Below are 57,671 nucleotides of genomic sequence, written 5' to 3'. Positions count from 1 at the left end.
CGCGGTATGAGAGTTCGTTTTCGGGTTGAGTCGACAGAATCTCAAGCCATCGTCGCTATGGCACGGGTTCATTCTATATCGGGCGAGGATTTCGATCATTTAATCGATCAGGCCGATCCTTCCAATATTCTCACATCCATTATCACCTGGCATAAATTTACGGAATGGTTAACCGGAAAAACTATTCCTTTGAAGTCTATTCAGCTGACATACGATAAACATAAAAGCTTCGCTCCGCTGGCCTTTGTGGAAGACCAGAATATAGAGTACAACAGCGATCGCAATGGTTTTACATTTGCGCTTGAATGTTTGGATTATCCCGTAGTTCAAGATAACGATTCTTTGTCCTTGTTCCTTAGGACGGCTCCCTATCATATCGTGACGCAAGACCCGTTAAAGCTTAGTTTTGGTGAAAAGGTAAGGAATGTTCTTAAGCGCGATGTAAGCGGAGCCATGCCGTCCGCAGAGCAGTTGGCAAGCCAGCTAAACATGTCGGTAACAACCCTCCGGCGCCAGTTGAGCAAAGACAACGTGTCCTATCAAAAACTGAAGGACGATTGTAGAATGGAGGCCGCTATCTACTACTTGTCGTGCTTGGAACTGTCTAACTCCGACATTGCTGAAAAGCTTGGTTTTGATGAGCCCAGCGCATTTTTTCGGTCGTTTAAAAAATGGACTGGGCAAACACCCGGCGAGTACCGCTCGCGATTACGAGAAGATCCTTCTCATGAATTCCCAAAATGAGGTTTGTATGAAAATAATGAGAATTAGTATGGTATTGCTGGCTTTGCCGGTGCTACTTTTGGCCTGTTCAACAAAGCCTTCGATTGATTACAGCACAACTTTTGACTTTTCGAGCTTGCGTTCGTTTAGCATTTTACCCGTTGACCCGGCCGTTTTCGCCAACCCCAAGGTGTCCGAACTGGAGGTTGGTCGTATTTTGAATATCACTTCCAGCGAGCTGCGCAAAGCCTATTTAGAGGTGGCGCAGGAAAACGCTGATTTTCTTGTGCGGCACCAAGTGGTGGTAGAGAACCGAGTGAGAACCAGTCAGCCGACCAGTTCTGTTGGCATGTACAGAGGTGGCTATGGCTATGGCTACAGCGTTGGTATGAGTTCCTCTAGCGGTCAGACCACCTATTATCAACAAGGGACCGTTATCATCGATGTTATCGATGCTGCTACCAAAGAGGTTGTCTGGCGCGGCACTATCGATGGCCGTATAAGAGAGACACTTTCACCAGAAGAGCGGGAAGTTAATGCGGAACAATACATAGCGAGACTGTTTGAAGAGTTTCCACCTCAGTAAAGAATTGCCACTGATTTCGCACCAATCGGTAATTGTTTGAAAACTTGAAGCAGGAGAATCTATAGCCCGGCTCCTCAACCTATACTGAGAGGAGCGCTATAGAGAGAGGATTTCTGATGTCGGATTACAAGGCACCGCTGCGAGATATAGAGTTTGCCCTATACGAATTGCTAGGCTACGAGAAACACTTGGGTACATTACCCTGTGCAGAGGATGCTACCCGAGAGCTAGTGGACGCAATACTGGAGGAGGGTGCTAAGTTCTGTGAAAAAGTCATCTCCCCCTTAAACCGTGTGGGAGATGAGCAGGGTTGTACGCTGGTTGATGGCGTGGTTACAACCCCAGATGGCTTCAAAGAGGCCTATCAGCAGTTTGTAGACGGTGGTTGGCCATCTATGTGTCATGCACTGGAGCACGGTGGTCAGGGGCTCCCAGAGTCATTAGGTACGGTACTGAACGAGCTCACAGGCTCTGCTAACTGGTCATGGTCTATGTATCCTGGCCTTGCCCACGGGGCAATGAAAACCCTTGAATTACACGGCACAGACGAGCAAAAGCAGCAATACCTCACCAAGTTAGTAGAGGGCGCCTGGACGGGTACCATGTGTTTAACCGAGGCGCATTGTGGTACTGACTTGGGTATGCTCAAAACCAAAGCCGAGCCCAATGAAGACGGTAGCTACAGCATTACCGGTTCAAAAATGTTTATTTCCGCAGGCGAACACGACCTTGCTGAAAACATTGTGCATATCGTGTTGGCCCGCCTGCCTGATGCACCCGAGGGTACAAAGGGCATCTCTTTGTTTGTTGTGCCGAAATTTCTGGCCAATGATCACGGTGGTGTCGGTGAACGAAACCAGGTGGTCTGTGGTTCCCTTGAGCACAAAATGGGCATTCACGGTAACGCCACTTGCGTTATGAATTTCGATGGTGCCAAGGGTTTTCTAATCGGCCCGCCGAACCGTGGCTTAAACTGTATGTTCACTTTTATGAACACTGCACGCCTCGGTACTGCAATCCAGGGCTTGGCTCATGCTGAGTTAGGCTATCAAAAGTCGCTAGCGTACGCTCGAGACCGCTTGCAAATGCGCGCACTATCGGGCGCCAAGAATCCCAGCGGGCCAGCCGACCCCATAATTGTCCACCCTGATGTAAGGCGCATGTTACTCACGCAGAAAGCCTTCGCTGAGGGTGCGCGTATGCTTATCTATTACGCCGCGCAGCTGATCGATACCGAACAGTTTTCGCAGGGTGAAGAGCAGCTTGCTGCAGGTGAATTGTTGGCCTTGTTAACACCTATTGCCAAAGCTTTTGTGACCGAAACCGGCTTTGAATCGGCTAACTTAGCCATACAATGCTTTGGTGGGCACGGGTATATTCGCGAGTGGGGAGTAGAGCAAAATGTCCGTGACGCGCGTATATCCATGCTCTACGAGGGCACAACGGGTATTCAGGCGCTCGACCTACTCGGTCGTAAAGTGCTTTCCAGTCAGGGTGAGCTGCTGAAGCGTTTCACTAAAATAATTCACAAGTACTGCCAGGCTCACGCACAAACTGAAGAAATGCAAGAGTTTGTCGAGCCATTGGCAACCCTGAACAAGGAGTGGGGTGAGTTAACGTTACACGTTGGCATGGCTGCGTTGAATGACCCGGAAGAAGTGGGTGCGGCGGCGGTAGATTATTTGATGTACTCTGGTTATGTAACCCTTGCTTACTTTTGGGCGAGAGCGGCGGAAGTGGCGTTGACAGCAAATACTAAAGATGACCAAGATTTCTATACAGGTAAGCTGAAAACTGCACAGTTCTATTACGCTCGTATTCTGCCTAGAACAAGAACCCTGAAGGAAACTATCAAGTCCGGGGCAAAAAATCTTCTCTCTATGGAAGAATGCCAATTCTGACAGGTTTATTGTTAAAGGTAATAAACCACTGACTGCAGCCGCAGCATCAAGGTGCAACGGTTACAGTGTTAGGTTTTGTTGCCTTCGGCGCTATGTTTGCCGGAGACAAACGACAGTGAGCCGCTTCGATTCGCTCTAGGTGGCTAGCGTCATACTCATTTTAATTCCGGCTTGGCATTCGGAGAAAAACGGGTTTTTTTTTACGGGTTCCCTTGGATCTAACTCAGGGTTGAAGAGAAAACATGCTGGCTTTGGCAGCCATGCAATTCGCTGAAATTGAATTTTAGGAGGCCGCCATTGGTAACCCGTTATAAAAACGCGCTGGAACTTTTGGAGCATTCGTTTAAATCCTATGCGGATAAAACGGCATACACGTGTCTCGATTACTCGCTGACCTACAAACAAATTGATCAGTTATCTGAGCGATTTGCACGTTATTTGCGTAACGATTTAGGTTTGGTTCCCGGTGATCGAATAGCTATTCAATTACCTAATCTACTGCAATTTCCCGTTGCCCTTTACGGAGCAGTCCGTGCAGGCTTAATAGTTGTAAACACCAACCCTCTGTATACGCCGCGTGAAATTCGCTATCAACTCCGTGACTGTGGAGCTAAAGCGTTGGTTGTGTTGTCGAATATTGCACATAATGCGGCCAGCATTATTGAGCAGACCGATGTCGAAACCGTTATTGTAACGAACATTGCCGACCTGCACCCGTTCCCGAAGCGCCAGCTAATTAACTCGGTGGTCAAGTACGTTAAGAGAATGGTGCCAGCATACAAATTTGATCACGCGGTTTCGTTTCGCTCGACCATTTCCAAAAAGGGTAAGCCTTTTGAGCGGCCAGTGCTCAATCCAGATTCTGTAATGACGTTACAGTACACGGGTGGCACTACAGGCGTATCAAAAGGTGCAATGCTTAGTCATAAAAATATGGCTGATAATGTATGGCAAATGGTAGAGCACATACCCTCAGCGTTTGATGAAGGTGCTGAAACGTTTGTGGCATGTCTACCGCTGTATCATATTTATGCGTTAAACCTGCACGCACTTGCGGCTTTCTCTTTGGGCGAACATAACCTCTTAATTCCAAACCCGCGAGATTTGGCGGGTATGGTCAAAACTTTGAGTAAACACCAAATTACAGTGTTTGTTGGTATTAATACATTGTTTACTGCGCTGTGCCGTTTCGAACCGTTTAAAGCCCTGGATTTTTCCAAATTGAAAGTGACCTCCGCAGGAGGGATGGCCCTTACCGAGGATGCCGCAAAAGCCTGGGAAAGCATTACCGGTTGCGAAGTGTGTGAAGGCTATGGGTTAACCGAAACTTCGCCGGTTGTCTGTGGAAACCTTATCGGTGGTATTGTTCGCGGTTCCGTGGGCTTGCCCTTGCAGGAAACCGAGTTAAAGTTGATTGATGACGAGGGCAATACGGTTACCGGTGAGGCTGGAGAATTATGTGTACGCGGCCCTCAGGTCATGCTTGGTTATTGGGAGAATGAAGACGAGACACGAACGGTGTTCACCGAAGACGGTTGGCTACGCACCGGCGATGTGGCAGAAATTGATGATAAGGGTTATGTAAGGATTGTTGACCGAAAGAAAGACATGATACTCGTCTCTGGGTTTAACGTATTCCCCAATGAGGTTGAAGATACCATTTGTCAGATGCCACAAATTATTGAGGCCGCTGCCATTGGTGTGGCCGATGAAAAGTGTGGTGAAGTGGTTAAATTGTTTGTGGTTGCAGCCGACGAGAAGGTAACGGAAGAAGCGGTGTACAATTATTGCCGAAAAAATCTTACGCCCTACAAAGTACCGAAGGTTATTGTGTTTAGGGACGATTTGCCGAAGTCTAATGTGGGAAAGATTTTACGGAAAGAACTGCGAGAATAAACTACGAGAATAAAAAGTGGTAATTTTTGGGTATTCCTGAACCGTTTTAATGGCGTTTTTTAATGGCGTTTTTTAATGGCGTTTTTTAATGGTGTATTTTAGAGAGTATGCGGGTCGCCAAATCAAACTGCAGAGTTGATTGCCCTATAATAAATTGAACCTTAGGCTCCCCTCTAAAACGTTGTATCGTTGAAGGCGCTAATGCTGGAGTGCAAAACTCTTTTTTCAAAATGGCCTGCAGAACCATAATAGATTTGCTTGGTTAACATACAAAGAACAGTTCCCCTTAAAGCAGAGGCAGCTGGGATTTGGCGTTAAAGGAAAACGGTATAAACCAAGCCTGTGCGTAAGCTCAAAGCTTTTTTCCTGATAAATCGATATAGTTGGCCATGGGTAGCCGTCGATAGACTGGCCTATAGGTTGTTACTATGGGCGCTGAAATCCCGACTAAACATATTCGACGCTTTACAGAAAAGTCACCTCTATTCGTATGAAAGCCCTTCTTTTTAATATTCACGATGTAACCTTATTGCTAACTATTGGTGTATGTGGGTTACTTGGCGCTGTTTATTTAATTGTTAGAAGTCGGTCGTATCACGCGCGTTTATTTTTAGCACTTTTTTTCTTTGCCAACGTTCTCGCTGTTTTTTATACGCTTATATATTGGGCAGAACCCATTCGTCACCAGGTGTTTGGGGTTTTCCCCTATACGTATCTTATACTAAGCGCTGTCAGCTTTATGCTAGGGCCGCTTTTGTACTGGTACACGTGTTTTTGCCTGCATGATCAATTCCGCTTGAGGCCTGTACAATGCCTTCATTTTTTACCCGTAGGTCTTGCTCCACTCTATTTTTATATTGTTTGCTTTCGTTTTGATCTTGCTACCCAGCGAGATTTATTTCTCAATTTGGGGATTTATGGGCAAGCTAATGCGTTTTACTACGAGTATATTTCTATTGAAAAAATATTCCCCGTTGTATATGGGGTGATATGCCTGCTGTTGTTAGTACGCCATTTTAATGCCGAAGCTAAACGTAGTACTGTTGGCGCGTATAACAATCTTGGTTTAATAATACTTATATCGGGGTTTTCGGTATTTTGGGGCTGGGCAGCGCTGACGCATTTCCTTGCTCAGTATTTGTCGAGCGAAATTACAGATTTTATGGGTATTGCGGGAAACTACTTTAAGCTTTTTCTGGTACTTTATCTTGCTTACATTCAGTTGCTTCACTTGGCAATACTGCGTGCTCCAGAAAAAGTGAAAGAAGAAAGCTTTAAACTGAATCAAGCCCATGTAGACAATATTCTGTCGGCAATGGCACCGGATGGTGCCTTCCTAAACCCTCAGTTAACATTGGAGCGGTTTGCCGATATCGTAGGGCTCGCCCCGCGAGAAGTGTCGACTGTTATAAATCGTAAATTTCGGCAAAATTTCCATGAATTCATTAATGGTTACCGGTTGAATCATGCGAAACAATTACTGCGGAATTCCGAACAATTCGGTTTGAGTATTCAGGATATTGCCCATGCGTCGGGCTTTAACAGTAAAGCTACATTCAATCGGTTTTTTAAGAGGTTTGTATTAATCACACCAAGCGACTACCGTCGAAAGCACCAAGCCTAATAGTATCCCCTAGGTTCTTCCTCTACGCCGTAATACCTCTGTTTGCAATAAAAAAGTAAAGTGGTGCGGCACCTAAACGCCTTTTGAGAACGGCTTGACACCTTATTCCACAGGTCGACGCTTAAGGCGGGTTTTTGGGGTATCAATATGTGATAAGTATAAATTGCAACTTTACGCAGCCTTTCTCCCTGCTCCACACTGTGTTTTTCTAATAAGAGCGAATGCAATAATTTGCCGTTTCTCCCTTGCTGCGCATTCATGTTGTCACTCAATGGAGGCCAGCTCTAAATCCGTATAAGAATAAACTCTAAGGAGCTCAAAGTGAGTAGATTTAAACGACTGATGAAATACACCATGCCCTGCGTAGGCGTTCTAATGGGGCTTTCAGTGTTTGCCAATTCGAAGCCATACAAGAGTGCTGAAATATTCACGTTGGATTCCGAGTTGTATGGGAAATATGTGATACGTATGCAGGCTGCCAAAGGTAGCGGGGTTATTTCGAACTTCTTCCTGTGGAAAGAGGGCTCAGAGCTGACCGACGTTTTTTGGGAAGAGGTTGATATTGAAATTTTTGGTAAAGACGATGGCTACGCTTGGCAGAGCAATATTATCACCGGGCTCGGTAACAGAATTACATCTGAACAGGAGCATACTTCCGATTATTCTTTCGGCGAGGGCTATCACACTTTCACCCTCGAATGGATTCCCGGACAAGTTAGGTGGTTAGTCGATGGCCAATTGGTGCGCGAAGTAAATGGTGGACAAGCCAATGACCTGACGAGCCTAGCGCAAGCTCGCTTTAACTTTTGGCCTCCCAATATTGAAGGCTGGGTTGGTCCTTTCAACGATACCATGCTGCCGTTGAGCATGTATGTAAATTGGATGGAATACCATCAATGGAACGGCCAAAACTTTGAGCTTTCATGGCGTGATGACTTCGATACCCTGAACGCAAGTCGCTGGGGTAAAGCCGATTGGACGTTCAATGAAAATCGGGCAGACTTCTCACCCGAAAATGCACTAACCCGTAATGGTTATTTAATATTAACCATGACCCATGAGGGCCAAGAAGGTTATTCCGGTACACCTCCTGAGGATACTGGCGATGGTCCCACACCCACACCCACACCCACACCCACACCCACACCCACACCCACACCCACACCCACACCCACACCCACACCCACACCCACACCCACACCCACACCCACACCCACACCCACACCCACACCCACATCTACACCTACAGCCACACCTACCTCCATTCCTACGCAGGCGCCTGGCGGGGAAGACTGTAATTGGTACGGTACGGTTTATCCGCTTTGCATAAATACCACAAGCGGATGGGGATGGGAGAATAGCCAAAGTTGCATTGGTTACGGTACCTGCAGCGCGCAACCTGCTCCGTTTGGCGTAGTTGGTAGCAGCACACCAACACCAACACCAACACCAACGCCAACGCCAACACCAACGCCAACGCCAACGCCAACGCCAACGCCAACGCCAACACCAACACCAGGCGGGAATGTAACCTGTGAAGTGAGCCAACTAAATCAATGGGGTTCTGGTTACCAAATGGATGTGAAGATTATCAACAGCAGTACGCAGTCTGTTAATGGTTGGCAGCTCACTCTCAACTTCAGTGGAGCACCCCGCGTTACGAATAGTTGGAATGCCACTGTTAACGAAACAGCAACACAAGTTGTGGCCAGTAACCTTAGTTGGAACGCTAACTTAGGTTCTGGGCAGTCGGCTTCGTTTGGTTTTCAAGGGAATTTAAGCGACTACTTGGATACACCAAGCTGTATTGTAAAGCGTAATTAGTTTATATCTTGACGCCAGAGGGGTGATGTATTCGCCCTTTATGGTGCCATTTCTCCACGCAGCCCTAATGATTTACCCTTCGCGCAGACTCTTTAAAGGTTTCGTGGGATTTTGGGTTTTTTCTCGATAAATCGGGTGATCGGAGTGAAGGCCGGTAGGGAGTGCGTGGATTGTTTGATAATGGGCGAAAGTATGTCGTTTTATAATCCTAAGGTTTTACGGCGAGCGGCGTTTCCCTGATATTCAAACACTTCACCTAGCCTTTAAATCAGATAGTTAAATTAAGCCATCTGTCCTTGGCGACGTTGAGAGTCTTAGGAGTATAAGGCAAGTTATTGTTGATAAGGTCACAATGGGTTATTCATGAATAATACCGCGGGTAATATTGACGAATATGATTACTGTAACCCGCTACGAAGGGGCTACACTAAGATATAAGCCATTGTAATTATGAGCAGAGAATGTCCACCAATGCCCTTATATTATCCGGGGGCGGAGCCCGAGCCTCATACCAGGTAGGTGTTTTAACGGCCCTCGCCGAGATATTGCCAAATTTACACAATCCATTTCCCATCATTTGTGGTACATCGGCGGGTGCGATTAATGCCGCCGCGCTGGCTGCTCACCCGGGCGAATTCAGTCAATCAGTAGGCGATTTAGCTAAAACCTGGCGGAGCCTGGAAATTGATAACGTGTTCAAGACTGGTTGGTGGCCATTAATCTCTGGTTTGACCAAAATTGGGGGTTCTTTTTTTCACGGTGGATTTAGCCGAACACAGCCATTGGCACTATTAGACAATTCGCCGTTACGCGAATTTCTGTCTTCAATTATTCCTTTTGATAACCTTGATGTAAAAATTAAAAATGGTGATCTCGAAGCGCTGTGCATAACCGCTATGGGCTATACCACGGGAGAATCTGTTAGCTTCTTTCAAGGTAATCCGGCTCTACGTGGTTGGCGACGTTATCGGCGTGTGGGCACGCCGAGTGAAATTTCGGTAGAGCATTTAATGGCATCGTCGGCCATTCCTACTGTGTTTCCTACTGTTCACCTCAGTCGCGAGTATTTTGGTGATGGAGCCATGCGTCAAATGGCCCCGATTAGTCCCGCGCTACACTTAGGCGCGGACAGAGTTTTTATTATTGGCGTAAGCGGAAACCGAAACCCGGCACATTGGGGTTCCACGCCCACCAAAAGAGTGCGGGCTAAACATTCTCCGTCAATGGCTCAGATCGTTGGTCATATGTTTAACAGTACCTTTATCGATGCTCTTGAGGGCGATATTGAACAGCTTCAACGGGTGAATCACTTATTGCATTTGTTGGACGAGAAAGGTTGTGGCGATAGCCAGCAGCTGAGGCCTGTTGATACGCTAATTATTGAACCTTCCAAAGAACTGGACAAAATTGCTGGGCGTAAGGTACGTAATATGCCTTCCAGTCTTCGTTTTTTTCTGCGTTCTACTGGCGCTACTGCGCGTGGCGGCGGGTCTGCCGCAGCAAGTTACCTGCTATTTAGTCATGAGTATTGCAATGAGCTAATGGATCTAGGGTATCAAGATGCGATGTGGGAAAAAGAATCAATAGAAGAATTTTTCGCAAAGGGTGAATAAATAATTCATTTCGGTTCATAATTAGCGATCGATAAAAATTACCGGAATTTATCTTAAGCCTGTGTCTAAAAATTTACCTGTGTATGTGCTTATTGGGGCTTCCTTGTTATGGGGGTTATCTTGGTTGCCGTTAAGATATTTGAATCAGCTCGGCTTTGAAGGGATATCACTATTATTGGTTTCTCAGGGAATACTTGCGCTGCTTTTCTCTCCTTTTGGCTTTCGCTTTAAGCTCATTAAAGACAACCTGAAGCCGCTGTTAGTGATCGCCTTAACGGGTGGGAGCGCAATTCTTTGTTTTACCTATGCACTGATATACGGTGATGTTATACGGGTAATGGTGCTCTTTTATTTGCTACCCGTATGGGGGGTATTGGGCGGTAAATTTTTTCTGGGAGAGCATCCTGATTGGATTCGTTGGCTGGGTGTGGTGCTAGCGCTTGGTGGTGCATTCCTCATATTGGGTGGCGTGTCTATTTTTAACTCGCCGCCTTCATGGATTGATTTAATGGCGTTGGCTTCGGGCTTATGTTTCGCTGCAAACAACTTAGTATTTCGGGGCGTGCAGAGGTTGCCCTTGTCGACGAAATTGGTCTTTATGTTCTACGGGTGCGCAAGTATTTCAGCCGTGCTGCTGTTTTTAGGTGTGGAGGCATTGCCTGTTTCCGTAGCGCCTGTGCACTGGGCTCTGTTGGTGGTATATACGCTCAGCTGGTTGCTATGCGCCAATATTGGGTCGCAGTGGGCGGTAACGCGGATGGAGGCGGGCAAGTCGAGCATTATTATTATTGTCGAGCTTGTTGCTGCGGTCATCTCTGCCATGCTTATTGCCGGGGAGCGGCTAACGCTGATCGAGTGGTTTGGTTGTATTCTGGTTGTGTTGGCGGCTTTCCTTGAAGCTCGGAGACAGGAGCCTGAGTCTGGGCCTAAGCCGGGTGCGCTTGATGCGACGAGTGCCGGTGGTTAGTGCTATCTATGGCTTACTGTTTTAATAGTCGATTTCCTACAGGGTACGAGTGAGTTTTCTCGCATACGCAACGAGGCTAGAGGTCTATAATCGCTCTCAATTTGGTGACGACACTAAATTCGTTACGGAAAACACTGGGGCTATACTATGATCGAAGGACGCGTGCTGTTTGTTAATACTAGTTGTCAGCTGGCTGCTGCGGATATTGGTGGCGGTAGGGCGCTGGTGTTTGAGCTTCCTGCGGACGCCCAAATTGATATAGGCGACAGGCTCGAAAGGTTGGTTAGCCGCTACCAAAAAGTAAAGACCAACTGCCTAAATGCTACCAAGCATAACGAAATACACATACAGGTGTTGGCCAGCCCAATGCCGGTTCGTGTTGCCAGGTTTGTGGTTGAGCCGGGGTGTTTGGAAGGCAGTCTTTCAAAGGTGGCCTGAATGTAGGGCCAGCCCCTTTATAGCCTAATCTATTGGTGACTGTTCTTGGCTTCGTTCTCTGCGGCTCGGGTAATAATGTGCGTGTACAGATTGATCAATTTAATCAAAATGGGTTGGTAGTCTGGATGACGGTCATAAATGGGCTTTACACGGCGCACATCTCGCAGCACTTCCAGTAAAAACTCTATATCAAAGTCATTCAGAACCTCTCCCTTATCGACTTTTGTTTCCAGTGCTAGCGCGTGGGGTAAGCGTTGCTTGTTCAGCCGTTGCATCAAAACCTCAAGCACGCCGTTATCGTCCTGGGGGATCATATTCATAACTAACTACCTCGTTTTAAGCTGCTGGCTTTGTACCTTAAATTCTATGCAAAGGTATTGATTGTGGTCACTGAATAAGAAACCTTCTTATAAGTCTAGGGTGTGATTGGTTTGACGCTTACGCTGTATACAAAAAAGCCCCGATGAATCGGGGCTTATAGTGTGTGGGTTTGAGGTTAAAACCTACACTTTAACTTCTTCAACCTGAATGGCGGCAATGCGCTTGCCGTCTTCGGCGCCTTTCGCAAATTCAGCCACTTGGTCGAAACTCATGTAGCGGTAGATATCCGCAGACATAGTATCGAGCTTACTGGCGTATTCGAGGTATTCAGCGGGCGTTGGAAGCTTACCAAGAATACCTCCCACGGCGGCCAGTTCTGCGGATGTTAGGTAAACATTCGCACCAGCACCAAGGCGGTTGGGGAAATTTCGGGTCGAAGTTGAAAGTACCGTAGCGTTGTCCGCCACGCGTGCTTGGTTACCCATACACAGTGAGCAGCCGGGCATTTCCATACGTACGCCCTTGGCGCCAAAGATGTTGTAGTAGCCTTCCTCCATGAGCACATGCTGGTCCATTTTGGTCGGTGGCGACATCCAAAAGCGGGCGTTTAGGGTGCCGGAGGTTTGTTCGAATAGCTTACCCGCTGCGCGAAAGTGGCCAATGTTGGTCATACATGAACCGATAAACACTTCGTCAACGTTGTCACCGGCAACCGTTGACAACAAACGGGCGTCGTCTGGGTCGTTGGGGCAACAAACGATAGGTTCATTGATGTCGTTCAGGTCAATCTCGATTACGGCGGTGTATTCAGCGTCTGCATCAGCTTCTAGAAGGCTTGGGTTTTGCAACCACTCTTCCATCTTTTGGGCACGACGCTCTAGGGTACGCTTGTCGCCATAACCTTCGCTGACCATCCAGCGCAGCAGAGTGACGTTTGAGCGCAAGTATTCACTGATATCGGCGACATCCTGCTTGATGGTACAACCGGCAGCAGAGCGCTCGGCTGATGCATCTGACAGCTCAAAAGCCTGCTCAACAGTCAGGTCCTTAAGCCCTTCAATTTCGAGGATTCGGCCAGAGAAAATATTCTTTTTGCCTTTCTTGTCAACGGTGAGTAAGCCCTGTTGAATAGCGTAGTACGGAATAGCGTGTACAAGATCGCGCAAGGTAATCCCAGGTTGCATCTCGCCTTTAAAACGCACCAGTACAGATTCGGGCATATCCAGCGGCATTACGCCGGTGGCAGCAGCAAAGGCTACTAAGCCAGAACCTGCGGGGAAGGAAATACCCATAGGGAAGCGTGTGTGGGAGTCGCCACCGGTGCCTACGGTGTCTGGCAGTAGCATGCGGTTTAGCCAACTGTGAATGATGCCATCGCCGGGGCGTAGGGAAACACCACCACGGTTCATGATGAAGTCGGGCAGGGTGTGCTGGGTGTCGATGTCCACAGGTTTGGGGTAGGCGGCGGTGTGACAAAAAGACTGCATGGTCAGGTCGGCAGAGAAGCCAAGGCAAGCCAAGTCTTTGAGTTCGTCACGGGTCATTGGGCCCGTAGTGTCCTGAGATCCAACCGTCGTCATGCGTGGTTCGCAATAAGTGCCGGGGCGTATGCCTTCCCCTTCAGCTAATCCGCAGGCTCGACCAACCATCTTTTGGGCCAGAGTGTAGCCTTTACCGCTGTCTGCAGGTGCTGTTGGCGTGCGAAACTGGTCTGAAGTTGGCAAACCCAGTGCTTCACGCGCTCGGGCGGTGAGGCCACGACCAATAATCAGGTTAATACGACCACCGGCTTGTACTTCGTCAAGTAAAACGTCGGATTTTAAACCGAACTCGGAGATAGTTTCACCGGCTTCGTTGAGGATCTTTCCATCATAAGGGCGGATTTCGATGATATCGCCCATATTGAGATTATCGACGGGCGCTTCGAAAACCAATGCGCCGGCATCTTCCATGGTGTTATAGAAAATGGGGGCCACTTTATCGCCAATACAAATACCGCCACCACGCTTATTCGGTACACCAGAAATGTTGTCACCGAAGTACCACAACACGGAGTTGGTTGCAGATTTGCGAGAGGAGCCGGTACCTACAACATCGCCAACAAAGGCAACCTGTACGCCCTTTGCTTTAACGGCTTCAATTTGAGCCATCGGGCCTTTTGTGCCGGGTTCTGCAGGTTCAATTCCGTCACGGGCCATTTTGTACATAGCCAAGGCGTGCAGGGGAATGTCGGGGCGAGACCAAGCGTCCTGAGCAGGCGATAAATCGTCGGTATTGGTTTCGCCGGTAACTTTAAACACGGCGACTTTAATCGATTCGGCTACCGCATCTCGCCGAGTGAACCATTCAGCGTCAGCCCAGCTTTGCAGTACAGCTTGGGCATTGGTGTTACCAGCTTTGGCTTTTTCGTCTACATCGTGAAAAGCGTCGAACATAAGTAAGGTATGTTTGAGTTCTTCGGCAGCAATAGCCGCAAGCGCGGGGTCGTCGAGTAGAGACACCAGTGTTTCGATGTTGTAGCCGCCGTGCATGTTGCCCAGCAATTTTACCGCTGCGGCTGAGTCGATAAGGCTGCAGCTGTCGTCGCCTTTGGCGATAGCGGACAGAAAACCCGCTTTTACATACGCCGCTTCGTCAACACCGGGTGGCACGCGGTTGCTCAGTAAGTCGAGCAAAAAGTCTTCCTCACCTGTAGGAGCGGTTTTCAGCAGTTCAACTAACTGAGATACCTGTTCTACAGAAAGGGGTTTGGGGGGAATTCCAAGGGCTTCACGTTCAGCAACGTGTTCACGGTAGGCTTCAAGCACAATCAATGTCCTCTATATTTGTGGGTTACTCAGTACAACAGGATCTCTGCGCACGAGGCTATCGATAGCCGTTATCGATGATGTGATTACAGGGTAGCCGCTACAGCTGGTTATCAGTCTTTCAGTGTAGCTACTGGTTTATACGAGGTTTTGAATACGGGTCAGAGGTAACGACAAAAAGACGTACATACTGGTTGAAAGGTGATCAAAATCTCTGCTCAATGTAACCGGGGTGAGAATTCTACCCTAAAAAGCGCAAAATTCGGTAGTTTCAAATTTTATCGGCGCTATAACGAGATATTTTATATAGTGCATCCGCTGGAATTTGGCCGGTTAAGTGTCTATATTGCCGCGCAAATGTACGCTGCACCTAGGTTAGTAGGTTGTAATAGCAAGCAACCGTTCAGGAGTCATAATAATGAATAAAAGCATGGTCCAACTGATTACCTCAGTACTTCTACTTGCAACGGTGTTGGTTACAGGTGTTGAGGTTTATGCACAGAGTATCGTCGAAAACAAAAGCCTCTATAAAGCCCCGTTTGCTACTCATTCACCGAATGTAGACGGTGTTGCGGATGATCCCGTATGGGCGAAAGCAGAATGGAAGCCAATAGAAAACGTTTTGATTGGCGACAATCTTACCCCTGAGGACTTTAGTGGGCGCATGAAGGTCGTTTGGGATAGTAGCGCGCTCTACTTACTGGTTGAAATCGTTGATGACGTATTGTCTGATGTTTACGCCGACCCTCTTGTTCACTATTGGGACGATGAGGCATTAGAGATCTTTATTGATGAAGATGCGTCCGGAGGTGATCACCAATACAATCATAGTGCCTTTGCCTACCACGTTGCGCTGGATAACCAGGTAGTAGATTCCGGGCCGGACAAACAAGCCCACTTGTATAATCATCACCTGACAAGTGCCTGGCGGCGAAATAAAACCTCCACCGTGTGGGAGGTGAAACTTAAGGTTTATGCTGATGGCTATGTTGACGGCGACAAAAAGATTAAGCCTGTAAAACTTGTCAAAGGGAAAAGGCTCGGTTTTATGCTCGCGTATTGTGATAACGACGGTGGTGAGTCTCGGGAGCATTTTATTGCTTCAGAGGATATCGTAGCGGTAAACGGCGACCGAAACCGAGGCTGGATAACCGCCGATGTTTTTGGTGTACTGGAACTGGTTAAGTAATAAAGCCATGAACGAAAAACACAAACGCGTAAAAACACCCTGTATTGGTGTGTGCTCTACGGGCATTGGCGATAGCGTTTGTCGAGGTTGCAAGCGCTTTAATCATGAGGTCATTCATTGGAACAGCTATACCGACGGCGAAAAAAAAGCCGTTTTAAATAGACTGCAGTTACTATTAGCGCAAGTTGTTAGTGACAAAATTCAAGTGTACGACGTCGATAAACTCACCGATGAGATTAAACGCCAGCAAGTCCGTGTAAATGATCACTCAGATCCGCACTGCTGGGTGTTCGACTTACTGAAAGCAGGCGCGACCCAAATCAGTGATTTGAATACTTTTGGATGTAGGTTAAGGCCCGCGTGGCAAAATAGTTCTTTAATCGATATTCGAAATTTAATAGACGCTCATTTTTTTGAGCTTTCCTCTGCACATTACCAACGATATTTTTTTACGCCGCTATGATGCAAGCTATACATAACTTCCTGCTCTGTCCCACACCTGATAATTGGGTTCATTCCGCGCTCTTGCACCCTGACATGTTATTACTCGATCATGCCAATTGCGAAAAAAAAGCAGCGAGTACGGCACTGAATTTAATGTATCGTTATGTAGATGATTTTGAGTTGTTACATAAAATGTCGAGGTTGGCACGTGAAGAGCTTCGCCATTTCGAGCAGGTCATCACCATTATGGAGCAGCGTGGCATCCCCTATACTCAAGCAACCGCGAGCCGTTACGCTGCTGATTTACGCAAGCCCGTCAGAACATTCGAACCCGCTAAACTAATTGACACTCTAATAGTAGGGGCCATTATTGAAGCGCGTTCCTGCGAGCGTTTTGAAAAATTGGCACCTTTTCTCGACGAGGAGCTACAAAAGTTTTACCTCTCTTTGCTTAAGTCAGAATCCCGGCATTTTAAAGATTATTTGTCGCTCGCAAAAAAGGCCGCCGGTGGAGACGATATTTCAGATAGAGTGTCGGTTTTTCTTGAGCGAGATAGGGAGCTGGTGCTTTCTGCGGATACGGAGTTTCGTTTCCACAGCGGCCCACCCAGCGATGGAATACCGAATTGAGTGCGGCCAAACACTAAGCGTAATCGTTCGTATTTGCGCTGACGGGCTTTAGTCGAGTTATAGTTAATTAACACGACAATTTTTAACTTAAATTCCGCCATGCATACAATACTTACATAATTTATGGTTATACTCAGGCCAAGCATTAAAGGTTCCTTCAATAAAAAACCAGCTTGGCGGAAATAATAATCATGGTGTCAAAAGCTAAACTGCTCAAGGCCGTTGTATTCGCTGGAATAATTGGCATTTTTGTCACCATTAGCTGGGCGGTAGTCGATACGGGTATTCACGCTACCGGCGACTATGAGTTTTGCACCGGTTGCCACTCCCACATACCTATCGGCACCTCCTTTCGGGAAGACATTCACGGCGGTAACAACAGTGCTGGTTGGCGAGCTACCTGCAGTCAGTGCCATATACCTCACGATAATGCTTTGCATTACCTTTGGGTGAAAGGGGTTCATGGGGTTGTTGATCCAACAATGGAATTATTAAAAGACCCCTACGATATTGATTGGCATGGCAATCGTGAGAGACGAGAGCACTATGTTTACGATTCCGGGTGTCTCGAGTGCCATAAATTTCTGCAAGAAACCTCTGAAGCAAATCGAAAATCGTTTCGCCCGCATCGCAAGTACTTCAATAAAGAGGAAGAGGGCTTAAGTTGTGTGGGCTGTCACAAGCATGTTGGACATGCAAATCTAGGTATTCACTTAAAAGAGCAGGGCTGGGAGAAAAAAGATGAATAGAGTCATGCAGTATGCTTGTCTGTGCGTCTTGTTTTGCCTTTCCGTAGGAAGTTATGCGGCGGCAGGCAGTGTGGCACAGGTTAAAACGCTTAAAATGGAGCGTGATATTTCAAAAATAGGGCAAGAATGTATCAGCTGTCACCAGGTAGAAAGCCCTGGGCAGGTTGCAGACTGGAAAATGAGCCGGCACGCCCATGCGGGTGTTTCCTGTATCGATTGCCATAATGTCGAAAAAGAATCCCCCATGGCGACCCAGCACGAATCATTGGTGGGCACCGATGTTTATGTCACGGCGCTGGTTTCGCCCGCGGTGTGCGGTCGCTGCCACGTAGATGCAAAAAAACAATTTGATAGCAGTGGTCACTTCCGTGCCTATCACCAGATCATTCCAAAAGATAATCTACATGCACTCACCAACATACACGAAGGTCGTAGTCATCCCGAATTGCAGGGTGCGCCCAGCGAAACAGGCTGTATGCAGTGCCACGGCACCAAAATTGAGCTGGATGAAAAAGGTAAGCCCACCGTAGAAACTTGGCCTAATAACGGTATGGGTAATATTTACCCCGACGGATCAACCGGAAATTGCACCGCTTGCCACAGTCGCCATAAATTCGACATAGCTGAGGCGCGCAAGCCTAACGCCTGTGCTTCATGTCACCTCGGGCCTGATCACCCCAATATTGAAATATTCAATAATTCCAAGCACGGCCATATTTATAACACGGATTCAGATGATTGGCGTTGGGATACGGCACCAGATGCCTGGGAGCCTGGAGATTATCGCGCGCCAACCTGTGCAACCTGTCATATGAGCGGTATTGGCGAATTAAGCGTGACCCATAACGTCAGCGAGCGTTTGTATTGGAACCTTTGGGCAAAAGAGTCCAAGGTGCGCGGATCTACAGACGTACTCAGTCCTCTACTCGGTGACGGGCCTGCTGGTCGTGAAAAAATGAAGTCGGTGTGTAAGAACTGTCACAGCCCAACACACACGAAAGGCTTCTTCGCTCAGGGTGACAAGGCCGTTAGGTTGTATAACGAGGCTTATTACAAGCCCGCAACTGAAATGCTCAACGCACTGAAAGCGAAGAAGTTATTGAAGGATAACCCTTGGACCGATGAATTCCAGAAGACCTACTACTACTTGTGGCATCACGAGGGTCGTCGCGCTCGTCAGGGAGCCATGATGGGAGCGGCGGACTACGCTCACTGGCATGGATTCTTCGAGCTCCAGCAAGATCTATATGAGCTGGAGATGATTTACGAGAAGCGTATGAAAACTGGAAAGATAGAAGACTAATACCTGTTCCCGCCCACAAAAAAGGCTGTATTCCTATTCAGGAATACAGCCTTTTCATTTTCAGCCTAAGCTACTCGGCTATTTAGGCCGTATGCTAAGCCTCGATGGGAAAAGAGTGGAGTGATAATCCTTGCTCGTTGGCACAGATATACCAGCCGTGGCTATCCCAGTCGCCAAGAACGTAGCGCTTAGCCTCGGTACCTTCAACCGCTAAGTCATGCACTTTAGGGCGGTGAGTGTGACCGTGAATTAAACAGGTTACGCCGTGCTTGGCCATAACCGCATTTACCGCATCAGCGTTAACATCCATAATATCTTCAGCTTTAGTGGCATTCATAGACTGGCTTTGCTGGCGTAGTTGCTGTGCCATTACTCGCCTTTGGGCAAGTGGCACCTGAAGTACTGTTTGCTGCCATGTCACATTACGTACCTGTGCTCGAAAGCCCATGTACTCAGTGTCATCAGTGCAAAGGCTATCGCCGTGCATGAGCAGAACTGGCTGGCGATTTAGCGCTATGAGGTGTTCCTCAGCAAGAAGCGTAACCCCGGTTTTTGCGGCGAAAGCTTCGCCTACCAGAAAGTCTCGATTGCCACTCATAAAGTAAATAGTTAGGCCGCTATCTGTCCAGTTGCGTAACGTCTCCAAAATACCCAAATAAAAGGGTTCGTCTTCATCGTCGCCAATCCAGGCATCAAAAAAGTCCCCAAGAATATAGAGTGTATTACCCCGTGAGGCAGGAAGAAGGTGTTGTTCAACAAAACGGCTGAAAGCCTCGGCGAGATCTTCTCGCGAGGCTTTCAAATGAAGGTCTGAGATAAAAAAGTCGGCCATGGCAGCGATTAAACTACAGTGGCTGATTCGATTACAACAGAATCGACCGGTACATCTTGATGGCCGTGCGCACTGCCGGTTTTAACCGCTTTAATCTTTTCGATTACGTCCATACCTGAAGCCACTTTGCCAAATACGCAGTAACCCCAGCCCTGCATATCTTTGCTCTTGTGGTTAAGAAAGTCGTTATCTTTAACGTTGACGAAGAACTGTGCGCTGGCGCTGTGGGGGTCTCCGGTGCGTGCCATGGCAATGCTACCGTTCACATTAGAAAGCCCGTTATCGGCTTCGTTTTCGATATTGGCGCGGGTTTCTTTTTGGCTCATATCGGCTGCAAAACCACCGCCCTGGATCATGAATCCGTCAATTACACGATGAAAGATAGTACCGTTGTAAAAGCCTTCTTCTACGTATTGTTTGAAGTTTGCCGCTGTTTTGGGTGCTTTTTCGAAATCTAGCTCGAGTTCGATGTCGCCAAAATTTGTTTGTAATTTGATCATTTCACGTTCCTGTTCGGTTACTGTTTCGTTAATTCCAGAAGGCTGGGGTGTTCGAGGCTTTGAAGTTGGGTAGCTGCACACCCAAATGGGTCTGCACGTTTCGCAAGCGCTTAGCGACAATAAATAAATGCTTACCCAAGGTGGAATGAATTTAATGTCGTCAGGCCCTAGAAGGCGGCTATAATACGCGCTTTTATCGGGCTTGAGAAACCGGGTCGAAGCTGATTCGGTAGCCATCTTTAGTTTAGTAGCAACCAAGTGAGTCTACATGAGTGCCGACGACAAACCTCTGAACTTCCTCGAACAAATTATCAAGAAAGATTTGGAAGCAGGGGTACACCCAAAAGTAATTACCCGTTTTCCTCCAGAACCTAATGGTTACCTCCATATCGGGCACGCCAAATCTATTTGTTTAAATTTTGGCCTAGCCGAGACCTTTGGTGGCGAATGCAACCTGCGTTTCGATGACACAAACCCTGAGAAAGAGGAAATGGAGTACGTTGAGGCGATTAAGGAAGATGTGCGTTGGCTAGGCTTTCAGTGGGCTGGCGATGTACGTTATGCCTCCAGCTACTTCGACACGCTCTACCAGTGGGCCCAACATCTGGTGCGTGAGGGCAAAGCCTATGTGTGTGACCTAACCCCTGAGCAGGCTCGAACCTACCGGGGAACACTTACTGAGCCGGGCAAAAATTCGCCCTACCGCGAGCGTAGTGTTGAAGAAAGCCTCGACCTGTTGGATCGTATGCGGGTTGGCGAGTTTGATGAGGGCACCAAGGCACTGCGGGCAAAAATAGATATGGCCCACGGCAACATGAACATGCGTGACCCTATTTTGTATCGTATACGTAAGCAAGAGCATCACCAAACGGGTAATAAATGGTCGATTTACCCCATGTACGATTTTGCTCATGGTCAGGAAGATGCAATAGAAAATATTACCCACTCCATTTGTACGCTTGAATTTTCTGACCATCGGGCCTTGTATGAATGGTTTATAGAAAACCTGCCGGTACCGTCGAAGCCGAGGCAATATGAATTTGGCCGCTTAAACTTAAGCTACACGGTTATGTCAAAGCGCATACTCAAGCGGCTGGTTGATGAAAAACATGTGGACGGTTGGGATGACCCGCGCATGCCTACCATTGCGGGGTACCGTCGTCGTGGTTATAGCGCTGCGTCCATCCGTAAGTTTTGTAACATGATTGGCGTTACCAAATCCGATGGGGTAGTAGACGTCGCCATGTTGGAGCATGCGATACGCGACGATTTAGACAAAAACGCACCGCGTGCAATGTGTGTACTGAACCCATTAAAAGTCGTGCTCACCAACTACGATGAAAACAAAACTGAAGTTGTGGCTGCACCGGGGCATCCTAATCGCGAAGATCTACCGGCACGAGAATTACCCTTCGGTCGGGAAGTTTTTATTGATGCCGATGATTTTCGAGAAGAAGCCAATAAAAAATATAAACGATTAGTTCTAGGCAAGCGCGTTCGTCTGCGCAATGCTTATGTTATCGAGGCCGATGAGGCTATCAAAGATGACGCCGGTAATATTATTGAAGTGCGAGCGCGGGTAATTGAAGGCACCATCGGCAATAACCCTGAAGATGGTGTAAAGCCGAAAGGGGTTATTCAGTGGGTGGCCGTTCACGACCACGCCGAGTTTTCGGTTCGCTTATATGACAGATTATTCACCGTTCCGGCACCAACCGGGGGTGGTAAAGACATAGCCGAAAGCCTTAACCCCGAGAGCCTAACGCTATTGAAAAACTGTAAAGGTGAAAAGGGTTTACTGCATGCAGAGCAAGGGCAGGGGTTTCAGTTTGAGCGCGAGGGTTATTTTTGCCGCGACGCCAAATTAGATGATCTTGTTTTTAACCGCACAATAGGCCTGCGTGATAGCTGGGCAAAATTAGACAATTAATTAATAAAGAATTAGCAATGACACTTACGGTATACAACACAGCAACTCGAAAAAAAGAACCTTTTCAGCCGATAAAGGCAGACCATGTAAAAATGTACGTGTGTGGGCCTACGGTTTACAACCTAGTTCATATTGGCAACGCCCGCCCGGTTGTGGTTTTTGATACGCTTTTTCGGGTGTTGCGCTATTTGTATGGCAACGTTACCTATGCGCGAAATATTACCGACATAGACGATAAGATCATGAAAGCCGCCGCCGAAAATGGAGAGCCAATTAATGTTTTGGCTGCACGTTATGCGGCCGATTACGAAAAAGACATGGCCCAGCTGAATGCACTGCCGCCTACAATCGTGCCTTATGCAACCGAGCATTTGGACGAAATGATTACCATGACGCAAGCACTCATCGATAAAGGTCACGCCTATACCGCTGAAGGTCATGTATTGTTCGACGTTAAATCAATGGCGGATTACGGCAAACTGTCGAACCGTTCGTTAGACGATATGCTTGATGGCGCGCGAGTAGAAGTAGCGTCTTATAAAAAATACGCTGGCGATTTTGTTTTATGGAAACCCAGTAGTGAGTCTGAGCCTGGCTGGGATAGCCCATGGGGTAGGGGGCGGCCAGGGTGGCACCTTGAATGTTCAGCCATGATCGAAAAGCACCTGGGTAATACTATTGATATTCACGGTGGTGGCCGCGACCTTATTTTTCCTCACCATGAAAATGAGCTGGCGCAAAGCCAGTGTGCGCACAACGGTGAACAGTATGTAAAATACTGGATGCACAACGGTTATCTCAATATCGACGGCGAAAAAATGTCCAAGTCACTTGGTAATTTTCGCACAGTGCGAGAGCTGCTTGCGTTATACAGCGGTGAAGTCATTCGTTTTGCACTGCTTTCTGCACAGTATCGATCGGAGTTAGATTTTTCTGCTGAGTTACTGGAGCAATCGAAATCCAGTCTGGATTCGCTCTACGGCGCATTATCCAAAATAGAAGACGACATTGCGCCTTCTAGCGAAGCACTTGAGAAAAATCCTGGTTTTAAAGCGTTGATGGACGATATGAATACGCCTCAAGCGATTAGTGAATTACATCAGCTGGCCAAGTTAATCAACAAAGCCGACGCCGGTAGTGAGCAGGCGCAGATGGCCAAGGGCATGATGCTGTCACTGTCGAATCTTATGGGCTTGCTTCAGGAAGACGCTGAAGCTTGGTTTAAGGGCGATGCTAACGATGATGCCGGTTGGATAGATGCCGCGATCGAGGAGCGCAAGCAGGCAAAGTTGGACAAACAGTATGCAAGAGCCGATGAGATACGTGCAGAATTAAGTGCTAAAGGCATTTTGCTAGAAGATTCACCGGCAGGTACAACTTGGCGTAAGGCATAATAAGTATGAATGTATTGCGGCTATTAGGCGGTATTTGGGTGGTTATGGCTTTGGCTTTTGTTTTCGGTTGCAGTGAAAAGACAATGCCAGAGGAGTGGTGCGAACAAATGATGGAAAAGCCGAATAAAGAATGGCAAGAAGAAGAGTTTAAGTTGTTTGCCAAAAGCTGTATTCCAGAAGATGAGTCCTGATACTTAATATGTCTGCCGTTTCCCTTAATGCCCGATTCCTACGCATAAAGTCGAATAGAATTTTCGAAACCTTTATTATCGCAATTATTATTTTTTCGGCACTAATTGTGGGTGCAAAAACCTATGATATATCGCCTTCCATCGCTAAAGCCGTGGCTATACTGGATTGGCTGGTAACGGTTATTTTTATAGTCGAAATTATCATACGTTTTCTTGCGGAGGAGAATAAGAAGCGTTTTTTTCACAGCGCGTGGAATATATTTGATACGGTCATTGTGTTGGTTTCGGTAATACCTATTGATAATTCCGATATGGCGCTTATCGGGCGACTTATTCGGATATTCCGTGTATTACGTATGATATCGATAATTCCTGAATTAAGGATGTTGATTACCAGCTTAATAAAGGCGCTGCCTCAACTGGGCTATGTGATGCTGCTGATGTTCATCATCTACTATATATACGCAGCTGTTGGTGCTACTTTTTTTGGTGAAATCAACCCTACGTTATGGGGTGATGTTTCTATTAGTATGCTTACGCTGTTTCGGGTTATGACGTTTGAAGATTGGACTGACGTTATGTACGAAACGATGGATGTGTATACCCTCAGTTGGACCTATTTTCTATCGTTTATATTCTTTACGGCATTTGCTTTTTTAAACATGGTTATTGGTATTGTGGTGAATGTTATGGAAAAGGAGCACCAAACACTGGTGGAGGAAGGTTTAAGTAAAGAAAGTGAAGAGCTAGCGGCCATTCGTATTGAGCTAGCGGAAATCAAATCGTTGCTCCAAAAAAATTAAGCCGTACGCACTTGGATATTACGCCGCATATACTCGATAAAGCTATTCAGCTTGTTGAGGCGCAAGTCGCTAATCGTCTGGCCAATAATTTTACTGTTTCAATTACCCCTGAAATACTACTTTCTGAATTCGACGCCATTAGGTTGCTAGACCCTTTAGAGTTGGTTTGGGCTAAGCCGCCTATGCTTGCGATCTTTCAGAAGCACTTCCTTGTTCGCAATTGCTTCTATAGGTTTTGTGCGAAAAGCGGCAAGCATGCCACGTTAGACTTTAGTATTTCGGCGCTTGGGCTTGAAGTGCGGCAATTGCAGGCCGAGGCACCTGCAGCGCAGTACGTGGGTCATACCTCTGGGTTTTTGGCTCTGGAGGCCTTTTATTTGGAGTTGGATAACTTCCATAAGGCAACAGAAGATACCGTTGCCGAATTGCTTTCAAGTTTTTGGACTAAATATCACGCCTTAGATGAATGTGAAGCGTCTTTACAGGTACTTAATTTGGAATCAGATGTTAGCTGGGAAGATATCAGCAAGCGCTATAGAGTATTAGCACAGCAACATCACCCCGACAGAGGCGGGGACTCTGAGCAATTCATTAAGATTAAAAAGGCGTATACGATGCTTAAGCAGGTTTACAAGCCATAATGCTTTCCATGCACTCCATGGTGGAAGTCAAATAGCCTTCACCAAACAAATTTACGTGATTCAGTAAATGGTACAGGTTGTAAATGTTTTTACGATTGACGTAGCCTTTATCCAGTGCCCATATACGGCTATAGGCGGAGTAAAAATCGGCGTTAAAACCGCCGAATAACTCAGTCATGGCAATATCGGCTTCTCGGTCACCGATGTAGCAAGCAGGGTCGAATATAACGGGTTCGCCGTTCTGGTCGAACGCTTTGTTGCCGCTCCAGAGGTCGCCGTGTAATAGACAGGGTGCTGGTTGGTGGTCGCTAAGGGCTGTTTTAATGGCGTTGATCGTGGGCGTTTTGAGCGTTAAAAGGGCTTTGTAGCCTTTGTTTATCGCCCTGTGAAGCTGTGGCTGGATTCTTCGCTCTATCCAAAAGTCGCCCCAGCGCGGTAGGCATTCATTTTGCTGTACGGTGCCACCAATATAGTTGTCTTTATCAAATCCATAGGGTTTAAGTGAATGGGTGCTTTTTTGATGAAAAAACGCTAGCTTTTGCCCCAACTTTCCGTGCAAACCGTGTTCTTTGAGCGGAATGTATTCCATGACTAGGCAGTGCCAATTTTCAATTTGAGTACAGAGTAATGGCGAGGGGCAACGAACGGCCTGTAGTTGCTGAATGGCTTTAAGGCCGTCATGTTCAGCGGCAAAAAAATCCGAGGGTTTGTTTCTGTTCAGTTTAATAAAAAGAGGCGTATTGGATGTGTGTGCAATAAACGATAAATTAATGTCGCCGCCATACACCGGTTCCAGCTCAAGTTTTGGTTCCGGAATACTACCTTGCTGGCAAAGCCGTTTTCCCAGTGCTAGTACGATACTATTCGGAATACGCATAAGAGTGGCCCCGTATTTAGACCATTAGAGTGTGTTTACTTGGCTAAAGGCTTTCGTAGGTAGCTAAAGGCTATTCATAATAGTCGCCTTACTCGAATCCTATCCTTACTCGAATCCTATCCTTACTCGAATCCTATCCTTACTCGAATCCTATCCTTACTCGAATCCTATCCTTACTGAAAAACCGTTATAATTGGCTTTCTTTTTAATATGTCTAGGTTATCACATGTTCGGAAAAGTCATTGCCGGCCTTATTGGGTTCGTTACTTTGGGGCCTCTGGGCCTATTGATTGGTGTATTTGTTGGCCACTTGTTCGACAAAGGTCGCCAGGGCCTTCGCGGACAGTTCGATCCTCAGCGGCGAGCCGAAATTGAAAATGCTTTTTTCTCGGCTGTGTTTCCTTTGTTGGGTTACATTGCCAAGGCTGATGGCCGTGTAAGCCAAGATGAAATCAGCGGTACCGAGCAGTTGATGGTGAAGATGAACCTGTCTGTGGAGTCTCGACAGCGCGCAATTCAATTGTTTAAACAGGGTACCGAAGCTGGGTTTTCGCTTGATGCAACGGTTGAAGAGTTCGTAACACATTGTGGTCGCTATAACGATTTAAAGCAGATTCTGTTGGTTTACCTTATATCTTTGGCGTTTGCCGATGGCCATTTGCACGAGGAAGAAGAGCGCATTCTCGCGCAAATTGCTAGCGATTTAGGCTATTCACGTTATGCCTTTAATCATCTAATTGGCATGGTTAAAGCGCAGAGCTTCTTCCACCGTAGTCGGCAGTCTGGTGGGGGGCAGCAATCTTGGGGTGGGCAGCAGGGGCCATCGGCCAACGAGCTTGAGCTGGCCTATGAAGCGCTTGGGGTAAAAGCCTCGGCCACGGATGCCGAACTGAAGCGGGCTTACCGTAAGCTGATGAGTGAATTTCATCCAGACAAGCTAGCTGGCCGGGGTGTCCCAGAAAACATGGTTAAGGTGGCCACAGAGCGTACTCAGGAAATTCAAACCGCCTATGACCTTATTAAAAAATACCGTAAGGCATAACTGAATGGGCCACACCCTATATAGACTGCTCCATAAATGCGGCCAGTTAAAATGCAGCTAGTGAGAAAGCGTTCAGAGAAATTTCTGTTGTGGCTTTTTCTTTTGTTTGGTATGGGGGCCGCCAATGCCTGGTCTCCGCAGGGGCACGGTGTTATTGCGTTAGCCGCGGTCTCTGATTTAAGTCTTGAGCATCGCACGGTTCTCCACGAGCAAGCGCGCATACTCTGGCAACACAGGGCAAATAAAAAAAGTCAGCGTTATGCAGGCCGAAGCTGCAATGTTGCCGACAATACCACCGCTGCAATCGCGGGTATTACAGGCGCCGATAGCGCAAAAATTATTTGTTTTCTCGCATACTGGCCCGACACGGTACGCAAGCATTCCCTTGAAAAACTTTTTCGTTCAGTTGGCGGTTCCGTGCCGGCAACCCTGGCTCCCTTTGCATCAGAAACAACAGCCAATTGGCATTATTACAATAGTGTATACGATCGGCGCCATGATAAATTTCTGCCTGAATGTGAGCGCCTGAACAGGGGGAAGCTTGCAGATGTTTTACCGCTGCTGACAAAAGCCTACACAGAGGCTGAAGCCAGCGAAACCAAAGCCGTATTGCTCAGCTTCATTGTTCATTTGGTAGCGGATGCGCATCAACCGCTGCACGCCTTTGCTGCGAGCATTAAACACTGTGAACACGACCTCGGTGGCAATCGTGTTTGCTTGAAATCCAGCCAAAAAAAGCGTGGCAAATGCAGTGTGTCTTTACATAAGTACTGGGATGCCGGCGGAGAGCTGTTTTCAGCGAAATCGGGTTATGTGGTGGGCTTGCGCCCCGAAATGCTAAACGTAGGTTTTAACGTAGCTGGTTGGCTGCAAGAGTCAAAAAGTCTTGCGCCTCAGGTCTATAGCTACAACCCAGAGTCGCCGCTTTCGAATGCCTATCGAAATACGGTGACAGCAATATCCGATACTCGTGTCACCTGGGCGCAACACCGGCTCACCGTATTACTTGAGGAGTTATTGTCGAAATGACAGGCAAATTTGTTGTGGTAACGGGTTGTTCTACGGGTATAGGTTTATGTGCCGCAACAATGCTTACCGAGCGTGGCTATCGGGTGATTGCCACCGTCAGGGATTCGCATTCGTCTGCGGCTTTAAAAGCGGCGGGTATCCATACGGTTCTTCCGTTGGAGTTGGCTGATTCGGCGTCTGTTTCAGAGTGCGTGCAAAAGATTTTAGAGATTACCAACGAGCAGGTTTTTGCAGTCTTCAATAACGCTGCATACGGGCAACCAGGTGCCGTAGAAGATTTGTCGCGAGAGACTTTACGAAAACAATTCGAAACCAATTTATTTGGCACGCACCAGTTCACCATGGGCTTGTTACCCTCAATGCTAAAAATGGATGATGCGCGGATTATTCAAAACAGCTCTGTTCTGGGGTTTGTCGCGATGCCCATGCGAGGCGCCTACAATGCGAGTAAATTTGCACTCGAAGGGTTGTCTGACACATTACGTTTAGAGCTAAAGGATAGCGCTGTAAAAGTTGTCTTAATTGAACCGGGCCCTATTACATCGGCGTTTCGTAAAAATGCATTGGTGGCGCTGGAGCGCGAGATTAATTTTAATAGTAGTAGGCACAGAAGCCGTTATGAAACGGCAATAGCAAGGTTACAGAAAGCCGGCCCTACAGTGCCGTTTACCTTGCCTCCGCAAGCGGTTGTAAAAAGCTTATTGCATGCGCTTGAATCTACTCGGCCAAAGTATCGTTACAGAGTTACTTTCCCCACGCATCTGATGGCAGTATTGAAAGTTTTGCTGCCGAATTGGTTGATGGACAAAGTGTTGGGGCGCTTCTAATGCATAGCGCTATTTCTTAGAGCAATTTCCTAGCGCTATGCAGGGTCTCCGTATGCATTGAATGCGCGCAATAAAGACTTAAATCTAGATTATGCCTGCGGATGCGGGTATCTCATTTTAACCTACGCCAAAGCCTCAAAAATACTAGCCTCCCGCTTTCGCGAGATTGGCTATGGCGGTGTGGCCGGGCCTATGCATTTCCGTGGAGCTGCGCGCAGCGCTATGGCGCTATTGTGTACGGGGTTTTGGGTAAAAAGGGTTTTACGCTATCCACAGCCTTTGAGTAAACGCGGTTAACATCGGGTTTTAAGCCAACCTCCATACGTCTAGAGAGCATGGTAATAGGGAAAAGGCAGTTGACTGAATCTTTTATGCAGACCGCCTGGGTAGAGCCAAGGTCGTCTTCGTATACCACCCATTCTAGGTCAGCGGTTTCGTGTACAAGGATGTCGCCTAGTGCGACACCCAGTGCCTGAAGCTGCGCGGTGTCATCTTTTGGAATAACGTCCTCGGTCACAAGTCTTTGCAATACGGGGATATCTAATATATTACCGCGTAGGCGCTTGCCGTAGTGGGTGGCAATAAGGGTGTTCACGGTTTTACGCTGGCTGTCCATAAAATTTTGGTTGAGCCAATTCAGCTCGCGTACGCTGGGGCCATCGTCGTATTTTGCCAGTACCTTGCTCGCCACATCAGCATCGTTAGCGGATGCATGTAGAGACAGGAGCGCGAGTATAGGGAGTAAAACGTATTTCATTGGGTCAACCTAAGTAATGTGCGTAAACTAATCTACCGCGGATTATATTATGAGAATGTGGGTCATTGTCGATAGGTTAGCATCGCTTGGGTCAAATTCTTGTACGTTTTATTGCTAAAATAGCGTTTCCCCCTAGTCGGTTACGGTTGGCTTTATGCAAAAAGTACTCATCATTATTACGCTAATATCCGTTACTGCTGCGGGTTACAGTTATATGAATGGCCATAGGCAATCACGTGTACACCAAGAGCAGGTGGCAAGTTTAAGCGCGCAGCTTCAGCGAATGGAGGAGCATGCCCTTGTACTTGAGCAGCGTGTTCTAGAGCTCGAGGGTATAAATGCTCAGCTTCAGCAAGGTTCGGTGGATACCATTATAGATAAACCCAATCAAAATCTGGCTGAAAAATGGTCTGATATGGTTGAGCACTTTGCTAATGAAATGGACAAGCTGGGCACAATACTCGAGCGTGAGCTGGGTAGCGAAGAGAAGAAGGACAATAAAAACAACGATGACGATGACCTATCCATATAAGGCCGAAGCTTCCTAATGATCACAGATAAACCTTTAAAGATACTTGGCGAGACTGAAAAGTTCGTTGTAATAGACAAACCTATTAACCTTGAAGTCCATGCTTCAGGCAGTACCGAAAATACTCACAATACGGTGCAGGCAAGAATAAGACACCAGTTGAATGACGATGCTCTTCATCTGTGTCACCGCCTTGATCGTGTGACTTCGGGCCTATTGTTGATGGCAAAAGGGGCCGCGGCGAATTCTGAGATTTCTCAACTTTTCCAAGATCGCTTGGTTAGTAAGTTTTACATTGCTGTATCGGACCAAAAGCCGAAGAAAAAACAAGGCTCCATAAAGGGCGATATGCAGAAGGCGCGCAATGGTAGCTGGAAGCTCGCGCGTTCGCATTCGAACCCCGCCGTAACCCGGTTTTTTAGTTTCGGCCTGGGAACCGGTAAGCGCTTGTTCGTGTTAAAACCTGAAACCGGCAAGACCCATCAACTACGGGTGGCGATGAAGTCTCTTGGTGCACCGATACTGGGAGACACCCGTTACGGCGGAACCGAGAGTGACCGCTGCTATTTACATGCGTATTCACTCGGCTTTAACCTTGATGGGGTCGCATATTATTATCAATCGCTACCGCAAGAGGGCGATGCTTTCCAAGCAGAATCGCTCGTAAAATGTATCGCCGGTATTGGTGATTTCAGCGAATTGTCTTGGCCGCATAAGTGACACCCATCCGTGTTTGCTTGCGGTGGATGTGGCGGCTGATTTCAGGTTTATTTATGTCGGGCTTTATGCTCGGCTGTGATAAACCTGAGGCGCCAGTACAAAAGCCCGAGAGCGCCTTGTCAGACCGCGTGTGTGATATGAAGCTGCCAGAGGCTACGGGGGTGCAAGTAAAGTGTTTGTGGTATCAAACCAATGTGACCGCAGGCTTTAGCCTTCCCGCCGTGCTTTTTTCTAAAACGCTCTATTTGGCCGACCGTTTACTGGTGTATATTCCGGGAGGGCCGGGCTCCGGAGGGCAGGCCAGTGCGAGTCAAATGCAATATTGGTTTGATTGGTATACCGAAACCTCAATTAATGCCGATCTACTTATTTACTCACCAAGAGGCACGGCGGGTAGCCATCCCCATTGGGTTTGCCCGGAGTACGAAAACCTGTCGCTCACGGTTGTAGCGCAGAATACTAGCCTTGAACAAGAATCGATAGTTACTCGCCCAGTTTTGGACGAGTGTTTGGCACGCTATGATCGTCGCTTAAAAAGTGCGGGTAATAGTCTCGGGCTTGGCGTGTTCTCCTCCCGCGAGCAGGCGCGCGATATCTTAGGCATGATTGAACAGCTGGGCTATCGGGAATCACACCTCTGGGGTGTTTCCTATGGTAGTCGCGTTGCGCTTGTAGCGGCGGGTCTGGCTAAAAAAATACCGCTACCGAGAGCCCTACCCAAGACTAGGCTCGCGAGTAAGCCCAATGCAGCGATCACCTCGTTAATTCTAGATTCTCCGTACCCGCCAGGGAGGGGAGGTTTGTCTAATTGGTCTGCGCTGCGGGAAAATGCGCTGGCATTGCATGCCAGTCAATACCAAAAGCTACACAACGTAGATACACAGGCTTTTTATACCCTGTGGGAAAACGCAATTGAAAAGGCCGTAAGCCAAAATGAACCGAATTATTCGACGCTAGGTGCCGGTTGGGTGTTTAACGTGAGTAACTGGTACAACAGCGAAATTCCACCCTCGGGTATGGAGCGCTTAGCAATTTATACGCATGAAAATATCGGCTTCGCTTTGAACGACCACAGGTTAATAGCTTTAATGTTCTTTTCACTGTACGACACGGCGATGTCTCACGTTTTTTACGAAGCATTAGCCGAAATGTCGGATGCGCCCTTGTTGAATGAAAATAAATCAGCTTTTGCATCAACTCAATTCCTACTCGATACATTTGTTAACAGCGCGTTTGAACCGAATTTTAATTCACTGGTATTCTATTCGGCGGAGTGCGCTGACAATCAACAAGATACAGAGGCCGACTATAATCAGGCCTATGTTAATTATCCCGGCTGGGCGGCGTATTTGAAAACGCTTAAAAAAAACGATATTTGTTCGGGCGATTATTTTAATAACCTACCGAATTTAAAGGCTGACATTAATGTTTCTAACCCTACAATGGTAATTGCGGGCACTCAAGATCATGTAACCCCTATGGGCTGGGCCCAAGCTTTAGTCGCAGGGCCAAGCGCTGCCAATCGGTTTTTAGTTGCGGTAGAGTCGCCGCACAGCGTACTGGGCGCTGGTGCCTGTTCTTCACAGTTGCTGGGGTTTTGGCTTGAAGCCGCCGAAAATCGAACCTCTGCTGCAAAAGTGCAGGCGGCCGCAGCGCAATATTGTAACAATGCAGAACAATTGAAATGAGCGTTATTTGGCAGAAGGAAGTTGGCGGTACTTTGTATGAGGTGCGCACGGCAGGCAGCAGTGTGCGGCTTTACACAGGAGGTATATTCCACAGTCAGTGGAACCCAAAATACCCATTGTGTGGCAGCCTATGGGATTTGCTGGTTTTGCCAGCGCTAACGTTCTATGTGCACATAACAGCGGCTGAAAATCTTCGCTGTGCGGTGCTGGGTGTTGGTGGCGGTGCGGTATTAAATCAATTGCGTCATTTCTTTCCGGGTATACAGGTGACGGGCGTCGATTTGGATAGAACGCATTTGTCCGTTGCGCGCAATCATTTTCGCTTAAACCGAAAAAACATATTGTTGGAGCATAGTTGCGCCATTGCTTGGGTCGAGAAAGCCGAATCCGTAGCCCGCCAGTACGATCTGATCGTTGAGGACTTATTCGTGGGGCAAGCGCTTAACAATGGTAAAGTTGAGCCCGCGCGCGCATTGGCGGTGGATGAAGCCTGGCTGAGCAGCCTGTCGGCATTGTTAAACGACCAGGGTACCCTGGTCATTAATTTTGAATCTCTCAGTCAGTTTAAAAAAGCCTGTAAGCTATCAGTGTTGAAGAGCCTCGGGTTCGAGAGTATTCTTGCCTTTACTAAACCTCAGTACCATAATGCCATAGGCGTTTTTTCGCGGGTGAAGCAGGTTTCAAACCCGAGGAAACATTTGATGCAAAACCTGGAGGATTTGGGGGCACTGTCTTCCCCTATCCGGAAAAGGGTTGTCGATTTTAAAATTCATCGCGTGAGGTAGGCAAACAATATGATGTGGCTACGCAACGTTCTACTTATAGTTTTAGTTTTGTTGGCAAATACGGCTTATTCGGCCGAGAAAAAGGGTGAAAAAATGAATAATGTAATCTGGATAGATGTGCGTACAGCGGAGGAGTATGCGGGTGGCCACTATAAAGACGCTATGCTTATTCCCTACGATATTATTCAGAATAAAATCGCCGCAGTGGTGGATGATAAAAACGCGGATATCCGGGTTTATTGTCGTACAGGTCGTCGCTCGGGTGTCGCAAAAGATGTGTTAACTCAAATGGGGTACACCCAAGTCACCAATGAAGGTGGTTACGAAGATATACTCAAGCGCAGTCCATAATAACGCAGGCATACTGAGGCGCACTAAGTACTCTTTAGTTCAATGACCTTGAATTTTCTATTGTTGGTGAGAGTGGTTTGATGTTTGAAAATGTCGGCCGCTATTTTCTCGAGGGGAATAAAGGCATTCACCACAAATAGGGCGCGCCCCTTGGGTTTTAATCGGTTTTTGGCTGCACGAACAAACTTTTCTGTTAACTGAGCGTCAACTGCAAAACCTTGGTGAAAAGGGGGGTTGCACAGAATCCAGTCAAATTTTTCCTTCACACCCTCACCACAATCGGCGGCAATAACTTCATAGCTTTCAACGCCTGTAGTTCTTAGGTTTTCTTCCGTTGCGGCAAGCGCTGCGGCATTATTGTCTGTGGCGACAATGTGTTTAATTCCCGCATTCGCTGCCGCAAGAGAGAGGTAACCGTAGCCGCAGCCTAAATCCAGTGCTGTTACATTTTCTTTCGCTTTCCCTTGAGCGCGGTAGAGCTTGTTGAATTCTTCGGCCAATAGAGTGCTTCCTTCGTCTACCTTGTTCCAACCGTATACACCCGGTTTACTGAGCATATCTTGCTCGGCGAATTGGCCAATACTGCGTAATAGCGGGTAGTTTTTGTGGTTGAGCAATCTATTTACACTGTTCTCTGGCGTGCTTGTTTTGTTTAAATCAGCAATGTAATAGGGGCCATATTTTTTGCCCTTACCCGAAAAGGGAAGAAGTTTGTTGGTTTTGTCGATGTAAGTTTTAATGCCTTCTTCCTTGGCGCCAGCGAGGAAAAGGGTGCCGCCCTCTTTTAATAGGGTTGCACAATTTGAGAGTACCCAATGGGTAACGGCGCGCTCTTTCGAAACACGGTAGATAATCTGATCAAATTGGCCGTCAGAGAATAAAGAAAAATCAAAATCCGAGAATTGTAGGTCTGTTTCTGTCGGTGTATGGGTTTGTTGGCCGTCACAATAAATATCAAATCGATTAGTGATAACCACGCATTGTTGGCATTGCGCCGCCAGCGCCAGCATGTCTTTGGATACATTTTCATCGACCACCCAAAGCGTAGAATGGTTTTCATGTGATGCTAGTTGGAACAGTTGAGAATAAATATCGTTTATAAGCTTGGACACAATGTACCTTAGGGTGAAACCTGTGTGATGGGTAAGGATATTTCAGCTTGGGTAAGGTGCCGGTATTCTCCGGCCTGTAGGGAAGTATCCAAACATATGTTACCTACTGCGGCTCGGTGTAGTTTAACAACCTTGTTGCCTGTGGCGGCAAACATACGCTTTACCTGGTGGTATTTGCCCTCTGTAATCTCGAGAGTGGCTTGGTGTGGGCCGTGTATTTTCAGGTGTGCCGGTTTGGTTGTTTTTGTCTCGTTTTTTAACAATATGCCTTGCGTGAATAAATCGACTAATGACGCTTCTAGTGGGTTTGCAGTTTCAACATGGTAGGTTTTTGTGCAAATACTTGATGGTGCCGTAATGCGGTGATTCCAATCACCGTTGGTGGTGAGTAAAACCAACCCAGTAGTATCTTTATCCAAGCGCCCAACCACCTGTAACGTGTTCAGGGGGAGTTCTTCCTGTTGCAGTTGAGCTTGCTGTGCCAGCAGATCTATTACGGTAGGGTTTTCAGCATCCTTATTGGCGCAAATATAGCCTTCGGGCTTGTTGAGCATAAGGTACACCTCACCCAGTGCTGTAATCACACGGCCATCAACCGTAAGGGTATCGATGGCCGGGTTAATGTGAATGGAAGCCTTGTTCACAGTTACCGTGTTTACAGCAATACGCTTGGCTTTTACCAATTGCGCAATGGCGCTTCGGCTATAGGCGCTGTGCGTTGCGATAAATTTGTCTAGGCGCATTACTTCTTTGGGCAAAGTGAAGTGCCTTAAACTATGGATTTTTCGCCCGAGTCTACCGTTTGGTATATCAGCGTGTTGATGGTCATAGGCCCAACACCGCCGGGAACGGGCGTTACGGCGCTTGCACGGTCTGCCAGAGGGCCTAACTCAACGTCACCGATACCGCCTGGGTGGTAACCGGCGTCTACTACTACAGCGCCATCTTTAATCCACTCGGCCTTAATAAATTCGGGTTTTCCAACGGCACCAACAACAATATCGGCACTGCGAATATGCGTTTCCAAATGTTGAGTGCGTGAGTGGCAAATGGTCACAGTGGCGTTGGCGTTCAGCAGCATTAGCGCCATAGGCTTGCCGAGGATAGGGCTGCGACCCACAACCACCGCATGTTTTCCTTCTAGCTGGATCTCATAGGCTTCGAGCAAGCGCATAATCCCCTTGGGCGTTGCACAACCATAGGCTTCCTCACCCATGGCCATACGACCGAAGCCCAGGCAGGTTACGCCATCGACATCTTTACTAAGCTGGATAGCGTCGAAGCATGCGCGCTCATCTATTTGAGCGGGCACTGGGTGCTGCAGCAGAATGCCATGCACACCGGGGTTGGCATTCAGTTCGTCTATTTTGGCTAACAGCTGATCTGTAGTGGTGGAAGCCGGCATTTCTACCTTTAAAGACTCCATGCCTATTCGGGTGCAGGCATTGCCTTTCATACGCACGTAGGTCGCCGAGGCCGGGTCATCACCCACTAAAATGGTGGCGAGGATGGGCGTAATACCGGTTTTGTCTTTGAGGGCGGTAACGCGCTCTGTGAGTTCGGCTTCTGTTTTTTGTGCCAGGGCTTTGCCATCGAGTACCAGTGCGGGCATGGGGAAGAGTCCTTGGAGTAATTGAGTGTGTAATATAACAGTCGGGGGAACCCCGAGCGACGCGGCATTTTCCCACAGCTAGCGGTAGTGACCAAGTACCGGTAAATTATTTTATATTTCAACACCTTGAGCGTTGACGGAGAAGAAGGGCATAGGTATTATGCACGCCTCTCGAAACATGGCCTTATGTTATGGCCTTGTCGTCGTCGGAGTGTAGCGCAGCCTGGTAGCGCGTCTGCTTTGGGAGCAGAATGTCGGGGGTTCGAATCCCTCCACTCCGACCATTTTCGAGCCTGCAATAGGCAAGCACCGTAACCTTCGCGGTTAGTATTTCTAAGCAAAGCTGGAAATGGTTCACCAAGTCATTTCCCTTTTTAGATAAGTGAAGGATTGATTGCGGAAGCAGGGCTCCAGTGTCGTAGGCGCCCGTAGCTCAGCTGGATAGAGCATCCGCCTTCTAAGCGGACGGTCGCAGGTTCGAATCCTGCCGGGCGCGCCAGTTTCGAAAACACAGTGGTGATTGTAGCTCAGTTGGTAGAGCCCTGGATTGTGATTCCAGTCGTCGGGGGTTCAAGTCCCCTCAGTCACCCCATTTCTCCCCTTTAAAATCAACACGTTACACTGATGCTTTTAAAGCGTGCTGTGTATTTTTACAGTCGTTCCTGGCGCATTCCTAATCTAAATTGTTAATATTTCTACTCGTTTTTAGCGGGCGATTCCTTGCATGTCTGGCGTTCTATTGTGCACCGCTTGCATCTGCTTGTCGCGGTGGCCGCCAAGTTTTTTTTGGCGTGATCGCTCACTCCCTTGGCTTTCAGATGGTGAAAAGTGAAGCGTTCTTTTAGATCGCTTTCCGGTTTTAGGGCTTCAGTCATGAGTCGCTTTCAAGCTGTTTTGTAGGCTCGTTCGGCTACAGGGGCACCGCTTTTCCCGTATACAAAGGGTTGGCTAATCATTCGCGGGGCTTCAGGGTGCAGCGCTTTAGCTTCATCGATTGGAGTACGGGGTTTAGGTGACCATGCGGTTATTTCGTTTTCTGACCCTTTGCGGCGGCTGCACATAATGCCTTCTGGTAAAAGATCGGTTTTTACTAAGCTTCTCATCTCTATGGTACGTAAGCGGCTTGAACAAGATCCCCCTTAATTAAAAACCTTCCAACTAATTTAATTTTTTCCTAAGATGGCTGTCTCATTTACAGCTAGTCTCATTTACAACTACAGGGGTTGGGTGTAATTATGACGGACTCTCTTCCCAATATCTTCACTTTAATTTGGTTAATGAATAGTTAAAACTTAAGCGCAGCGGACGCATGTAGTTGTCGGAGTTGCTTTCTTGGGTATGGTAGCTAGCATAATCTATCGGGACTGGTAGTCCACATAAAGCCTCTAAGGTGCTGTGCTTATATCGTGAATAATGCGCTCGTTTATTTGTGCTTTCTCTATAGGTTCCGAAAAATACTTTTTAAAAAGTTTATCAAAAGAGTCGTCTTCGATAGCGTTGGTTAAGCCCTTTTCGACAATAGCCAAAAGTTCCTTTTGGTCGTTGTTAACATAGAAGTAAAAGTCACGATCGTAACGAATCAAATGGTGCTGTTCCACTATGAAATTGAGTTCTGGGAACATGTCTAGATCGCGCCAAATTTCTAGTATTGACCTAGGGAAATAGTCAATACGCTTTTTATGTAACATCTGAAAAAGCCCTTCCCAGCTATAGGATTCAATTACATGAAAACCATTGTTTCTTAGAATTTTTAAGTCTGGCCAGTCGTGCCCTTGGCCAGCATTTAGGTTTTTTAGTTCTAAAAGACTGAGATTAGAGAAGCGCTGTTGATCACCTTTTCGAATAAGAAATAAACGCGTACCAATCAACCCTTTTGTCAATGGGACGTTAATCTTTGTAATTAATTCGTTGTCACTCTCACTTAGATTAATCCAATGAATATCGTATCGATATTTACTTAAATTTCGGGTAGTTCTAGCTTGGTTTATGGATTGTAATTCAATTCCTTTGGCGTGATAGCAGCTGCCAGCTTTATCCAAAGCTAGATGTAATAGGTCGATAAAATAATCGTTTAGTTTGTAGTAACTGGAGTTTTCTCGACTTGAGGGGTAGGTGACGAAGCGTGTAGGCGTTGAACAGCTATGATTTATTTCAGCGCTGGTTTTAGCAGTGTACAAGGCACATGCGATCCACATTTGTAGAACGAGCAGTAGTCTTGCCTGATTAATCACCAGTAACATGGCTTGAATTTTAGGCGCTACTACCCCATAAATCAAACGAGTCGGCCAAATAATAAGGGACACGCATTTTCAGAGAGTTTACGAAAAACCCAGTGGCGAAAATAAAAAGACTAAAATTTTAAGATGATAACTGTAAATACTGGAAATGTGGCACGTAAGAGCACGAATCGATCAGGTTAAATCATCGACTGAGGGTGGCTAGCTTAAACCCGCTTTAATTGCAGTGAGTTTATTAAAGGGCTAAGCGACGTGTTTATCTCGCCGCCTATAATGAAATTTTTTATAGAAGATCGCTTCAAATTTCTGGGTGTTATCCACCCAGTTGTCAGCGTCGATGCCTAGTCGTTGTCGTATGGGTAGAGATTCACTGGCGATGTAACCACGCTCATCTTGACGCTGAATACGGCCAGTGGTATCGACTAACGTGAGGTAATCTTTGATATCCAATAATACGCCGTGTTGTATGCCGGGCCAAATTGTCCCCTTAAAAACGGCTAACTTTTCAACGGGAAAGCGGTTGAAGTGGTGAGGGTTTATTCGCTCTTGAACGTTGGTGTGTTCAGAAGTTTCGGGTGACTCGGCCATTTTTGCGGTGCAGCGTTCTTCTTGGTTCGCCTGTCGTGCGATGACTTGATTTAGTTTAGGGTGTGTCACTGATAGAGACTTGACGCTTCCGTACCGTCGTCATGGGTTTACCGTAACTGTGTATAAACAGAGCCATTAATCGTAGGGGATGTTCAGTATCATACCAACGGTAATGTGTGTCCTCGTAAAATTTTCGATAATCGCTTAGGCTTCTCGTTTCTGCGCCACTAAGACTTTGTTAAATCTATAATCAAGCTAAACAAAAGTTGTTGATTTTGAATAAGTGAGTGAAGCGGGGGTTAACTTTACGTATAAGCTGGGTGAGTGCTCTTATAACGCCAGCGTACGAAAAAGCTCGAGTACTCTGCAGTACTCGAGCTTTTTGTAGGGCCCACACTAGCTTGCGAAAACCGCCGAGTTAGAGTGCGCCCCCCGCATCCTCATTACCTGTAAACCTTGAAAAATCAATACAGGTAGAGTTGCGTTATTGGCATAGTAGTGTAATTAAAGTTGTGAAAATGTGGCTACTTTAGTTACAACAATACGGTCAATATTTGCAGCGCCACTACTTCCTGTCCCTATCAGCCTTAACTTATTATCACCTGCCTCTAGGGGGATATTGACATTAGTCGTGCTCCATGTGGCCCAAGCGCCTGTACCAAAGTTATCAGCTGTGCTTTCAACGGTGCCATTGATGGCGATATCTAATGGCCTATTGCTAGTTGATCCATTGGCGTAACGAATTTCAACCCGATAGATGCCAGAATAAGGAATAGTGTTTACATCAAATTCAATCCAGTTACCTGACGAGTTAGTTGTATTGACGTAGCCACTACCAGAATACCCAGAGTGTTGATTTTCTACGGCCGCGCCACTGACCGTTGCGTTTTCTGCTTCCAAGGTTACGGCGCTAAAAGAAGTCAAGCCTGATATTCCTATCTCATAGGCATCCCTTAAATCCTGACAAACAGATGTGCCTGTTGTGTCTAGTGAATTCAATATAAGGGCGCCTGTAATATCGCCAGGGAACTCCAGCAAGCAGGTGCGTAAATCGCCACTACCATTTGAATCGCCCCAGCCAAGCCCACCATTATGGCCTACGGCATACCAACTGGTGCCATCGATTGTTAGGCTACTTGCCCATCCAGGCATTGTACCCTGGCCGCCACGTATGCGATTCCGCTCAGCTTCATTCAATATAGTATCGTCATAACGTACGCGATCCCAATATTGAACTAAATTCTGAGCCGACATACGTAAACCTTGATGCCCGCCGCAATCGTCACCGCCAAATATAGCTGTTGACCATTCAACTCCCGAGCCGGGGTTATTTAGCTGATAAAACAACGCTTCATTACTAAGTTGAGGATCGGTGTCGCAGGTAACTGGAATGCTAAAATCATCTGCGATTAAATAGCGAACGTAGTCACTGTAGCTATCCCAATGGTCTTGCCATGTAGAAGCAATGCCCGTATTGGCACCATCGACCGGGTTGCGAAAGCTCACGTTGGAGTGAGTGGGGATACCATTTCGCAGCGCAGGAATTAATACTCTTAGCAGCGCATAATTTGCGTTAGCATAGGAATACCAAGTAGGCGATGTGATTGTTGTCGATGATGAATTTGCCACTAATGTTTGCAGGTCGCTCCAGCGTGTAGAATTTTGAAACCCGGCCTGTGACAAACCTGATGTATGATTCAATAATTGTTTAAATGTAATATCGTTTGCACTATTCCCAAAGCCTGATCCACGGGTCCAGCCCGCAGGAAGCCAGTCTGCAATAGGGGCGTTGACATCAATCCCGCGTAGTCGTAACAAACGATGTACCAAGGGCGATGTTAACATTTTGCTAACAGAGGCCAATGTTTGGTTTGTTTCTGACGTCATCGGCACATTAAAACCTGAAGGGCTGTCAATCGCGCGTAGTGCATTACCACTTGCTCCAGACCTTACAACCTGTCCATTGCGGCTAAAGGCATACGACATACCTTCAACAACTGTCGGCCCGGTAAATAAGTTTTCTAGGAAATCCCCCATTACATTGACATCTGGATTAAGGGGGGAGGTGGTTGGTGCATTTATTTGTTTATACGAAGCGATAAACTGTTGGAAGTTGTTTGTGGAATTTCCGTCTCCAACATCCATATCAATTAGTTGGTAGCCAGCATTAACTTTACTTGCCCAGTCTTGTTTAAACGCATCCCAGGAGTTTTGTACACTTAAAACACCTTGAGATCCACCGGGACGCCATACCCCGGTATATCTTAATGTTGAGCCAGATTCTAAGTTGATATCAACATCGATTAACTCAAGGCCCGACGCCTTATATTGATTAAACTGGTTTAAGAAAGTCGAGTAGCTAAACACCGAGTAAAAGGCATAGCCTCCGCCACCTTGAATATAAGTGCCCAAAAAGGGATCTGTACTACCCGAACCCTGTACATCAACATCTATTAGTCTCAATCCGTCATTTGCAGATACATCTGCCCAGTGATTGGTAAAATCCGCCCAGTTCCCGGCGTACATCGAGTAGCTGCTGACTCCAGGGTTAAACAGGGAATAGTAGGTGGTTGAGCCACCGTTCGATATACGATCGACATCTTTTAAGCGATACCCGTTTGAAGAATGCTGGCTCCAGGTTGACTCGAAATCATTCCAGCCAACATTCTCTTCAATTAAATAGTCGGTGTTGCCGGGTTGCCATACCCCCACAAACTGCGCAGCCCCAGAGGCGTCGTTAAATACCTCCAAGTCTACTAAGCCAGAACCGAATTTCTCAAATATTCGGGACTGGGCCTCAACGCCCTCAATGCTATCAAACCGTTGAATGCTATAGCCTCGCTCGGCTGCAGCCAAGCTAAGGTTTGCATCATTTTCTGCCCAACTGCCAGTGGCATAAGCAAAAATCGTTGCGGATAAAGCAATACCTAGTGCTTTAATTTTAACAGAACTAACCTTCATTTAGACATCCTCTTCTACATTGAAAGTACATGGTAATTGAAATCAGTATTCCTAAAGCATCCGGAATACTAAAGTTTTTCCTACCCCAAAAACAAAATTCCACGCTTAATAGCGTGCGCCAAATGGGGTTATATTGTTTTCTTACGTTTCGGATATTGCTGGGGTAAGTTCCGTATTGTTGGCGGACATATGAAAATACATAATTTAATACTTACACGTAAATTATTCTAAAATATATCGATTATCTGAAGGATAAGAACATTTATAAAATAATCAGTCGAATGATGTTCTGGCGGGAATCTATCAGGGATAAACATTAATGGCAAATTAAATAACATGTTAAATTTATACTTCCGTTGAATTTTATGCCATTAATATTATTGTTGACGTATATTGAGATTTGTTCTGTTGGTGCCAACTATGTTGCGCCATAAAGTCGGTCGGTATAAAGCTATAAATAGCAAATGTATTCATGCCAATTATCAATAATTTATATTTGTTCGTTGTCCAGTTTGGTGCGTTTAATGTGGTGGTTCGGTAGCGCACCAGATAATCAGTCGAACAGAAATAGGAGTATGGTAATGATGCAGGCGTGAGGTGAACGTGACCGAAAGGGTTCTGGGTAGTAGATAAAGATCAAATTGTGTTTGTTGTTATATGCTTAACGTAATATCGTTATGTTTCCGAAGAATATTAATTTGTAGGAATGAGGTGCGTGAATAAAAATTTACCTTGCAGTGTCGGCGTAAATTGTTTCCTGTAATTTTGGTGGATGTATTCGGTGCCTAAAAAAATGTAGTGATGCCATAAAGTATGTAAATAAATTATTCAGTTTTATTTTCACTATATGGCGGCGAGAGTACAGGGATTGGCGATGAAGCTGACTCTCAGAAAGTTTTTGGTGTTGATACGCTATCCATAATGGGCCTTTTTTGTTAAGGAAATAGCGATCGATTGTGCTTAAGGTGAATAATTCAATTGGCGGAATGTGTGTAGATGAGAGCGGCGACGACGCTTTCAAGTATTACTGCCGTTATTTTGAGCATTGCATCACATATGAACATATTGGAAATCGACAATGATTTAAATCAGTGAGAAAAGTGAGCGGGTTTTTAGTGGCTGGTTGAAATAGGGTAAAGGAAATGCTCGAATGAGTTGGCCGCAGTTAAATATGGGTGACATACTAGCGGGCCACTAAAAAACAATACATTTCATTTGAAACCTGTATAATTGAAGTCATGAAAAATGACGCAAGAAAACTTAGTACAGAAGAGCAGCATTTAGTTCGCAAGATAGCCGTGCAGCGAGTGCATGATGGTGAAAGTGCGGCCGAAGTGACACGCAGTTTTGGTCTTGGAAGCCGAACAATTTTCACTTGGTTGCGTTTAGCGCGTGAAAAAGGAATTGAAGCTCTGGCTCCCAAGGCGCGCACTGGACGCAATCGAACACTATCCGATCTTGAAGAGCAAGAAATAAAGAGGTGGATAATCGGCGGAGATCCTAGGCAGCATGGGTTTGATTTTGGTTTGTGGACACGCCAAATTGTTGCTGATTTAATTCTTGAACGGTTTGGCGTTACCCTAAGCATTTCCGGTGTCGGTAAAATTCTGCATCGCTTGGGCTTGACGCCACAAAAACCGCTACGTAGAGCTTATGAGCGGGACGAGAAAGCGGTGCAAGAATGGGTTGACGACGTCTACCCTAAAGTTAGGGCATACGCTAAAAAGAAAGGGGCTGAGATATTTTGGTTGGATGAAGCCACTATTCGTTCTGATGATCCTTTACAGCGTACCTGGGGTGAAAAAGGAAAGACACCTGTCGTCAGAACAAGCGGTCAAAGACAGGCCATTAATGCGATCTCAGCGTTATCAAATAAGGGGGGCTTTTGGTATCACGTTTTTGACGGAAAATTTAATGCGGATAAATGTATTGAATGCTTAAAAAGTTTCCAAAAAGGCCGTAACCACCCCGTCATACTTATCGTTGATGGGCATCCCGTACATAAATCAAATAAGGTCACGGACTATATTGAAACACTTGAAGGAAAAATTGAAATGGTGTTTCTACCACCGTACGCACCGGATTTAAACCCAGACGAGCTTGTGTGGAATCAGGTGAGAAATATCGGCACATCAAAAAAGCCACTCAAGAAGGGGGAATCACTAAAGAATCGTGCCGTTTTAGATTTGGAAAGTATCAAACGGGATAAGGCCCTGATTAAATCGTTTTTTCAAGAGGCAACTGTATCGTTTGCTGCTGCCTAGGTAGTACTAGCCATTTTTTTAATCTGAGTGATTGCTTGCGCAAAAAAATCCATCCCAACTAATCAAATTTAGTCAAAATCAGTAGTTAGGAGGGCTCGCGCCATTCGGGGCAGAACCTCTGTTTTGGCTGGGCGGCTTCTTCTAGAGCTTTTGTAAGCTCATACAGTGTTAGATTTTGCTAATGTGCTGGGGGTTTGTTAAAGGTAGTTGAAACGTAGCATCGGCAAGTAAAGACATATCAGCCGCAATCTATTCCTTCGAATTAATCGGGATGAAAAATTCTTTAACGCCCAATATAGTTTTTTTCACACTCTGTGATCCATGCATTTTTTCACTAATGCCTTCATCTTGGATCGGAGCTTTGTAGTTGGGGGCTGTGGCGGATTAGGTATGGCTATTATGGTTAGATGTTCACCTAGTATAAATTGATTATGGGATAGAAAAAGGTATTCCAGTAAATAAGCATTATACCAAGGGATATTGCGCCACCGACAAACCAACCCTCCAGTTCCGAAGGCCTAATTATTTCAAAGTGATTTATATTCAGGTGGATATCCTTTCCGTTTTGTTTCTTTATATTTGTGCGACTGTTAAGGGCTACGTTTTTGGTCCAAACACTATAATCCATTGTCCACCAACCTTCACGATGGAGAACGGATCGATTGGCTGCATAAAAACAATATAGGCAGGCGGCTATCAGTATAAAAAACTTACCTGTCCCTCTCAATGAGCCACTCCTTATCGGCCAAACTAAAAAACCAACGTGCATGTCAGATGTACGCACGAATGTAATTTGCAGCGACCAGGTGGCAGGTATTTTCTAGAAGTATTGTGTCGTTATTTTCTGCGCTAATTCGGTTGCTTTCGAGCGATCATGTTGTTTACTTTAGTTTTGATGCCCATATCGCAAGTTTGTGCTTCATGGTCAGTTGAGATATTTGATCCTGAGCGAGGGGTTGTATTACCTTGTCGTGTACCAGTAATCGATAAATGTATTCGATTTTTGCATTTGCGGAGTCGGTGGGTTCGAATTCAACAACACCTCGCTCTTCACCGTATTTCATACCCTCGGTAATTGCTTTTTTTACCAGTTCTTTCTCGTCTTTTAATTTTTTCATGTTTGATTGTGCCTTTTAAGGACTTGCTTGGCTGAATTATAGCAGGGGATTCTATTGTGTTTAGGGATTAAATAGAAGGCGGGAGTGTCAGTTTTAAACCCCATAAAATTACTAGTACAATCATTTTAGGTTGGGTGCGTTCAATGCTTGGTTTGTCAAGCATGCTACGCGTAAGGTTTGAGTTCGGTATTCTAGCCACATTCTAATTTTGCATAAAGCTACGTGCATGGGGCAATAAGGAGTAAAGTAAGTTTGCGATGCAGTGAGGGAATCCGAAAATTTTTGCTGTGCTGGCTTGCATTCGGCGAACGCTAATTGTTATTTTGCTAGTCTCAGGATTGACTTCGGGTCATAGCCCCTAACAACTTCACCGGCTATTAACATTAGCGGAACTCCACGGCCATTAAGCTTATTGTACTCATTTTTCCCTACAGCGGAATGTTCAATATCATACTCGATGTACTCTATGTTGTTCTTTTCAAGAATTTCTCTTGTTTTTTTACAGTAGCCACACCAAGAGGTTGCGTACAGCACAACTGAATCGCCATATGACGCTACAAATTCTGGGTCATCAGCAAAGGGATTGTTGAAACCCCCTAGCTTAAATAAAATACCTGCGGCTACTATTATATAGATTGCTTTCTTCATGAATATACCAGTGTTTTTCGATAAAACAGTCAGGTGAGCTAAAGCATACGGTTTTAATCTATGCTGTAAGCGTGGTGTTTTTTCTGCGCTATATTCCCTATAAATAAAAAACCGGCAGATGAATACATTGAACGTATGAAATAATAAAATGTATTACGTGCTACTTCATCTAAATTGCTATCCCCGCGCTATGTGCCGTCCAGTCTAAGCGAGCTCAAAAAGACCTTTTCGATAGAGATAAAGGTCAATAGCGTTGCAAAGATGCCATTTTTGCAACGGGATAAGCTTATGATGTTGACCAAACTTCAGGCAAATAAGACACTTTACTTAACGCAAACCCAAATAAAAAAATAAATGTCGCCTTAGTTACCTGGTGGTTGATGGTTACCTAGTGGTTGATGCTTAGTTCAAGCACGTCGTTTAGGTTTAGCGTACCCACTAATCGGCTTAGAATCAAAGCGCTTTTCTTCTTAATATGGCGCTATGTCGCTGAGTCTGCGGCCAGTGACGGATAGTGTGTGAATTGCTCGACGCCAACTATCTTGGGCGGTCGGCGACAATTATGATGGCCTGCTGTAGGGTTAAGGGCTGGGGCTCATGTAGCATGGTTGTGTTACGCGACGTGGCGATTGTTCATCAAGGCTGTGGAGAGGCCACTGGCAATGTTCGCAGTCTAGGCTTGAGCGTATGTGGGTGACGCACGCTGAAAGTCGGTGGGAAAGCCGGTATTGGATTATTGTGTTGTGATTTCAGTTGCTGGGGCTTCGGGTTCCTGCGGTTACCTCATTTCCTTTTGTCTGGTTGGTTATTCTAAATTCAAGTACAACGCACTTTTACGCCGTTTTTTCTGTTGCACTGCGGAACAAGCGAATCGGGTTTTTAGTTGACGTGTAACTCCACGAATATTTTAGTGGGAGAGGGGGGCTTATTCCGGCTAACGAAAGTGTTGGCCAGACCGCTTTTTCGCCTAGGTCAAACTCCTTGCTGTTGGTTAGCTACGACTGCTTACAGCTAGGTGGCTCGACTTTTCTAGCCCTGCTTGCTTACAGCATTCTGTACAAAATACCCAGCAATCGCTATCGGGCCTGCAGTTCAGGCATTTTTTTCGAGCAGCGTTCTGTTTGTTAATGTTTTCACACGCCTCGGTATACTGCTGTAAATGCGCTATTAATTTCATGGGGTACATCTCTTGTTTTGGGTGAAAAATCGCACTTACGAAGTGCGAGCTTAATCCTCCTTAACCGTTGGTTAGGCCAATTAGATTTGGCCAGCGTTTTTATTACAATACCTATAATGCTTGTTACACTTTTGATTATAGTCAAAAATGCTGTTGTGCAGCATATGATAAATTGCGAATAGTGTATAAGTTTTAGAACTACAGGTTATAAAGTATTAGATAACCTCTGAGCAAGCTAAGGCGTAGAACCTACTGGGGCTTGCTCTGCGGCCACTTAAATGATGCGGGAGTATTTTGGTGTGCTTGCCTTGTTCGAAGCGGTTTTGTTGACGTAGGTGTCAAAGGCCATGCATATTCTACGGATAAGCAGCCTGCCGCGGTCATTCACGGTAATAGACTTGGGGCTGAGTTGCAGTAACCCGTCTTCGGCTAGGGTTGCGAGTGAGGTGAGTTCTTCCTTGAAGTAATCTCGAAAATTTATGTTGAATTCTTCCTCTATAACAGAAAATTCAAGCTCGAAATGGCAGATAAGCTCGGAAATCACTTTTTGCCGTAGCTTGTCGTCGGGTGTTAGCGCCAACCCCTTGTTAATGGGCAGTGTGTTTTGGTCCAGCGCCGCGTAATATTCGTTAATTGTTTTGTGGTTTTGGATAAAATGGCTGCCAAAGGCAGCAATTGACGATACGCCAAAAGAAAACAGGTCGCAATTCCCGTGGGTGGCGTAGCCTTGGAAATTTCGGTGTAGTACTTTGTTCTTTTGGGCTATAGCCAGCTCGTCGTTGGGCAGCGCAAAGTGATCCATACCTACATACACGTAACCCGCCTCCAATAGCCTCTCTATGCTGTTCTGCAGAATAATAAGCTTTTCCTGAGGTTCCGGTAGTTGCCTGGCATCAATCTGTTTTTGGGTTTTGAATAGGTCGGGCATGTGGGCATAGTTAAATACCGATATTCGGTCGGGACGCAGCTGTACTACACTCTCAAGTGTATTTTTGAAGCTCTCTGCCGTCTGCAGTGGCAGGCCGTAAATAAGGTCTAGGCTGACGGAACGAAAACCTAAGGCTCTGGCGCTATCAATAAGGGCGTTTACTTCCTCATAGCTGTTAAACCGATTAACGGCTTTCTGTACGCTTGCATCAAAATCCTGGACACCCATGCTTAGCCGGTTAAAGCCGATTGAGCGGAGAAGTTCTAGTCGCTCGGGGGTAACGCTTTGTGGGTGAATTTCTATTGAGTATTCGCCACTGTCGTCGTCTTTTAAGGTGAAAAGCCGAGCAGTTTCATCCATGAGGCTTTTCATTTGATCATTGCTTAGGTAGGTGGGTGTGCCACCGCCCCAGTGTAGTTGATCAACCGTTCGGTTTTTATCCACATGCACCGATTGCAAGGTCAGCTCTTTTTTTAGTGCCTGCACGTAAGGTTCGGCTAGCGATTTATTCGCCGTAATGATTTTATTGCAGGCACAGTAATAACAAACGGTGTCGCAAAAGGGTATATGAAAATAAAGTGAAAGCGGGGTGCCGGCGCTATTGCTGGTGCGCGCTGCTTCTAGCCATTCTGCGTCGCTAAAGCCGGGCTTGAACTGTGGTGCCGTTGGGTAAGACGTATACCTGGGGCCAGATAAGTCGTGTTTGCGAATGAGATCGTTGTCCCAAAGTTGGGTAGTGGAGTGGGGCATCGTTTTGTATAGCTCTGACTTGTGGAGTTTGTTCGTTAGTATAAAAACTGTGAATAGGGGTTAATTGACCCAAATCAAAGGGGTCTGTAGACTCGTCGCCCTTCAAATAGCGTGCTATTTAAACATATACTCCGGGTTCACACTCTATACTTCAGTTATGCCTGTGTGATCCAATTTTAACCAAAAGTGTTGTCGGGTTAGTTAATGAGTGTTCCAGACCAGAGTAGCTCTCCTACCATGTTTGATGGTATGAGACGTTTGATTTCGGGTGTTTCGGTGATTACCGCAAACAACAGGAAAGGGGATCGGCTTGCTATGACCGCCACTTCCGTAACCTCGGTATCGGCAGAGCCACCGTCGCTTCTGGCCTGCGTGAACAAGGATGCGCGCCTAGGGCAGGGTATGGAGGCGACAGAGTATTTTTGTGTTAATTTACTGGCGCCAAAGCATAAACAAATTTCGGTGAACTGCTCTACGCCTGAAAATGGCATAAGTCGTTACGAGCATGGTCACTGGAAGTGTGACGAAGAAACGGGCATTTTCTATTTGGCTGATTCTCAGGCGGTGTTTTTCTGCTCGAAAAAAGCGGTATATACCTATGGTACCCATGATATTTTTATCGGCGATGTGATGCGCACGCAGGTAGCGGAAGGTGAGCCTACCGTGTTGGCTTATCTGAACGGCCAGTATGTTGATTTGTAGTTGTCTGAAGGGGTAGTTTTATTTGAAAGCGTGTTCCTTTACCTGGCTCGCTTTCTACTTCTATGCCTCCTTGGTGATGCTCACGCATAATAAAATAACTTACGCTTAAACCCAGCCCTGTACCCTGTCCGACCCCCTTGGTGGTGTAGAAGGGTTCGAAAATATGTTTTAGTACGTCTTCTTCCATTCCCGGGCCGTTATCCGCAATACTGACAATAGCATTTTCTTTATTGGTTTCTACATGAATGTCTATTCTCCCCGGAACGCTTTTGTTATTGGCGGTACGAATAGCTTGTACCGCATTGCGAAGTAAGTTCAGTAGTACTTGCTGAATCTCCGTTGGTGAGCAAGTGATCGCCGGAAGTGCGTCGGTGATACTTACCGTTATTTCGGGTAGGCCTGCTTTGCCTTCTGGCAGTACCTCGAATGTGTTACTGGCAAGGTCCAAGGTGTTGATAATCAGTGATTTGAGGTTTGTCGGTTTATGGGTGCCGTCGTTTCCGTGTGAAAATTCCAATAAATTCTTAACGATGTCGGCTGCGCGTTCGCCGCTCTTTTGTATGTTTTCTATAAACGTGATCACATCGCGTTGTTTTAAATAAGCGTGTAATGCTTCTAATGAAAGGTTTAATTCGTCGGCAAGCAGTTTATTGGCGGGGAAATTGGGTGAGGTACGCCTTAAAATATTCTGAGCATTACTTAATATACCGGCTAATGGGTTGTTTATTTCATGTGCAACACCGGCGGCGAGCTCGCCGAGGCTTAGCATTTTTTCATTTTGGATCAGTAGGTTTTCCATTCTAACTTTTGGTGTAACGTCTTCCGCCAAAATTACGGCTCCGGTGATGTCCGGCGAAATGAGTGGGTAAATGGTTAGGCTGGTAAATGTCGCTTGGGAGCCTACGCCATCTTTAATGGTACCTTTGTTAAGCGGTATTCCTGTACGAATAGTGTCGTTTATAGCCTCCATAGAAATGGGTAGCTCAGGGAAAGCTTGGTCGATATGTGAGCCAACGGCTTCCTCGGAGGTTAAGCCAGCAACTTTTTCGGCCGAATGGTTCCAGTGGGTTACATACCCGTTGGGTGTTATACCTATAAGAACAGCAGGCATGGAATTTACCATGCAATGCATATACTCCTGTGTTTCCCTCAGGAGTTCTTCTGTGGCTTCGTGTCGAGCGATTTCACGAAAAAGTTGATATTGGGTATTTTGCAGAAGTGGTGCGGGCTCGTCGATGTGATCGACATTTTTTTTTCTGTTGATGAGCAGCCAAATTAAACCAATAGTTTGAGCGCCAATTACCACAAACAGCGCAATCAGCCAGTAATTATTGGTGGGTGTGCTGAGGGGGACGTTGGCCTGGCTCGGGGCTGCGGCTGCACTAGCAGCGATCACGATCTGTGCAGCGATAATGAGGCGAGCGAATGAAATCGACAATGTATTGAACCTTGCGGGACGTGGCTAAGATAATGATAGCGTACCGGAGCACTAATTAAGGTACTTATGAGCACGGCCAGGCGCAAAGAAATTATTCTAGAATTGGTTTGACATGTATAGCTAAATCGGTAGAATGCGCTGCTCTCGCGACAGGGCAGTTTAATGTTGCCTTATGGGTGGTTAGCTCAGTTGGGAGAGCGACGGCCTTACAAGCCGTAGGTCACAGGTTCGACCCCTGTACCACCCACCATTTATCTACTTGATAAGTGTTAGCGAAAAGCTACCGTGGCCCGGTAGTTCAGTTGGTTAGAATGCCGGCCTGTCACGCCGGAGGTCGAGGGTTCAAGTCCCTTCCGGGTCGCCATATACAAAAAAACCCCTGTTCGAAAGAGCAGGGGTTTTTTTGTGCCTGTTGTTTTCGTATAGGCCGTTTTTTTGCTAATCGAACTGATTTCGCGGGGGCTCCTCAGTAGGCAGTGCAAGCGGGTAGTGAAAACCGTTAGCGGAAGAAGAGGACAGAGGGAAGGGTTGGAGGGAGGGGATGGCGAAAGTGCGTAGTGAAAGCCGATCCCGCAAGACAAGACAATACAAAAATACTACCGCCGTTTCATAAGGCTGATAGGCAGCCTAGCCCGAGATAGCACTAGGGGTGGCAAGGGTAGAATCGCTTGTAAACCGTCATTTTTGTAGCCTGATCATCGGTTTAACCGCTATCTAATCCAGCTTCGCTGGGTGCGGTGTAAGGCACGCAATGCCTTGCTGAACGGTTGGTTAAGGCCGATTTACACAAAAATACGCCATAACGAGGCATATGATGACTTTTTTTGGTCAAAATTGAACAAGACTGTCAACACTTTGTCATATGTTTGTGCTAATTTTAATAAACAGGCAATGAATGCCTGAAGTAGAAATACAGAAGGATAAAGATATGAATGATTATTTAGATGATGTTTACGCGCAAAACGCGGAATATGTAGATGAAGACTGGCTCACAGATGCCCAAGAGTCTGACCTACACGAAGAAGATGAAATCGATGAATGTGGGTCTATCTAGCCCTAGGTTCATCGACCTAATTCAAACGCTAGTTCTCTGCCAACCCCGCTCAAACCCTCTGAATGAAGCCCATTTAATAGCAATCTGGAATTACGCACCCATGCGTATACGTCTGGTTTGAATATTTTGTCGCTAAACTCCGATTTCTGAAGGGCACATCACAACGCTGCATCGTTCTGTGGTCAATAATTAGTAACACTTATACTGATTAGGAATCGATAATCCGTGATCTTCGATAATGACGAGCTGGCTCGAGCCATATTCTTTTTTGGCGATAAGGGGTTGGTTGCCAAGGAGATGCACTACTCGGAATTTGAAGCCGTGCTCGATAACTATGTCCCCTCAATGGAGTGGGCCGGGCGCACGGCCAAGGCTGTCTTTCTTGAAATTGACTCAAAAATGCGTATACGCACCTGCGTATTCTTCACCGTTGGCTTTACCAAGAAGGGTGAAGTGGAAGGTAGTTGGAACATTCCACTGGACCAGTTGGCCCGGAATGCTATACGAGGCCCTGATTTAGGCGCTGGCCCCATTCGCCTCGTGTGTGAAAGCCAATGCCCCATTCAGTATTTTCGCGGTGCCCTATGGAACCCCGAATTGCGCGCCGGCAAAAACCAGCTGCAGATGCTGACGAAGGCCGTTGTTCGCAATAAGTTGGCCATTCAGTTTCGGGATGGTCCCGATGCTGAAATTGAAGCTCCGTCTAAGGCCGTCGACGCCCAGCTTCTGGAAAAGAAAATTTCTCAAGAGCTACGTAAAGAATATGCCCGTGAGTACCGTGATCATATGGCTCAGCTGCTTAAAGACCAGCGTTTGCGCACGGCTACCATCGCCTCCGATAGCGATAAATCCATTGCATCACTTAAAGTTGAGCAAAGTAATCGCATAGAGGAATATCGCAGCCTTATAAACGAAAAAAGTAACTTGCTTGCTGAAGAAAAAGTGCGCAATCAAACCTTAAAAGACACTATTGATGGCCAAGCTAAAAAAATAGAAGGCCTGCGTGAGTACTTTGAGCATAAACTTGAAAAGGTAGAGGGGCAGGGCGCCGACGTTGTTCAAGCGCTACGCGAGAACTACCAAGCTGAAACTACCGCTAAAATTGAGTCGGCGACTATCGAATTAAAAGAAATGTTACAAATGCGGGAAGTGGAGCTGATGTACCGAAACGAGCAGGAAAGCCAGCTTCGAGATGAAATTGCACGGCTTCGACAGGAACACCAAGCGTTGTTGGGTTCTGGTGGTAATGAAATTTTAGGTAAAATGACCGGTAAGGGAATTAGCTTTGTCAGTTATCAGCCTGGGGCTGGGCATATAACCATCCCAACGGATGATGTGGGCGCGTATATGGAAAACCCAGTGGCGTATGCTGCGGCACAGTGTGGCGTCCACGAAGACCATTACAGTGCGTGGTTGGCACATTATCAAGCGCCAGTCTGTACCTCAGTAGATTCTGATGGCAATATCTGTAGTGAAAATGTTCATCGCGTCTCCAACCCCGCAGATTTCCACAGTGGCGATCAGGACCGTTGCAGCGTACACAAAGAGATAAAAGGTGCCAGTAAACTCAAAGTTGTCAGCGGTTAAGTCTATTGCCGACTTTCTTCTTTTAGATCCAGCCTACCTTGTCCAACGTACCACACTTCAACCTCTTATATCCCCAGCGCTTACAGCCGCTGATTGCCGTTTGAGCCTTTTACGGTTGGATGAGTTGGATGATCGTTTGGGTGGTAACAAGTATTTTAAGTTGTACCATCATTTAGTTCGGTATGCTGGCGAAGCCAGTGAAAAGCCTATTGCTAGCTTTGGTGGAGCTTTTTCGAACCATTTGTACGCATTAGCGGCGCTTGGGCAAAAAACCGGTACACCTACAATAGGTGTTGTTAGAGGGGAACCGCACGAAGCGCTGACAGCAACGCTTGATGACCTTCAGTCGATGGGTATGCACTTGCATCGCGTGTCTCGCTCAGCTTACCGTCTGCGCCATGAAGCAGATTGGCGCAAGGCTTTGGCGCCTGAAATTGAGGATGTTTTCTGGGTGCCGGAAGGCGGAGCCGGTTATGAGGGTGCCAAAGGCTGCATCGCACTCGGAAAGCATTTGGCTGAACCTGCGGTGGAGGCAAGCCATATAGCGGTTGCTTGTGGTACGGCAGCCACTTTAGCGGGTGTTATACACGGTGCCAGCAGTAGCGGTATAGATGTTGTTGGTGTAAGTGCATTGAAAGGTGCTTCTAAGGGGCTAGAAAGTGAGGTTGAAAATCTACTGAACAAGCTGAATCACGACGGCTCTACACGCTGGTGTATCAATAGTGATTTTCATTGTGGTGGTTTTGGTCGATATCCTGCGTATCTTTCACAATTTGTCAGTGAGTTTGAAGAGGGAACGGGTGTATTATTGGATCCGGTTTACACGGCTAAGCTTATATTTGCCATTGAGCATTTAGCGGCCAAGGGCTTCTGGCCAAAAGGCAGTCATATAGTGGCTATTCACACGGGCGGCATTCAAGGGCGACGCGGTGTTGAGTCCGCCTCGGTAACAAACGTTTAAACGACAAGCAGGCACTTTCGGTAATGCTAGCCACTCACTCAGTTAACACAGTAAATGTTGGAATCATGGATTTAGATTTGATCGGCCTGTCGGAAACGCTCGCCCCACTCAAAGCGGTAAAGCGCAGTTATTTGGTAGATTTATTGAATAGAGCTGAAGTCCAAACGGTATTCGCCGGTGACTCATTGTTTGAAGATGCCATTGTGGATCATCAACACATCTATCTCTTGTTTGGTGAGGTGGAACTGCAGTATTCCTCTGGTTCTGTAGAGCGAGTGCAAGCGGGCGATATTCAAATGCCCGTTGCTCATCAGCAGCCACGTCCTTGTCGTGCATTAGCCTGCTCAGACACGACGATACTGAGAGTGGATAGCGACCAGTTGGATCGTGCCTTAGCGTGGAGTCAAATATCTCAATACCTTATGTCTGAGGTTTCTTTACAGCGTGACCTCGATGAAGATGTCCACTGGATGCGCACGGTGTTGGATTCAAATCTGTTTCATAAAGTGCCGCCGGTCAATGTGGAACAAATATTTTCTCGCTTGACGCCCATGGTCGTGCACGCTGGCGAGGTCATTGTTCGTCAAGGTGAAATCGGTGATTGCTGTTATTTTATTAAAGACGGTGATGCCGAAGTCGCTTACTACGATGCGACGGCAAAATGCCAAAAGAAAATAGTCGATATATCCGAAGGTCGATGCTTTGGTGAAGATGCTTTAGTGTATGAGCAGGCCAGAAACGCAAATGTTACGATGTCTACCGATGGCGTTTTGATGCGCCTAGAAAAAAATGATTTCTTACTATTGCTAAGAGAGCCTTCTGTTGACGAGGTGTCAGAAAGAGAACTGTCAAATTTGGCTGAAATTCCTACACTTATTGATGTAAGAACAGACGAAGAATACCTGCAAGGGCACTTAGCCTTGTCGGGAAATGTACCGCTTAACCTGTTAAGTATAAAAAAGCGTTTGTTATCTCCTGAAAAAATGTATGTTCTCTATTGCGATACCGGCCGTCGTAGTCGCGCCGCTGCTTTTTTATTGGGGAAGCAAGGTTATAACGTAATGGCTTTAGAGGGTGGCTTGGCGGGGCAAAACATGTCAGATCAGCTAGTACAGGAGGTGGGTTATATTTTACGTGATGGCGAGTTGGTTACTGGCCAGTAATCATCTACCACCACGGCTCGAATCTCTTCTTGTGATACAGGGTTAACTACACTCAGCATATAGGGTACGGCGCCACCCGCTTTATAATATGCTTCCACTTCGTTTTCAGGGTTGCTCGTCTCAGCCCAATAATGTCCTCCCATCCAAGCGGCCTTCTCTAAGTGCGTCGACACAAAACCGCGTTTTTTATATGTATTTAAAAACTCGAATTGTTGGCTTTCATACAGCCATACTCCGGTCATTACCTCGGTATTAATGTGCTTCGGTAAGCAAAGTTGCTCCAGCCAGTGTACAAATAACATACCTTTCAATAAGTAAGCGGTAGTTACGGGTGTGGATTGGGGGAGGTGTAGCACCTCTAAAACCTCAGATCTGGCTTTTGGATTATCGAGTAAGGTCAGTTGCTTGTCTTGCATGTGCGTTAGTTTCAATCCCAGTGTGTCACGGGAATTGGGGCCTAGCCATTGGTGCCAGTTCTTGGGATTTGATGATTGCCTATTGAGCAAATAAAACTTAATGGCGGCTTCCACGTGCACAACTGAGCCGTCTTGATATTGAAGCAGGTAATCTAATTCACCCTTGGTGACTTTATTTTCAATGTACTGATAATTCCGCATAACACATTTGATACCGCTAAATGCATAGAAGGCATTGGAAGACAAAACTGTTTCGATGACTTCTTCAAAGTATTTCCCCAGGCGCTTATTCGGAAAGCCCCTTGTTGGCGGTGGCGTGCATGTGTGCTTGCTTGCGTTCATCGTTTGTAACCAAGTTACAATTTCCGAAGGGTTGTTTTGTGCGAATTGAGTCAGTACCGGTAAGGCTTTATGTCGCCCTAAAGGTGACTGAAGCAGGGTCGGGCTAAAAAGTAACCAGGCTAGGTCGCGTGCACCTGGTGACTCTAGGCTTTGCAGTAAAGTGGTAAGGTTGGACTTGATGTTGGCTATTTGCATCATATTTGGGGCTAGTAATGGAGACTTGGTGCATGCTCATATAAAATCTAGTTTATAGCAATTCGCGTTATCGCCGTTTCCGGAGACATTTCTGTCCATGAGTTCTTTCAATACCATCGGTTTAATAGGGCGCCTTGCCAGCGCCAATACCCAGTATTCGATCAATCGACTGGTAAATTTTTTGTCGAAACGCAAGGTCAAGCTGCTATTGGATGAAGAAACCTCCACCGTTTTGCCGGGTGAGGGTTACCCAGTGGCTTCAAGAGTTGAGCTGGCAAAGAAATGCGACCTGATCATTGTGGTTGGCGGCGATGGCAGCTTACTCTCGGCCGCTAGAGCCTTTGCTGGGCATCCGGTCAATATTCTTGGTATCAATCGAGGTCGTTTGGGCTTTCTTACCGATATCTCTCCGGATGAAATTGAAACAAAAGTTAGCGAAGTACTGGACGGTAAGTACCAAACGGAAGAGCGTTTTCTGCTTAACAGCGAAGTCATGCGTGACGGTGA

At 46.6% G+C, this 57,671-nt stretch carries 51 protein-coding genes and 5 tRNA genes (2 of these 56 cut by a window edge); 39 read left to right on the top strand and 17 right to left on the bottom strand.

All coding sequences use genetic code 11. The annotated features are described in order from the left end of the window. The 9 genes from H5336_RS00640 to H5336_RS00600 form a co-directional block, all read left to right on the top strand. Window positions 1–744: the 3' portion of an AraC family transcriptional regulator gene (locus tag H5336_RS00640; RefSeq protein WP_185230411.1), read on the top strand. 324 nt of this gene lie to the left of the window's left edge; the window shows 744 of its 1,068 coding nt (coding positions 325–1,068); its start codon lies beyond the left edge, outside the window; it ends in the stop codon at window positions 742–744. Between the two features lie 7 nt (window positions 745–751). Further along, complete coding sequence (locus H5336_RS00635) at window positions 752–1,309, top strand: DUF4136 domain-containing protein (protein WP_185230410.1); 558 nt, start codon at window positions 752–754, stop codon at window positions 1,307–1,309. Between the two features lie 116 nt (window positions 1,310–1,425). Continuing rightward, window positions 1,426–3,210 (top strand): acyl-CoA dehydrogenase C-terminal domain-containing protein, encoded by a 1,785-nt coding sequence (locus H5336_RS00630; RefSeq protein WP_185230409.1) that lies wholly within the window; start codon window positions 1,426–1,428, stop codon window positions 3,208–3,210. A 297-nt stretch (window positions 3,211–3,507) separates the two neighbouring features. Further along, the gene (locus tag H5336_RS00625) at window positions 3,508–5,106 is read left to right on the top strand and encodes an AMP-binding protein (RefSeq protein ID WP_185230408.1); all 1,599 of its coding nucleotides are present in this window, start codon (window positions 3,508–3,510) and stop codon (window positions 5,104–5,106) included. Window positions 5,107–5,596: 490 nt separating this feature from the next. Next, a complete protein-coding gene (locus H5336_RS00620; RefSeq protein WP_185230407.1) occupies window positions 5,597–6,730 on the top strand; it encodes a helix-turn-helix domain-containing protein in 1,134 nt (377 codons plus the stop codon). Window positions 6,731–7,072: 342 nt separating this feature from the next. Continuing rightward, on the top strand, window positions 7,073–8,554 hold the full coding sequence (locus H5336_RS00615; protein ID WP_246439138.1) for a cellulose binding domain-containing protein: 1,482 nt from the start codon (window positions 7,073–7,075) through the stop codon (window positions 8,552–8,554). 461 nt (window positions 8,555–9,015) lie between these two features. Continuing rightward, a complete protein-coding gene (locus H5336_RS00610) occupies window positions 9,016–10,167 on the top strand; it encodes a patatin-like phospholipase family protein (protein ID WP_185230405.1) in 1,152 nt (383 codons plus the stop codon). Between the two features lie 61 nt (window positions 10,168–10,228). Further along, window positions 10,229–11,134, top strand: a complete 906-nt coding sequence (locus H5336_RS23565) for a DMT family transporter (RefSeq protein WP_313555627.1) — start codon at window positions 10,229–10,231, stop codon at window positions 11,132–11,134. Window positions 11,135–11,281: 147 nt separating this feature from the next. Then, window positions 11,282–11,572, top strand: a complete 291-nt coding sequence (locus H5336_RS00600; RefSeq protein ID WP_185230404.1) for a hypothetical protein — start codon at window positions 11,282–11,284, stop codon at window positions 11,570–11,572. A 29-nt stretch (window positions 11,573–11,601) separates the two neighbouring features. On the opposite strand, the gene H5336_RS00595 is transcribed toward H5336_RS00600, so the two are convergent. Together H5336_RS00595 and acnB are read right to left on the bottom strand one after the other, a co-directional pair. Further along, window positions 11,602–11,892 carry a hypothetical protein gene (locus H5336_RS00595; protein ID WP_185230403.1) on the bottom strand — a complete coding sequence of 97 codons (291 nt, stop codon included), beginning with the start codon at window positions 11,890–11,892 and terminating at the stop codon, window positions 11,602–11,604. A 183-nt stretch (window positions 11,893–12,075) separates the two neighbouring features. Beyond that, on the bottom strand, window positions 12,076–14,700 hold the full coding sequence (gene acnB, locus H5336_RS00590; protein WP_185230402.1) for a bifunctional aconitate hydratase 2/2-methylisocitrate dehydratase: 2,625 nt from the start codon (window positions 14,698–14,700) through the stop codon (window positions 12,076–12,078). Window positions 14,701–15,118: 418 nt separating this feature from the next. Here acnB and H5336_RS00585 point away from each other — a divergent pair, with 418 nt between their 5' ends. From H5336_RS00585 to H5336_RS00565, 5 genes are all read left to right on the top strand, one after another. Continuing rightward, complete coding sequence (locus H5336_RS00585; protein WP_246438985.1) at window positions 15,119–15,889, top strand: CBM9 family sugar-binding protein; 771 nt, start codon at window positions 15,119–15,121, stop codon at window positions 15,887–15,889. Window positions 15,890–15,896: 7 nt separating this feature from the next. Continuing rightward, complete coding sequence (locus H5336_RS00580) at window positions 15,897–16,352, top strand: DUF1289 domain-containing protein (RefSeq protein WP_246438984.1); 456 nt, start codon at window positions 15,897–15,899, stop codon at window positions 16,350–16,352. Continuing rightward, the gene (locus H5336_RS00575; RefSeq protein ID WP_185230400.1) at window positions 16,349–16,963 is read left to right on the top strand and encodes a MiaE family protein; all 615 of its coding nucleotides are present in this window, start codon (window positions 16,349–16,351) and stop codon (window positions 16,961–16,963) included. The genes H5336_RS00580 and H5336_RS00575 overlap by 4 nt, the downstream gene beginning before the upstream one ends. Window positions 16,964–17,154: 191 nt before the next feature. After that, window positions 17,155–17,712 (top strand): cytochrome c3 family protein, encoded by a 558-nt coding sequence (locus H5336_RS00570; RefSeq protein ID WP_185230399.1) that lies wholly within the window; start codon window positions 17,155–17,157, stop codon window positions 17,710–17,712. After that, window positions 17,705–19,015 carry a multiheme c-type cytochrome gene (locus H5336_RS00565; RefSeq protein WP_221627956.1) on the top strand — a complete coding sequence of 437 codons (1,311 nt, stop codon included), beginning with the start codon at window positions 17,705–17,707 and terminating at the stop codon, window positions 19,013–19,015. Before H5336_RS00570 ends, H5336_RS00565 begins: the two co-directional genes overlap by 8 nt. Before the next feature lie 94 nt (window positions 19,016–19,109). Here H5336_RS00565 and H5336_RS00560 read toward each other — a convergent pair whose 3' ends face one another. Then, window positions 19,110–19,847, bottom strand: coding sequence for a UDP-2,3-diacylglucosamine diphosphatase (locus tag H5336_RS00560; RefSeq protein ID WP_185230398.1), 738 nt, complete (start codon window positions 19,845–19,847; stop codon window positions 19,110–19,112). A gap of 8 nt (window positions 19,848–19,855) precedes the next feature. Continuing rightward, entirely contained in the window at window positions 19,856–20,347 is a 492-nt protein-coding gene (locus H5336_RS00555) for a peptidylprolyl isomerase (protein ID WP_185230397.1), read from the bottom strand. A gap of 268 nt (window positions 20,348–20,615) precedes the next feature. Here H5336_RS00555 and H5336_RS00550 point away from each other — a divergent pair, with 268 nt between their 5' ends. The 5 genes from H5336_RS00550 to H5336_RS00530 are packed head-to-tail and all read left to right on the top strand — an operon-like array spanning window position 20,616 to window position 25,306. Then, window positions 20,616–22,277 (top strand): glutamine--tRNA ligase/YqeY domain fusion protein, encoded by a 1,662-nt coding sequence (locus tag H5336_RS00550; RefSeq protein ID WP_185230396.1) that lies wholly within the window; start codon window positions 20,616–20,618, stop codon window positions 22,275–22,277. 17 nt (window positions 22,278–22,294) lie between these two features. Continuing rightward, window positions 22,295–23,671, top strand: coding sequence for a cysteine--tRNA ligase (gene cysS, locus H5336_RS00545; protein WP_185230395.1), 1,377 nt, complete (start codon window positions 22,295–22,297; stop codon window positions 23,669–23,671). Window positions 23,672–23,676: 5 nt separating this feature from the next. Then, window positions 23,677–23,862, top strand: coding sequence for a DUF3012 domain-containing protein (locus tag H5336_RS00540; RefSeq protein WP_221627955.1), 186 nt, complete (start codon window positions 23,677–23,679; stop codon window positions 23,860–23,862). Between the two features lie 8 nt (window positions 23,863–23,870). Continuing rightward, complete coding sequence (locus tag H5336_RS00535) at window positions 23,871–24,665, top strand: ion transporter (RefSeq protein ID WP_185230394.1); 795 nt, start codon at window positions 23,871–23,873, stop codon at window positions 24,663–24,665. A gap of 11 nt (window positions 24,666–24,676) precedes the next feature. Then, on the top strand, window positions 24,677–25,306 hold the full coding sequence (locus H5336_RS00530; protein WP_185230393.1) for a DNA-J related domain-containing protein: 630 nt from the start codon (window positions 24,677–24,679) through the stop codon (window positions 25,304–25,306). Here the strand turns inward: H5336_RS00530 and H5336_RS00525 are convergent. After that, entirely contained in the window at window positions 25,284–26,183 is a 900-nt protein-coding gene (locus H5336_RS00525) for a fructosamine kinase family protein (protein ID WP_185230392.1), read from the bottom strand. The two genes, H5336_RS00530 and H5336_RS00525, sit on opposite strands and share 23 nt — an antisense overlap. Before the next feature lie 226 nt (window positions 26,184–26,409). On the opposite strand from H5336_RS00525, the gene djlA reads away from it, so the two are divergent. The 3 genes from djlA (at window position 26,410) to H5336_RS00510 (ending at window position 29,081) form a co-directional block, all read left to right on the top strand. After that, window positions 26,410–27,225, top strand: coding sequence for a co-chaperone DjlA (djlA, locus tag H5336_RS00520; protein WP_185230391.1), 816 nt, complete (start codon window positions 26,410–26,412; stop codon window positions 27,223–27,225). 87 nt (window positions 27,226–27,312) lie between these two features. Then, window positions 27,313–28,254 carry a S1/P1 nuclease gene (locus H5336_RS00515; RefSeq protein ID WP_185230390.1) on the top strand — a complete coding sequence of 314 codons (942 nt, stop codon included), beginning with the start codon at window positions 27,313–27,315 and terminating at the stop codon, window positions 28,252–28,254. Next, window positions 28,251–29,081 carry an SDR family NAD(P)-dependent oxidoreductase gene (locus H5336_RS00510; protein WP_185230389.1) on the top strand — a complete coding sequence of 277 codons (831 nt, stop codon included), beginning with the start codon at window positions 28,251–28,253 and terminating at the stop codon, window positions 29,079–29,081. Before H5336_RS00515 ends, H5336_RS00510 begins: the two co-directional genes overlap by 4 nt. 220 nt (window positions 29,082–29,301) lie before the next feature. Here H5336_RS00510 and H5336_RS00505 read toward each other — a convergent pair whose 3' ends face one another. Next, window positions 29,302–29,838, bottom strand: a complete 537-nt coding sequence (locus H5336_RS00505) for a DUF3806 domain-containing protein (protein ID WP_185230388.1) — start codon at window positions 29,836–29,838, stop codon at window positions 29,302–29,304. Between the two features lie 154 nt (window positions 29,839–29,992). On the opposite strand from H5336_RS00505, the gene H5336_RS00500 reads away from it, so the two are divergent. The 5 genes from H5336_RS00500 (at window position 29,993) to H5336_RS00480 (ending at window position 33,911) form a co-directional block, all read left to right on the top strand. Beyond that, a complete protein-coding gene (locus H5336_RS00500) occupies window positions 29,993–30,370 on the top strand; it encodes a hypothetical protein (RefSeq protein WP_185230387.1) in 378 nt (125 codons plus the stop codon). Window positions 30,371–30,385: 15 nt separating this feature from the next. Further along, window positions 30,386–31,087, top strand: a complete 702-nt coding sequence (locus tag H5336_RS00495; protein WP_185230386.1) for a TIGR01621 family pseudouridine synthase — start codon at window positions 30,386–30,388, stop codon at window positions 31,085–31,087. A 53-nt stretch (window positions 31,088–31,140) separates the two neighbouring features. Continuing rightward, window positions 31,141–32,775 (top strand): alpha/beta hydrolase, encoded by a 1,635-nt coding sequence (locus tag H5336_RS00490; protein ID WP_185230385.1) that lies wholly within the window; start codon window positions 31,141–31,143, stop codon window positions 32,773–32,775. Continuing rightward, window positions 32,772–33,560 (top strand): spermidine synthase, encoded by a 789-nt coding sequence (locus H5336_RS00485; RefSeq protein WP_185230384.1) that lies wholly within the window; start codon window positions 32,772–32,774, stop codon window positions 33,558–33,560. Before H5336_RS00490 ends, H5336_RS00485 begins: the two co-directional genes overlap by 4 nt. A 93-nt stretch (window positions 33,561–33,653) precedes the next feature. Next, the gene (locus H5336_RS00480) at window positions 33,654–33,911 is read left to right on the top strand and encodes a rhodanese-like domain-containing protein (protein WP_185230383.1); all 258 of its coding nucleotides are present in this window, start codon (window positions 33,654–33,656) and stop codon (window positions 33,909–33,911) included. 23 nt (window positions 33,912–33,934) lie between these two features. On the opposite strand, the gene H5336_RS00475 is transcribed toward H5336_RS00480, so the two are convergent. From H5336_RS00475 to folD, 3 genes are read right to left on the bottom strand one after another with little or no spacing between them, the layout of a single operon-like run. Continuing rightward, complete coding sequence (locus H5336_RS00475; RefSeq protein ID WP_185230382.1) at window positions 33,935–35,023, bottom strand: class I SAM-dependent methyltransferase; 1,089 nt, start codon at window positions 35,021–35,023, stop codon at window positions 33,935–33,937. An 8-nt stretch (window positions 35,024–35,031) separates the two neighbouring features. Further along, window positions 35,032–35,781 (bottom strand): pseudouridine synthase, encoded by a 750-nt coding sequence (locus H5336_RS00470; RefSeq protein ID WP_246438983.1) that lies wholly within the window; start codon window positions 35,779–35,781, stop codon window positions 35,032–35,034. Between the two features lie 11 nt (window positions 35,782–35,792). After that, window positions 35,793–36,635 carry a bifunctional methylenetetrahydrofolate dehydrogenase/methenyltetrahydrofolate cyclohydrolase FolD gene (gene folD / locus H5336_RS00465; protein ID WP_185230381.1) on the bottom strand — a complete coding sequence of 281 codons (843 nt, stop codon included), beginning with the start codon at window positions 36,633–36,635 and terminating at the stop codon, window positions 35,793–35,795. A 207-nt stretch (window positions 36,636–36,842) separates the two neighbouring features. Between folD and H5336_RS00460 the strand changes: the two genes are divergently transcribed. The 3 genes from H5336_RS00460 to H5336_RS00450 all read left to right on the top strand — a co-directional run bounded on the left by H5336_RS00460 (window position 36,843) and on the right by H5336_RS00450 (window position 37,227). Next, window positions 36,843–36,919: transfer RNA gene (locus H5336_RS00460), tRNA-Pro, on the top strand. 138 nt (window positions 36,920–37,057) lie between these two features. Next, window positions 37,058–37,134, top strand: a tRNA-Arg gene (locus H5336_RS00455). A gap of 17 nt (window positions 37,135–37,151) precedes the next feature. Next, window positions 37,152–37,227: transfer RNA gene (locus tag H5336_RS00450), tRNA-His, on the top strand. A 793-nt stretch (window positions 37,228–38,020) separates the two neighbouring features. Here H5336_RS00450 and H5336_RS00445 read toward each other — a convergent pair. From H5336_RS00445 to H5336_RS00435, 3 genes are all read right to left on the bottom strand, one after another. After that, entirely contained in the window at window positions 38,021–38,938 is a 918-nt protein-coding gene (locus H5336_RS00445) for a transporter substrate-binding domain-containing protein (protein WP_185230380.1), read from the bottom strand. 177 nt (window positions 38,939–39,115) lie between these two features. Then, on the bottom strand, window positions 39,116–39,529 hold the full coding sequence (locus H5336_RS00440; protein WP_185230379.1) for a hypothetical protein: 414 nt from the start codon (window positions 39,527–39,529) through the stop codon (window positions 39,116–39,118). A gap of 435 nt (window positions 39,530–39,964) precedes the next feature. After that, a complete protein-coding gene (locus tag H5336_RS00435) occupies window positions 39,965–42,421 on the bottom strand; it encodes a serine hydrolase (protein ID WP_185230378.1) in 2,457 nt (818 codons plus the stop codon). 1,238 nt (window positions 42,422–43,659) lie between these two features. Between H5336_RS00435 and H5336_RS00430 the strand changes: the two genes are divergently transcribed. Continuing rightward, window positions 43,660–44,685: an IS630 family transposase gene (locus H5336_RS00430; protein WP_185230377.1), complete on the top strand. Its 1,026-nt coding sequence runs from the start codon at window positions 43,660–43,662 to the stop codon at window positions 44,683–44,685. Between the two features lie 881 nt (window positions 44,686–45,566). On the opposite strand, the gene H5336_RS00425 is transcribed toward H5336_RS00430, so the two are convergent. The 3 genes from H5336_RS00425 to hemN all read right to left on the bottom strand — a co-directional run bounded on the left by H5336_RS00425 (window position 45,567) and on the right by hemN (window position 49,306). Further along, window positions 45,567–45,803, bottom strand: coding sequence for a DUF5062 family protein (locus H5336_RS00425; RefSeq protein ID WP_185230376.1), 237 nt, complete (start codon window positions 45,801–45,803; stop codon window positions 45,567–45,569). 318 nt (window positions 45,804–46,121) lie between these two features. Further along, a complete protein-coding gene (locus H5336_RS00420) occupies window positions 46,122–46,451 on the bottom strand; it encodes a glutaredoxin domain-containing protein (RefSeq protein WP_185230375.1) in 330 nt (109 codons plus the stop codon). A 1,451-nt stretch (window positions 46,452–47,902) separates the two neighbouring features. Then, window positions 47,903–49,306, bottom strand: coding sequence for an oxygen-independent coproporphyrinogen III oxidase (hemN, locus tag H5336_RS00415; RefSeq protein ID WP_185230374.1), 1,404 nt, complete (start codon window positions 49,304–49,306; stop codon window positions 47,903–47,905). Window positions 49,307–49,510: 204 nt separating this feature from the next. On the opposite strand from hemN, the gene H5336_RS00410 reads away from it, so the two are divergent. Next, entirely contained in the window at window positions 49,511–50,008 is a 498-nt protein-coding gene (locus H5336_RS00410; RefSeq protein ID WP_185230373.1) for a flavin reductase family protein, read from the top strand. Here the strand turns inward: H5336_RS00410 and H5336_RS00405 are convergent. Beyond that, window positions 49,965–51,446 carry a two-component system sensor histidine kinase NtrB gene (locus H5336_RS00405; RefSeq protein WP_185230372.1) on the bottom strand — a complete coding sequence of 494 codons (1,482 nt, stop codon included), beginning with the start codon at window positions 51,444–51,446 and terminating at the stop codon, window positions 49,965–49,967. The two genes, H5336_RS00410 and H5336_RS00405, sit on opposite strands and share 44 nt — an antisense overlap. Window positions 51,447–51,620: 174 nt before the next feature. Between H5336_RS00405 and H5336_RS00400 the strand changes: the two genes are divergently transcribed. From H5336_RS00400 to H5336_RS00380, 6 genes are all read left to right on the top strand, one after another. Beyond that, window positions 51,621–51,696: transfer RNA gene (locus H5336_RS00400), tRNA-Val, on the top strand. Between the two features lie 37 nt (window positions 51,697–51,733). Further along, a tRNA-Asp gene (locus tag H5336_RS00395) sits at window positions 51,734–51,810 on the top strand. A 564-nt stretch (window positions 51,811–52,374) separates the two neighbouring features. Next, window positions 52,375–52,500 carry a hypothetical protein gene (locus tag H5336_RS23275; RefSeq protein WP_281385317.1) on the top strand — a complete coding sequence of 42 codons (126 nt, stop codon included), beginning with the start codon at window positions 52,375–52,377 and terminating at the stop codon, window positions 52,498–52,500. Window positions 52,501–52,725: 225 nt separating this feature from the next. Next, on the top strand, window positions 52,726–54,087 hold the full coding sequence (locus tag H5336_RS00390) for a sodium:proton antiporter (protein WP_313555598.1): 1,362 nt from the start codon (window positions 52,726–52,728) through the stop codon (window positions 54,085–54,087). After that, window positions 54,056–55,048: a 1-aminocyclopropane-1-carboxylate deaminase/D-cysteine desulfhydrase gene (locus H5336_RS00385; RefSeq protein ID WP_185230371.1), complete on the top strand. Its 993-nt coding sequence runs from the start codon at window positions 54,056–54,058 to the stop codon at window positions 55,046–55,048. Before H5336_RS00390 ends, H5336_RS00385 begins: the two co-directional genes overlap by 32 nt. Before the next feature lie 65 nt (window positions 55,049–55,113). Beyond that, window positions 55,114–56,211: a cyclic nucleotide-binding domain-containing protein gene (locus H5336_RS00380; protein WP_246438982.1), complete on the top strand. Its 1,098-nt coding sequence runs from the start codon at window positions 55,114–55,116 to the stop codon at window positions 56,209–56,211. On the opposite strand, the gene H5336_RS00375 is transcribed toward H5336_RS00380, so the two are convergent. Further along, the gene (locus H5336_RS00375; protein WP_185230369.1) at window positions 56,172–57,167 is read right to left on the bottom strand and encodes a DUF1853 family protein; all 996 of its coding nucleotides are present in this window, start codon (window positions 57,165–57,167) and stop codon (window positions 56,172–56,174) included. The two genes, H5336_RS00380 and H5336_RS00375, sit on opposite strands and share 40 nt — an antisense overlap. A gap of 94 nt (window positions 57,168–57,261) precedes the next feature. Here H5336_RS00375 and H5336_RS00370 point away from each other — a divergent pair, with 94 nt between their 5' ends. Beyond that, window positions 57,262–57,671, top strand: the beginning of a protein-coding gene (locus H5336_RS00370; protein ID WP_185230368.1) for an NAD(+) kinase. The gene runs 475 nt beyond the window's last position; 410 of the gene's 885 nt are visible here — the first part of the coding sequence; the start codon lies at window positions 57,262–57,264; its stop codon lies beyond the right edge, outside the window.

Origin of the sequence: Teredinibacter franksiae (assembly GCF_014218805.1) — a bacterium.
Taxonomy (GTDB): domain Bacteria; phylum Pseudomonadota; class Gammaproteobacteria; order Pseudomonadales; family Cellvibrionaceae; genus Teredinibacter; species Teredinibacter franksiae.
The sequence above is the reverse complement of the archived record's forward strand: the minus strand, read 5'-3'. Positions and strand labels throughout refer to the sequence as shown.

Bases quoted from the DNA above. Each gene is read 5' to 3' on its own strand.
- H5336_RS00580 (WP_246438984.1), top strand. From the start codon at position 15,897: ATGAACGAAAAACACAAACGCGTAAAAACACCCTGTATTGGTGTGTGC.
- cysS (WP_185230395.1), top strand. From the start codon at position 22,295: ATGACACTTACGGTATACAACACAGCAACTCGAAAAAAAGAACCTTTT.
- H5336_RS23275 (WP_281385317.1), top strand. From the start codon at position 52,375: ATGAATGATTATTTAGATGATGTTTACGCGCAAAACGCGGAATATGTA.
- H5336_RS00595 (WP_185230403.1), bottom strand. From the start codon at position 11,892: ATGAATATGATCCCCCAGGACGATAACGGCGTGCTTGAGGTTTTGATG.
- H5336_RS00540 (WP_221627955.1), top strand. From the start codon at position 23,677: ATGAATGTATTGCGGCTATTAGGCGGTATTTGGGTGGTTATGGCTTTG.
- H5336_RS00585 (WP_246438985.1), top strand. From the start codon at position 15,119: ATGAATAAAAGCATGGTCCAACTGATTACCTCAGTACTTCTACTTGCA.
- H5336_RS00635 (WP_185230410.1), top strand. From the start codon at position 752: ATGAAAATAATGAGAATTAGTATGGTATTGCTGGCTTTGCCGGTGCTA.
- folD (WP_185230381.1), bottom strand. From the start codon at position 36,635: ATGCCCGCACTGGTACTCGATGGCAAAGCCCTGGCACAAAAAACAGAA.
- H5336_RS00570 (WP_185230399.1), top strand. From the start codon at position 17,155: ATGGTGTCAAAAGCTAAACTGCTCAAGGCCGTTGTATTCGCTGGAATA.
- H5336_RS00420 (WP_185230375.1), bottom strand. From the start codon at position 46,451: ATGAAGAAAGCAATCTATATAATAGTAGCCGCAGGTATTTTATTTAAG.
- hemN (WP_185230374.1), bottom strand. From the start codon at position 49,306: ATGCCCCACTCCACTACCCAACTTTGGGACAACGATCTCATTCGCAAA.
- H5336_RS00430 (WP_185230377.1), top strand. From the start codon at position 43,660: ATGAAAAATGACGCAAGAAAACTTAGTACAGAAGAGCAGCATTTAGTT.
- H5336_RS00555 (WP_185230397.1), bottom strand. From the start codon at position 20,347: ATGATCAAATTACAAACAAATTTTGGCGACATCGAACTCGAGCTAGAT.
- H5336_RS00535 (WP_185230394.1), top strand. From the start codon at position 23,871: ATGTCTGCCGTTTCCCTTAATGCCCGATTCCTACGCATAAAGTCGAAT.
- H5336_RS00380 (WP_246438982.1), top strand. From the start codon at position 55,114: ATGGATTTAGATTTGATCGGCCTGTCGGAAACGCTCGCCCCACTCAAA.
- H5336_RS00620 (WP_185230407.1), top strand. From the start codon at position 5,597: ATGAAAGCCCTTCTTTTTAATATTCACGATGTAACCTTATTGCTAACT.
- H5336_RS00410 (WP_185230373.1), top strand. From the start codon at position 49,511: ATGAGTGTTCCAGACCAGAGTAGCTCTCCTACCATGTTTGATGGTATG.
- H5336_RS00510 (WP_185230389.1), top strand. From the start codon at position 28,251: ATGACAGGCAAATTTGTTGTGGTAACGGGTTGTTCTACGGGTATAGGT.
- H5336_RS00575 (WP_185230400.1), top strand. From the start codon at position 16,349: ATGATGCAAGCTATACATAACTTCCTGCTCTGTCCCACACCTGATAAT.
- H5336_RS00505 (WP_185230388.1), bottom strand. From the start codon at position 29,838: ATGAAATACGTTTTACTCCCTATACTCGCGCTCCTGTCTCTACATGCA.
- H5336_RS00525 (WP_185230392.1), bottom strand. From the start codon at position 26,183: ATGCGTATTCCGAATAGTATCGTACTAGCACTGGGAAAACGGCTTTGC.
- H5336_RS00490 (WP_185230385.1), top strand. From the start codon at position 31,141: ATGTCGGGCTTTATGCTCGGCTGTGATAAACCTGAGGCGCCAGTACAA.
- H5336_RS00615 (WP_246439138.1), top strand. From the start codon at position 7,073: ATGAAATACACCATGCCCTGCGTAGGCGTTCTAATGGGGCTTTCAGTG.
- H5336_RS00550 (WP_185230396.1), top strand. From the start codon at position 20,616: ATGAGTGCCGACGACAAACCTCTGAACTTCCTCGAACAAATTATCAAG.
- H5336_RS00610 (WP_185230405.1), top strand. From the start codon at position 9,016: ATGTCCACCAATGCCCTTATATTATCCGGGGGCGGAGCCCGAGCCTCA.
- H5336_RS00630 (WP_185230409.1), top strand. From the start codon at position 1,426: ATGTCGGATTACAAGGCACCGCTGCGAGATATAGAGTTTGCCCTATAC.
- H5336_RS00425 (WP_185230376.1), bottom strand. From the start codon at position 45,803: ATGAAAAAATTAAAAGACGAGAAAGAACTGGTAAAAAAAGCAATTACC.
- H5336_RS00375 (WP_185230369.1), bottom strand. From the start codon at position 57,167: ATGATGCAAATAGCCAACATCAAGTCCAACCTTACCACTTTACTGCAA.
- H5336_RS00495 (WP_185230386.1), top strand. From the start codon at position 30,386: ATGATCACAGATAAACCTTTAAAGATACTTGGCGAGACTGAAAAGTTC.
- H5336_RS00480 (WP_185230383.1), top strand. From the start codon at position 33,654: ATGAATAATGTAATCTGGATAGATGTGCGTACAGCGGAGGAGTATGCG.
- H5336_RS00500 (WP_185230387.1), top strand. From the start codon at position 29,993: ATGCAAAAAGTACTCATCATTATTACGCTAATATCCGTTACTGCTGCG.
- H5336_RS00485 (WP_185230384.1), top strand. From the start codon at position 32,772: ATGAGCGTTATTTGGCAGAAGGAAGTTGGCGGTACTTTGTATGAGGTG.
- djlA (WP_185230391.1), top strand. From the start codon at position 26,410: ATGTTCGGAAAAGTCATTGCCGGCCTTATTGGGTTCGTTACTTTGGGG.
- H5336_RS00565 (WP_221627956.1), top strand. From the start codon at position 17,705: ATGAATAGAGTCATGCAGTATGCTTGTCTGTGCGTCTTGTTTTGCCTT.
- H5336_RS00435 (WP_185230378.1), bottom strand. From the start codon at position 42,421: ATGAAGGTTAGTTCTGTTAAAATTAAAGCACTAGGTATTGCTTTATCC.
- H5336_RS00600 (WP_185230404.1), top strand. From the start codon at position 11,282: ATGATCGAAGGACGCGTGCTGTTTGTTAATACTAGTTGTCAGCTGGCT.
- H5336_RS00560 (WP_185230398.1), bottom strand. From the start codon at position 19,847: ATGGCCGACTTTTTTATCTCAGACCTTCATTTGAAAGCCTCGCGAGAA.